The sequence below is a fragment of the Prevotella sp. E9-3 genome, from assembly GCF_022024015.1.
Lineage (GTDB): Bacteria > Bacteroidota > Bacteroidia > Bacteroidales > Bacteroidaceae > Prevotella.
The window spans coordinates 1,845,485-1,903,155 of sequence record NZ_CP091786.1; the positions used below are offsets into that span (position 1 = coordinate 1,845,485).

Below are 57,671 nucleotides of genomic sequence, written 5' to 3' on the forward strand. Positions count from 1 at the left end.
CTCGAAGCCCGAAGGCAGAGAAGTAGAGTAGTTCACGTTGTCGAGAGAGTACTGCATCTCGCCGCCCTGTGCGCTACCTGCGGAAATCAGCGTCTGAGGCAGTGCGTTGAACACCAACCCTGTCTTTGCTGTAGGAGCGGTCGGGGTGATGTCGGCGGTCTTGATGGTGAAGGTAGCCGTCTTTGTGCCGCTGTAGTTGCCCTTACCTGTTACGGTAACGGTAGCGGTTCCGGCGTTCGTGTTGGCGGTGTAAGCCAGCGTGTAGTCGGTATTCTCCACGAGGGTAGCCTCTCCGTCCTTAACGGTTACGGTAGGCGTCTTGGCTGTGCCGTCGTAGGTGTACTCGTTTGTGCCCAGCGTGATGTTGAACAGGTTGGCGTTGGCAGCCACGATGCTCCAGTTTGCGGTTACAGAGCCCTTGAAGTTGCCCTTACCGGTCAGCGTGGCGGTGTAGTTGCCCACGTTCGTGGCCTTGTTGTCGGCAATCTCGTAGCCTGCATCGGGAACGGTGATAGCTCCGGCGCTGACGATAGCCGCCAGTGCGGTCTGCTCCTGCTGGTTGTAGATGAAGTTCGTCTCGGTCAGCGTAGCGGCGGTCAGGGTGGCCTTGTCGATGGTCACCTTGAAGTTCTGTGCAGCCACGTCGTTGTGGTTGGCATCGGCCACCACCTTGTAGTAAACGGTGTATTCCTTGGCTTCGGTGCCAGTAGGAATGTTCGTGCTCCAAGTCTCGTTGTCGAGTGAGTACAGCATCTCACCGCCCTGTGCCTGTCCGGCAGCAATCAGCGCCTGTGGCTGGGTGGTATAGACGAGTCCGGTCTGTGCAGTAGGAGCGGTCGGTGTGATGTCAGCCTTAATGATGGTGTAGGTAGCGGTCTTCGTGCCGCTGTAGTTACCGATACCCGTTGCGGTAACGGTAGCCGTACCCACGTTCACGTTGTTGGTGAAAGCCAGCGTGTAGTCGGTATTCTCCACGAGGGTAGCCTCTCCGTCCTTTACGGTTACGGTGGGCTTCAGCTCTGTGCCGTTAAAGGTAAATGTGCTCGTGCCCAGCGTGATGTTGAACAGGTTGGCGTCGGCAGCCACGATGCTGTACTGAGCCGTTGCCGTACCCGTGAAGTTATCAGCGCTCTCCTTGGCCATAACGGTCATGGTGTAAGTACCTACGTTGGTGGCAGAACCAGAAACGGTATAGTCAGTTGCGGGCACCACCAGTTCACCGGCCTTCACGCTGGTAATGATGGGCGACTGCTCCTGCTGGTTGTACACCAGATTGGTCTGCTCCAGCAGCACGTTGGTCAGTGCAGCCTTGTAGATGGCCACGTTGATGAATGCGGGGGCCACGTCGTTGTGGTTGGCATCGCCCACCACCTTGTAGAATACGGTGTAGCTTCCGGCGTTCGTGCCTTGTGGCAGGGTGGTAGCATAGGTCTGTCCGTCCAGCGAGTACTGCATCTCGCCGCCCTCGGCCTGTCCGGCACTGATCAGCGTCTGAGCCTGTGTGTTGTAGGCCAGGTTCTCAAGGGCAGTGGGAGCCGTCGGTGTGATGTCGGCCTTGTTGATGGTGAATGTCTTCTCCACCTGTCCGCTATAGAGGCCGATACCCACGATGGTAGCCTTACCTGTGCCGACGTTCTCGTTGCTCTCGTAGCTCACGCTGAAGTCGGTGTCCTTGGTAAGAACGGTCTCGCCGTCCTTCACGGTGACGTCGGGTGTCAGTGCCTGGCCGGTGTAGGTCACGGCTGCGATGTCCTCGAAGCTGATGTCGGTGTGGGTCAGCAGCTTGCGGTAGCTCACCGAGATCTCGGCGTTGGCGCGCTTCATCACGAAGGTGAAGGCGTTGGGGTTGCCCTCTACGGGCTCCAGCTCAAAGTCCTTCAGCAGGTCGATGTTGCCCTGTACGCGGCGGGGAGCCTTGGCGCTGCCAGCGGCATACCACAGGCCCTTGATGCTTCCGGTGCTCCAGCCCGTGTTGGGCTCGATTGCTACCGTTACGGTGGCGCCTTCCTCAGCCTTTGTCACTTCGGTTTCTGCTACGTAGAACTTCACGCTACCCTGAGCGTTCGTGCCCACCTTGAGGTCGTAGGTCGGAGCGACGCCAGGCATCGTCTCATATACTTCATGGGTATTTGGGTTGAAGTGTATGGTCAAGGTGTAGGTGCCAGCCTTGGCGATATCGATAACGTGGTTATCACCATCAGGATATGCCTCATTCCAGCTGTGATCCTTCACGACCTTGTATTGCACATCATCTTCGAGATAGACGTTGGTGTAGGTGATGCTGTAGGTGCCATCATCGTTCTTCGTCATGTCATTGGCGGTGTTAGTAGGATCCCAAGCCGTGCCAAACATGGCTGAGTTGTTGCCGGCCACGGTGTACGTGTCTGCCGCCCACGCTCCCGTCACTGCCGTCACCAGCAGCACGAGTAAACTAAATATCTTTTTCTTCATATTCATAAATACTTTAATTATCGTTTTTTCTTCGACCACGAATTGCACGAATTAAACGAATTCTTCTTCTGTAGTTCTGAATTATTATCGAATTTCACAAATAGAATCGCCGGCGATTCTTGCTGCGCGTTGCAATTTGTTTCATTCTTTAATTATCGTTTTTCTTTCGACAACGGATTTAACGGATTTATCGGATTGTTTTTATTTGGATAAATATTTAATCCGTGTAATCTGTGTAATCCGTTGTTTCAAAACCATAGTCTCTTCGTTTCATTCGTTGCATCTTTAGATGCCATTCGTTCATAATCTGCATACTTAATAATTCGTTTAATTCGTGAAATTCGTGGTTTAAAATCTCATTCTCACTTAACCACAACTTTACGTCCATTGAAGAGGTATACGCCCTTCTTGGTAGGCATCTTGTTGAGCTTACGGCCGTTCAGGTCGTACCAATTATCAATTGTCAATTGTCCATTGTCAATTGGGCGAACGCCAGTGGTCTCATCATCGAATACCAGCGTGATTCGTGCGCTGGGCACGCCAGTGTTGATGCTCAGCCATGCCTTGTTGGCGCCGATGGCGAGGTCGTTCTTCACGAATACGAAGGCCTTGCCGTTCAGGGCGTAGTTGGTCTGGCCCTCGGTGCTGGCGGCGATGGTGGTGCCGGTCAGGGTGCCCTGGAACTCAGGTGCTACGGTGATGTCGAGGTCGGGCTCGGTGCATGGGATGAGGAGGATGACCTTCTCCTGCTGGCTCTTGTTGTAGATGAGCATCGGGGTGAGGGCGGGCATGGCGTCGCTGGGGCTGCTCAGCACGGCCTGGTCGGCGCTGACGCTCTGGATGGTGTAGAGATCGGCTTCCTGGTCCTCGATGCGCAGGGGCTCGTCCTTGTAGTAGGTGACGAACTCGCCAGCAGGTACGGTGATTTCGTAGCCCTGGAAGAGCACGAAGACGTTCGACTGCTCGGTAGCACCGTCGTAGGCGGAGCCGTCGGCAGCGGTGGCGATGGCCACGTAGCGGCCGGGCACGAGGTCGGCGAAGGCGATGGCATCGCCGGTGGGATTGTTGTCACCGTCGACGGCGAAGATGCTCACGGTGTAGTCCGTCACGTTGGTGAGGGTCTTCTCCTCAATGTCGTCGGTGACGGTGATCAGGCCTGCCATCGCCTGCGGATTCATCTCGGCGGGCACAAACTTACCGGTCTGATTGTCCTTCTTGATGCGGATGCGGTAGTCGGCACCGTCGGCAGCGTTGCCCACCTTGGTGGTCATCTGGATGCTCATGTCGCGCACCAGCTCGTAGTCAATCGTCACGTCGCTGGCTGGCATCTCCTCCATCGTAGCCACGGTCTTGGCCTCGTTGAGGGTCATCAATGGCCTAGGAGCAGTCACGGTTATAGTGGCAGATGATCCCGTGTTATAAGTGACAGTAACCGTTGCATCACCACTGAAGGTGCCGGTAACTGTGAAGTTCTCATTACCATATTTTACGACTTTACCATCGCCTCCAGATATGGCATTGATGTTAACATTAAAATTTAAGTCTGTGATAACCGCTTTGAGGATGTCCGCCGTAGTTGACCAGGGCAGTGTGACATTCTCGTATGTCTTCTCTGTCGTGCCGCACTTGAGCGTGATAGTCGCTTCATCAGCCCATGCGCCCGTGACTGCCGTGAGTAGCAGCGCGAGCGTCATTATATATCTTGATATTGTTTTCATATATTGTATTTCTTTATGTTGTTTATACCTTTTATATTATATACGCGCGAGAGGGGTTAGAATGCGAGGCAGGCGCGAACATGGTTGGTGTAGTGCTTACCGTATACGCTCCAGCTGGCATTGCCATCTTCGAGGCGCACGAGCCAGGCGTCGTCATAGAACTCCGACGACGACCAGTACTCTCCGTTCTCATTCAAGGCTGTGCCTCCGGCATTGCCGATGGCTGTATTCAGGCCGGTGTAGCTTCCTTCGTTGCCGCCATTGGCGCTGAACATCTGCTTCCACTCGTCCTGGCTGGGCAACTTCCATGTGCCGCCTGTTACGGCCATGCTTGTATTCAATGCGCTGCATATCTCGGGAGCAGTCTTACCATTGTTGGATGTACCCGAGTTGTCCCAGGTATAATAGCCCGATATATCGGTCAGCGCCAGTGCCAGGCCGTTGCTGCCGCTGACATAGGCTATCATGGCCACTTTGGTCACGCCGTCGGGCAGTGTGGCATTAGCGTCGTAGTTATTGCCGTCGCTGCCGATAACCTGTCCCACAACGGGGTTGACGATGCCAGCTGCTTCTGCCTTCTTCACCTCCACCTTGCGGAACTTGTAGCCGGGCTTGGCCTCGAGCTTCACCTCGCTGCCCATCTTCACGCCCTCGAGCTTGCCCTCGGTGACGGTGGCTGGCTGGTCGTCGACAGTAACGGTGGCCTTGCCGGCCTCGATGGTGTTGTCGTTGGCGGCCTTGAAGGTGATGTCGAACTTGTTGGTGAGCACGGTGACGGTGAGGCAGGCGGGCTCGGTGTCGTTGAAGGTGTTCTCCTCGGTGGCTTGCTGGCCGTCGGGGGCGTCGGCGCCCTTGATGTAGTACCATACGTAGACATCTGCGCCGTCGTCAGCGACGTTCTTGGCTGTGGGCACTGTGGCGCTGAATGCGGTGAGTGCGGGGGCCTCGGTGGCTGAGGTGCCGATGGCATACATCAGCGTGCCCTGCGTTACCTCGGTGCTCGTTCCGGCGAAGGCCACGATGCCGGTGCCCTCGGCGATGAGCGATGCGTCGGTGCCGGCGATGACGCCTTCAGCGGCTTCGGGCAGCAGCGTCTTCACTTCGGGCTCGGTGCCCGTGGTGGCGAATGCGGCTGCCTTGGCGTAGATGGGTGTCAGCACGACGTCGCTGCCGGGCATCGTGAAGGTCCATGTGTTAGCGGACGAGCCGGGGGTCACCTTGATGGGCGTAGCCAGCGGCTGCAGGTCGCCCACGAAGGTGACGTTGACGCTGGAGCCGAACTTGGTCTCGTATGCGGTCAGGTGCTCGGCGAGCACGTGGCACTGGGTGGCCTTGCCTGACTTGAAGTCACTGCTGGCATCGCCCCAAGTCAGGTTGTCCGGGTTGGCGTAGAGATTGACGTCAGATATGGCTGAGCTTAACACGAAGGCATTATCGCGGATGCTCGTCACCGTCGAGGGGATGGTGACTGATGTCAGGCTGCTGCAGCTCATGAAGGCAGCAGCGCCGATGGCCGTCAAACCTTCGGGCAGGGTGACGGAGGTTATGGCTGAGCAGCCCATGAAGGCACCATCCTCGATGCTCGTCACCGTCGAGGGGATGGTGACTGATGTCAGGCTGATGCAGTCGCTGAAGGTCATACCGCCGATGGCCGTCAAGCCTTCGGGCAGGGTGACGGAGGTCATGGCTGAGCAGCCGTAGAAGGCACCTTCGCTGATGCTCGTCACCGTCGAGGGGATGGTGATTGATTGCAGGCTGCTGCAGCTGTTGAAGGCATTAGGGCCGATGGCCGTCAAACCTTCGGGCAGGGTGACGGAGGTCATGGTTGAGAAGCTGCTGAAGGCATTAAAGCCCACGGATGTTACGCCGCTCTCCACCACCACGCTGGTGATGTCTCCTTTGTTACCGTCCCATGGCCGGTCGCTGTAGTTAAGGTAGTCCGCCATGCCACCGTTGCCGCTGACGGTCAGCGTGCCGTTGTTGAGTGTTACGGTGCAGTCGCCGCTTTCCCACTGCGTCTGTGCCCACGCGCCCGTGACTGCCGTGAGTAGCAGCGCGAGCGTCATTATATATCTTGATATTGTTTTCATATATTGTATTTCTTTATGTTGTTTATACCTTTTATATTATATACGCGCGAGAGGGGGGCGTTCAGTTCGTCGGCTCAATGGTGAACACAAACTTGGTAGTGCCCTCGCCACGATCCTTAATATCGTCGCTGAACGATACGCTGGAGGCATTGCCGGTCCAGGTGCTGCCCGACCAGCCTTCGCCTGATGCTTGCCAACGCGATGTAGTCACTTCAATCTTGGTGAAGTTGCCGAGGGTGGTGGTAAATGTTCCGCCTCCCTTGAAATTCTTTTCATCGAAGTCTATATCGCCGGCAGTTATAGTGACACCGTCCTTGGTGAAAGAATTTCCACTGCCGGTTATATCATCGTAGTTCCACGTTACGGTGATGGGGCCAGCCGGCTTTGCCTTCTTCTCCACCTTCACGCCGATGACTTTCTTCGTGCCGGTGTAGGTGACGGTGACGGTCTGGCCCTTCGTCACGTCGGCGTTGGGAGAGGCGGTCCACTCAGGCTGGGCGGGAGGCTCGGGGTTGACGCCGTCGGCGAAGGTGACGGCGTAGGTGGGCTCGGCGGCGATGTTGACGGTGAGGGCGTTGGTGGCCAGGATGTCGCCGTCGCTGAAGTTCTCTTCGTCGTTGTCGCTGTCGTTGCCGCGCACGTAGTAGTAGACGTAGGCCTGGCCCTCAGCGAGGTGGGTGGCGGTGGGCACGTCGGCTGTCCACTTGTCGGCGGCGAGGGCCAGCAGGGCGGCGTCGTCGAGGGCGGTCGGGCTGACGTAGTACATCACGGTGCCCTGGGCGGTCGTGGTCTCGCCGATGTTGGCCACGGTGCCGGCGTTGACGATGGCGCCGTCGGTGGTGGCGGGCACGTCATTGATGGCGGTGGGGGCTGCGGTGAGCGCGGCCTGCGGGAAGTACTCGGGCTCCAGTGTCACGTTGCCGCCGGGCATGGTGAACGTGCCGGTCTTCTTGTCCCAGGCGACCTTGGGGCCGGAGGGGATGACTGTCACGGTGCAGGCGGCGGTCTTCGTCGCGTCGTCGTTGCTGGTGACGGTGACGGTGGCCTCTCCTACTGCCAGGCACTTGGCATAGACGGTGAGCACGTCGGTGGCGGCTGTGCCAACCTCGGTGCTGCAGTTCTCGTCCTTATAGAGCTTCACCTTGTCGGCGCCCGCGGTGACGTTCCACTTCACGGTCGGGTCCGTAGCGTTGGTGGGGGCGACGGTGGCGGTCAGCGTCAGCGTCTCGCCGCCCACGGTCATCGAGGCTGCGGTCTGCGAGAGCGTCACGCTGTTGACAGCGACTTTCGGGTTGATGACAACCTTTTTCTTGCTTGTGACTTGAGTGGCAGTGATTGCATTGCTGCCGTCCGTCAGGATGTAATCAGACGACACGAAGTTCACGGAGGTGGCAAAGGCTTTTCCTGCGCTGCCGCCCAAGCCGGACTCGTAGCCGCCGCCGCCGCTGCCGCCGTTGCCGCCGTCGGCAGTCACGGTGCCGCCCTTGTAGTTCAGTGTGCCTGCGAAGGCATTGCCGCCGTTGCCGCCGTTGCCGCCGTTCTCCGCTTCGGAATAACCGCCGTTGCCGCCGTTGCCGCCAGAAGCTTTCACGGTAGCGCCACCCAGTACGGTGACGTTGCCACTGATGGCTGCGGCACCATTGGCGCCATGGCCACCATTTTCCGGGTCACCAGCACCGCCGTTGCCGCCTTTACCGCCAGTAGCCTGTACGGTGGCGCCGTCCTGTACGACGATGTTGCCAGTGATGGCTGCGCTGCCAGGGGTGCCGTTGCCGCCCGTATCGCCGCCGCCGCCGTTGCTGCCGGCCTTGCCGTTAACGACGAGCGTGCCGGGTCCTTTGACGGTGAGTGTGCCGCTGGTGATGTTGAGACCGTTGTTGATGGTGACGGTCACGCCGGTGGCGATGGTGACTTCCATGCTAGCCGACACGGTTACTGCGTTGAGCGTCGCGTTCGACGAGTATGACGACGCGAGCTGGTCGGCCCACGCGCCCGTGACTGCCGTGATTAGCAGCGCGAGCGTCAGTATAGTTTTTTTAATTTGTATCATAATCTTAATGTTTTAATTCGTTTCTTTGTTCTTGATTCTATTCACTCCCCTCCCTCAGCAGGCGATTTAGTCCTTAAGCGGACAAAATCTTCAAGGTCGGGGGTGGGTCTATTCGGGCGTTACCGGCGTTACGTCGCTGCCCTCTGCCGGCTGCTCCAGTTGGTACTGCTTCGTGTCGTCCACCTTCTTCGTGGCGTCCACGGCGTTACCCTGTGCGTCCAGCAGGCGCTGCGTCTGGTACAGCAGCTCGTTGTCCTCCGTCACCGTCCAGCCGGCATTCTCGTCGGGGTGCTGCCCCACGGCCTTCTTCCACGTTTCGTTCGTGGTGAAGTAGAACGATATCGCGTCCGTTATCTTCACCTTCTTCAGCTTGGCCTTGGGGAACACCTGCTGCACGTAGTACTCCTGGTCCTGATTGATGACGTCGATGGCGTGGTCGTAGGGGCTCGCGCCCTGCTGCTGCTCCACCACGGCGAAGGCGTTGACGACCATCACCGTCTCCACATACACCAGGTCGGCGGCCACGCGGGCCCTCTGCATGGCCTGCGCGTCGATGCCCGCCTGCTGCTCGTTGCGCTGGGCAATGAGCGTCTGCACCTGCTGGTTCTCGGTCTTCAGCTGGCCGACCAGCGAGGTTATCGCGAGCGTGGTGCAGTCGTCCGACAGGGGCTGCACTTCGAGCTGCTGGATGAGCTGGGCGATGTGGGTGGACTCCAGCTCGTAGTTCTCCGTCACGCTCACCTGATAGTCGCGCATGGCCTGCAGCACGCGGGGTGCCGCCTCCTTCTGCGCAGCGGTGCCCACGCGGCCCAGCGCCTCGACCATGGTGCGCAGACCGATGTAGGTGTTGTCGCGCACCTGGTCGGCCTCGGCTATCTGCTCCGTCAGCGGGCTGCGCGTGATGGTGCGGTAGGCCACGTCCTCGGCCTGTACGGCGGCCACGAGTGCCGTGTTCTGACTGACGATCATTGCCGGGCAGTCCTCCCCCAGTTCGGTCACGATGAGCGTCTGCACGCGCTCCTGAAACCGCTGCATCCACGAGAGGTGGGCGGCGTGGGGAGCGTGACTCGCCTTGTTGATAAAGGCGTTGATTTGATGAAATCTTGTAGTTGCCATATTGTTTTACGTTTAATTTTGATTTTTATTTTAACATATAATTACCATTAATTGCCCATTAATTTAATTCATGACTAATTCGTGGTAATTCGTGTTCATCTTTAACATATAATTTCCATGTAATTGACCATGTAATTGCCCATTAATTATCATTAATGAAAAATTCGTGTTCAATTCGTGGCAATTCGTGTTTATCTTAAACATATAATTTCCATGTAATTGCCCATTAATTATCATTAATGAAAAATTCGTGTTCAATTCGTGGTAATTCGTGTTAGAAAAACTTCGACGAATCCCGATTTCCGTGGCGTAAATCCGAGTTTCGAGCCTCGGGCGGTGCTTCACCGCAGCGGAAGAGCAAGCTTTTTGCCCCGAAATGCCGATTTCCGCATCGGAAGAGCAAGTTTTTTGCCCCGAAATGCCGATTTCCGCATCGGAAGAGCCGTTTTTTCGCCTCGGGCAGCGGATTTCCGCAGCGGAAATCCATGTTTTTTGCCTCGGGCTGAGCTTCTCCGCCCCATAGGAGCACTCCTTTCTCGCCATCGTCGTCATCGTTCACGTCGTTTTTTCTCGTTTCCTATACATTATATATATATACGCGCGAGAGGGGGAATTACTCTGCATCCACCAGGTAGAACCCGATGCTTATCACATTTGCGCCGACGAAATCTTCAGTAAGCGGCAGCAGCTTATCCGTCGAGGCGGCACTGCCCGTCCAGGTGACTTTATAAATATTGTTCGTTTCATCTTCAGAATATGCCCATCCAGTGCCGAGATTTGCATTATACCAACCACTATCACCTACGGCTTTCATCTCGATCTTTGTGAACACCTTGCTGGCCGGTGCCGTGAAGGTAAAGCCGCCGAGAGCGTACACTTGGAAACTGATGCCATCCGTCTTCGGATCTCCGTTATCATTCCACATGGCATATATATCTTCTCCGTCATTAGCACTCAGCGTGATGCCCTCCTTCGTATATGACATGTAGGTGCCCTCGACATCAATGTCGGTGGCGTTCGAAGCGTCCCATACGATGTCGGCCACGGGAACCTCAATGGGCGTAGCCGCAATCTCGCTGTCGCTGTGCGTGTCGTCGCCCTTCACGTAATACCAAACATATACCGTGCCACTGGCGGTGATGTCCTTAGCCGTGGGCACGTCGGCGCTGAAGCCATCCGTCGAGGCAGGCTTCGTGTTCGTCGTGGTCACTGCATACCAGAGCGTGCCGCCGTCGGCCACGCCACCGCTAACCAGCGCCGTGTTCTTGCCAACGCCAACAATCGCCGCACCCGTCGGCGCCGTCGTCACCGCAGCCGGTTCCTTCGCCGGCTCCGCGTCGGTCGTAGCCACCTCGCGAACCAGGCGGACACTGTACCCCTGGCGCCGATTGCCGGAGTTCGTGGGCATCAGAAAGCCCGAATTTAAGGACAAGCGGTACGCGGTCCACCCGTCATAAGGCGTAGCAGACCAGTAGTTGCCGTTCGTGCCCGTATTGCTCACGTTCGAGCCTTTCCGGTCGCCTGCAGCCGGCAGGAACACACAGCCAGCAGACTCCATCTTAGTCCAATCTGCAACGGTGTAGCTGTTGCCATTCCAGCCAGTGTCGTCTGTTGCGTTGACACCTGTCGGAGCAGTTACGCCGTCGGGGTGAGTATAGGTGTCGGGGAAGAGGATAATGCCCCCCACATTGTTTACCTTAGCCTTGGCATAGCGGCCGTTCTCGGTGCCGCCCACGGTAGATGCACTGCGGGTGTCGAACAGATATGACCACTCGTCCTTGCTCAGCGTGAACCAGCCTGTGCCCATCGTTGCGCCCCAATCCACGAAGTTGCCGGAATAATCAGTGTTGTATGTAGAAGTATTCATACCGTATGTGTCTGCAGATGTGCTCCAGCCGAACTTGTCCCATGCGTCTGCGCTGTAGCTTGTGTAATAGTCATACTGGTTGTCGAAGAAACTCCATGTGCCCGATGCGTAGCGCAGGTTACCCTTGGAGAAATAAACCTGCTTGCCATCGCTGACGCTGAACACGCCGCTGAGGGCCCCGTCGGGAACGCTGGGAGCAGCAGCCTCGCTTGTAGCCTTCACGCCCTTCACCTTCAGTCGTCCGTTGTACTGCAGCGTCACGGTCTCCGAGCCGTCGCCCTTCAGGCCGCCGATGGGCAGCGCCTGGGCCTGGCCCTCGCCCACCTTCACCGTCCACTTGTCGGCATCCTTCACGCCGTCCTTCAGAGAAACGGTGTAGCCGGAGGAGGCGGCGGCTGCATACTCCAATTCAATGTCGTCTATATAAAGATAGTCATTAGCCTTACCCTTGCCAGGATAGGCATTGGTATAGGCATTGATAAGGATGTAGGCAGGAGCGACATCGTTGTCCGTGTAATTGAAAGGAATAGTTATTTGCTCCCACTCGCCATTATTATAGGCTATTTCTTGCTCGGCAGATGCTACGACCAACGCTTTATTGTCATCGTTGTCATGTTCAGCCAGGTTGTATGCTACATAGTCTGCATCGCCATGAATGGTGGCAGAGAACTTGGCAGTGGCATAATTGCCATAGCCGGTGCCTCCCTGCACATACTTCACCCATACCTTTATAGCCGTAGGCTTGCCTGTGAATGGCATGGCGCAGGGATTGGTGAAATTATTTTTGGTATTGCTGCCATCGCGATCAGAATAGATGTAGTTTTGATTACTTGTAGAAGACGTAGCACCAAAATGTATGCGTCCTGAGGTCAAAATGCCTATGTTTATCACACCCATTACACTCTTTGTCCAAATGGAACAGGAATACTGTCCGGAGGAACCTGGGCGCACGTCGGTGGAGCGTTTTAACTGTTTGCCGCCCATAATACCATTCATGCTACCATCAGATGTTGCATTAGAGTTCCAATAATTGGGCATATCTTCTCCATCGTAAGTCCACGTTTCGAAATCACCATTGGGTATCGTGGTGATTTCCGTCTGTGCCCATGCGCCCGTCGCCGCCGTCAAGAGCAGCGCGAGCAGAAGTAATAATTTGTTTTTGACCTGCGGTCGAAATTTCTCACGCTCGGCAAAGCTCAAGCCCGCTTGGCTTTGCTCTCTCTTAATCGAAATTTTCTTCATAATTTTTAAGTTTTAAAAATGTTAATAATTAAGTGAATTATATATATGTTTTCTTTTTGTCTCGACCACGGATTATTCGGATTCATCTTCCTATCCGTCTCATCCGCGTGATCCTTCTTCGTTTCATCTTGTCTCAGTAAGTTAAAGATCGCTTATTTAATTTCTCTCGTCGGCTATTTGTAATGGAAGGGCCAGCCGAAATGCTGGCAGCAGTAGAACTCTCCCTCCTCGTCGATGGCATCGCCGGGAAAGGCAAACGACGTCTGCCGTCCGCATTTGGGGCAGCAGACAGTCTTGCGCTTTTGTTCTTCTATAGAATCCTTTATCATTTGTTTTAGTTAGATCTGAATCGTAATGAAAGACCTTTTGGTAAAGGTGTCGTTATTAGATAAACCTCCTACCTTGCGGCAGAAGGTTTTCTCCTTTTTGGTGTACAAATATAATAAATTCCCCTTGAAAGAACGACAATCAAGGGGAACCTACCGGTTATTTTTTACGATTTTGAAGCAGATTTTACGATTCTGAAGCTATCACAGCCCCAAAACGCTACTCCAACCCTACTCAGCGATGAGACGCAGCCATTCCGTCGCCGTTGTATGCATGACCTGCTTAAAGGCACCGTTGAACGTGCTGTAGCTGCGGAAACCACTATCAAGGGACAGCTGCTGAACGGACACGGGCTGGTGCGCGGCGGCACGCTCCTGGCAGAGACTGACGAAGTGGCGGATACGCAGGTCGTTGATATAAGCGTTGTAAGTGATGCCCTGCAGGGCGAAGTGCTTGCTCAGGTACGAGCGGTTGACGCCAATCAGCGTGGCCAGCTGCGTGAGGGAGAGGTCGTACTGCAGATAGAGCTGCGGCTCCTCGCAATGCTGTCTGAGCAACGGCCCGATGTTATTGCGAACGGACAGCGAGGTGTCAGCCTCTTCCGTCTCTTCCGTAGCGATCATCGTATCTATCGCATCGCTATCGTCGATTGGTGTAGCGTCTGCAACGACGATATTCTCCGATGAAATGGGAACGTTTTCATGCAGCCGAGAACAGAGGCCAAACAGGTTTGGACTATGCCGAGGCAAGGAAAAGGTCGGATGAAATCCAAGATTTAGATCCTGCAGCGTCTCCACGCGCCATAGCAGATAGGCCACGAGCGCGATGCCGCACAGCTGGATGATGAACTCGTAGGTGATGCTGCCGTAGCCCGTCACGTAATAGACGAACAGGAACATGATGACGGCCAGCACCAGCAGGCTCTGCCACACCTCCTTGTGCTCCAGGTCGGCATAGTTGTCGCGCAGCCAGCGGCCGTACTGTCGCACCTCGAACACCATATATATCATAAAGCCGATGCTTGCCAGCAGGAAATAGCCCTGCATCCACGGCATTAGGGCGTAACTGCGGGTCACCACACTCCACGCCATCAGGATTACGAGCGGCGCCACGGCCACCCACACGGGCCACAGCGGCCGGCGACGGTCTTGCAACATGCAGAGCATGACGACAAGGGCCACGGGGATGGTCAGCAGACAGTCGAGCAGTCCGCCGATGAGCATCCACAGCGCAGCCGCATCGCCATCGGCCATCATGGTTCCCGGCCAGTACCACACGTGGCCCAAGGCGATGACCGCCAGGAACGCAGCCGTCCAGCGCCTGAGCCGCAATGGCGGCGTGACGTCGGCAGCAAAGGCGTTGCCCCGCCGGAACAACAGGTAAACACAGCCCAGCGCCGCCAGCACCGTGACGACGGCATATAGCATCACAAATATCGCATCTTCCTGTATCTGTTCGTACATATCGTTAAGCGTTTTTGTAGTCTTTTGCCTGCAAAAGTATGCATTATTTCTGAAAACAATGCACCTATGAATAAAAATAATAAGAGCCGAGGCGGAAAAACCTCGGCTCCCGATCCTATCAGGAGACAAGTGAACGCGCGGCAGGGGACAAGCTAGAAGGTGTAGCCATTGACGGCGTCCCAGTCGGGGTCGGCGGTGAGGCGAAAGGTGCCGTCGTTGGTTGAATTGCCTCCGCCGCTACCGAAAAAAGAACCTGTATATCTCGTCACCTGGTTGCGCGTGATGGGGATGTTCTCGAACGTGCGCTCCTTCAGAATGTTGTCGTTCGCGTCGAGCGCGGTCACGGTCAGCTTCGTCAGCACGTCCTCCTCGGTGTGCGGCAGGGTATATATCTCGTAGATGCCGTCGGTGCTTACGGGGCGTATCTCCGTCTGCTTGCTCTGAACGCAACCGTAGCCGTCCTTCGGGCTGAAGGTACTGGAGCCGCCGAGATAATAGAACTTAAACTTCGCCACCGATGCCGGAATGCTCTCGTCGGTCAGCACCAGACGGAACATGGCCACGGCGCGGGTCAGCGTGAGGTCGTAGCTCTGCTTCTCTGTCACAACTACCAAGTCCCCATAATAAAAAAAGGTGTCGGTCACCTTGTTGTTGGGGAACGTCACCTTTTCCGTCGAGGTTATCGTGGCCGAGCCGTCGCAGCTGTGGGCAATGACCACCAGGCGGTACGTGCCCGCGGCCAGGCTCAGCGCCACCGTGCCGTAGCTGGCGTCGCCCTCCTTCTGCGCCACGGTCTTCACCTTCGTGCCTTCAGCGTCGAAGATGGCGATGTTCAGGCGCGAGCAGAGGTTGGTGATGTCGGTAGCAGAGCGGGTAAATGCCTCTTGCTGGTACTGCGTAAAGTGCAGAATGACGTTGGCATCGGCTGCGACCATCTTGCCCGTTGTATCATCAATGATGGGTTTCTCGCACGCTGCCAATAGCAGGGCGAGAACGATATACATTAATTTCTTCATATCGCGTCAGTCTTTGGTGATGGAAACGGTGGCGACGGGGCGCAGGAAGATGGTATAGTTGTAGTTGGCTTTGCTGTCGCTCCCGTCGCTCATGAAGCGTTGTTTCATCGTGGTTCCGTCCTGCCACAGATAGCGCTGTCTGTCTGGCGCTGGCGTAATATCATCCTTAGCGGTATAGAACAAATCCATCTGCGCTTGGTTGGGAATCGACCAGTCGCTGATGCCATCCACGCCGAGGGTGGCAAGGGCATTGTTGGCGTCGGAATCGCTACTTACTGAACGCTCGTTGGGAGAGAGCAGCGTCAGTTCAGCCGAGTTCGCGTCAATCACCGATACCGCCAGCACATAGCAGCCCTGATACGTGTCGCCAGCAGCAGGGAAGTTGTCTTGGTTGTTTGGGGTGTCGTTATTGTTATTGCCACCGCCATTGTTGTCGTTATTCCCCGATGTGCTGCTGCCGTTCTCATCGAATTCAAAGCTAATCGTCCGCTCGCCCAGCCACGTAGCGCCAGTAATCGTTCCCGTCAGACTGACGCCTACGGCCTCGGTATACGTGCCGTCGATGTTGATCTTGTAGGCGGCCTCCAGTTGGTCAGAAGTGGAGTAAGTATATGTCTTCGTCGTGCCGCCAATGGTGATGTTCACACTCACACTGGCCGGCTGAGAGCTTGGCGGCAGAAGCCTCACCCCCGACCCCTCTCCAAAGGGCGAGGGGAGCGTCCATGTGCGGTTATCGGCCTGCTTGGTCAGCGCGATGGTCTGGCTTTGCCCAGCGTTGGCAAAAGCGCCGCTCACCGTCAATGCCTGCCACAGAGGCGCTATCGTCACGCTGACTGCCGTAGCCGCCGTCGGAATCTTCTTAATGGTCACGTCCTGAATGAGCATCGTCTTACGCGTCATACCCAATGTCACCGTGTTCGTTCCGCCATCCACCAGCGTTGCCGTGGCCGAGGCCGCCATCAGGTCTGTAAGGCTGCGGCCCTCCTTCAGCGTCAATGCCGTTGTCGTAGTGGCATTTTCCTTCGTGGGCAGCGTGTAGTCCGTAGCAGATGCCCCCGCAATGGCATAGACGCTATACGTCCCTTCCAACAGCGGGATGTTCAGCGTCTGTCCCTCGTCGCCGATGGTCTGCACCGCCTTGCACTTGTCCCCTTGGAATACATACACTTGTACGGGGTATGCCACCGTTGCCTCTTCGCTAGGCGATGTGCCGCGCGTGCGCACTTGCAGCACCGAGTTGGTTACTTGTCCCGTGGGCGAAGGGGACATGCCTTCCCCTAACTCATCGAACCCTTTCTCACAAGCCGTCAGCAGCACCGCCGCCAACAGCCCCCAGAAATAATTTCTGTTCATAGTTGATAATGATTAAAAATGAAACAATAAAAAACCTCCCGATATCCTCAGGAGCATCATTATTATAACGTTTTTTTTACCGATTATCACAATGATTCCACAAAATTATTATATGAGACAGTACAAAGATAAAAAATCAAATCGGAAAATTTTTAAATCGCTGTATCTCATTGAAATTTAAATATTTAATTAACGTTCGGAAAAATTTAACCGGACACTAGTGATTATATAAATATTATTTTAATAAAATATTTTTGCAAAATAATAGTTGTTGTTAATTTTATTTGTATATTTGCAGCATATTGGCTACCAACTTGTTAATATTTGCTAAGCCGTAAGTATAATCAAATAACATAACAATATGTTTACACTAATCCTTTTGCTTCAACTATTAGTTGTTCTGTTCATGATTTTCGTCGGTGCCAAAGTGGGTGGCATTGGCCTTGGTATATACGGTATGGTTGGCGTGTTTTTGCTGACGTTCGTATTTGGTCTGGAACCTGGCGCCATACCGATTGACGTGATGCTCATTATTGTGAGCGTCATCACGGCTTCAGCAGCTCTTCAGGCAGCAGGCGGGTTAGACTATATGGTGAATATGGCGGCACGCTTCTTACGTCGTCACCCAAGTCGAATTACGTTCTATGCACCACTCACAACATGGCTTTTTTGCATCTTAGCAGGTACAGCACATACATGCTATGCATTACTACCTATCATATCCGAAATAGCCCATAAGGAGAAAGTGCGCCCAGAACGTCCGATAAGTGTGGCCACCATCGCTGCATCATTAGGTATCACTGGTTCGCCCGTGTCGGCAGCTACCGCTGCAATTCTCTCACAATCAATACTTGGCGACCAAGGCATTGGTATCAAGGATATTCTCATGGTCACTATTCCTTCATCGCTCATCGCCATTGTTGTAGCATCGTTGATTCAGAACCATGTAGGCAAACCATTAGAAGAAGATCCAGAGTATCAAAGGCGACTACAAGCCGGACTACTTAACGCAGAGGTGGAGAATGAGGATAATGAACAGCCTGTCAATCCACGGGCAAAATGGGCCGTTGGTGCCTTCCTGTTAGGTGTATTACTTATTGTTCTTTTCGGCAGTTTTCCAGAATTGCGTCCCTCTTTCCATGGTGAGATATTAAGCATGAATGCCACCATTGAGATGTTGATGATGTCCATCGCAGCTCTAATTCTATTAGTTGGAAAGGCCGATGTAAAAAAAGCTGCACAAGGTAATGTGTTCGCATCTGGAATGAATGCCATGGTGTCAATATTCGGAGTGGCATGGATGGGCAGTACCTTCTTCGAGGGCAATAAAGATGTTATTCTTGGAAACATTGAGGGCGTATTTGTCAGCTATCCGTTGCTCTTCGCCATTCCGCTCTTTATATTCAGTATCATGCTGTTCTCACAGGCTGCCACCGCCAAGACGCTCTATCCGGTAGGACTGGCACTGGGGGTACCTCCCTTAATATTGTTGGTGCTGTTTCCAGCAGTTAACGGTTACTTTTTCTTACCCAACTACCCTACCGAGGTTGCTGCTATTGGGTTCGACCGAACTGGCACTACGCGAATAGGTCGCTACGTTATAAACCACTCGTTTCAGCTATCGGGCTTTATAACCACTTTTGTATCGATAGCCGTGGGTTACCTTATCGTCACATTATTATATTGATAGAGTTTTATTAATTTCACAATACTATTTTATCTAAAACAAATTCACTATGAACGAACAGAAATTTAGAACAGAGTCCGACCTGTTAGGCGAACTCAAAGTACCAGCAGATGCGCTGTATGGAGTACAGACACAGCGAGGCATTAACAATTACCACATTTCTCGCAAGACCATGTCGATGTACCACGACTTCATAAAGGCTATTGCCTATGTAAAACTCGCAGCAGTTGAGACAAATCACACGCTTGGTGTTATCAATGATGAGATAGCAAGCGCCATTGCTCAGGCCTGTCGCGAAATTATCGATGGCAAGTGGCACGATGACTTCCCCATTGACATGGTGCAAGGTGGCGCAGGCACATCGGTAAACATGAATGCGAATGAGGTGATAGCCAACCGCGCGCTGGAGATTATGGGACACGAAAAGGGTGATTACCAGTACTGTTTGCCAAATGACCACTGCAACTGTGGACAATCAACGAATGATGTTTATCCAACTACAATTCGCTTGGCACTCATCCACATGAACAAGAGTCTGATAGCAGCACTCACTGGACTTATCAGTGCTTTCCGCTACAAAGGCGACGAGTTTAAGGATGTCATCAAGATGGGGCGCACGCAGTTGCAGGACGCAGTGCCTATGACCAGCGGACAGGAATTCAATGCCTACGCTAACAACTTGGAAGAAGAAATACTGAACTTAGAGCGTAATGTAAAACTGCTGCATGAAATTAACATGGGCGGAACTGCTATAGGCACCGGACTGAATGCCGTTCCGGGATTTGCTAAACTGTGTGCGGCCAACCTGTCGAAACTGACGGGCGAGGCCTTCGTGTCGGCAGCAGACTTGGTAGAGGCAACACCTGATACGGGGGCCTATGTAAGTTACTCATCGGCATTGAAGCGACTGGCCATAAAACTGAGCAAAATTTGTAACGACCTTCGCCTGATGGCATCTGGTCCACGGTGTGGACTGAATGAAATCAACCTGCCGCCAAAGGCTCCTGGATCAAGTATCATGCCTGGTAAAGTGAACCCAGTCATTCCCGAGGTGGTCAACCAAGTGTGTTTTAAGGTTATTGGCAACGATACCACAGTTTCTTTCGCTGCAGAGGCTGGTCAGTTGCAACTCAACGTGATGGAACCCATTATCACCGAGTCGCTCTTCGAAAGTCTGATTTGGCTGAAGAATGCCATCGAGACTCTAACTGAGGAGTGCGTACTGGGCATCACGGTCAACCGCGAACGCTGTTTGGAAATGGTAAAGAACTCCATCGGCATCGTGACCGCCTTGAATCCTTATATAGGCTATAAGACCTCAACGAAGGTGGCAAAGGAAGCACTTGACACCAATCGTTCCGTTTATGACATTGTGCTTGAAAAAGGCTTAATGACGCAAGAGGCACTCGATGAAGCCCTTAATCCAAGAAATATGCTGGCATCATCACGTATCAATCAGACAAATAACAAATAAACTAGTAATTAAAGAGGCCTAAGCGAGTTTATTGATCACTCTATCTGTTAAGATATTTATACTTTATAATAGTATAGCCCGAGAAGGTATGATTCAACTCTCCTTCTCGGGCTAACTGTTTTACGATAAAACTCATGTAAAAAATCTTATTCTTTCTTTGGAAACGCTTCGCCATCTTCAAATACCTTCAGCGTGCGAAGAATTGTAGGATCGCCAGCATTCAGATATTCAATCCAAGGCTGTTCATCCAGTACATTATAGATAAGACGGCTAATGAGAAAACGTTGTAGCAGATTGTAAGAACGCTGAATGAGCAGATTGCGTCGCTTCAATCCCTGACGGTCGGCATAGGCAACAAATTTCTCCACAATATTTTGGCGTTTCAGATATTTCTCCAAAGAAATTCGGTCGGTATAGGCTGAAAGTTCTTGACGATAATCATCGGTATAATCGTAGCAGAACTGAAGCACAAGACCTGACATGGTAGCCTCTTTATAATATGATGTATAGGCTGTCGTATCTTCACCCACAAAGATATCAGGTGTGATACCACCTCCTCCATATACTATGCGTCCATTGGTTGTTTTATACTCGCGGCCAGTATGCTTAATACTATCCTGCGAGAAGAATTCACCATGCTGATAGCGCATCATCAAGTCTTCCTCATAGTTCTTGTCCTGCCCATGAGTATAGGGTTTCTGAATACATCTGCCCGAGGGCGAATAGTAACGGGCAATCGTGAGCCTAATCATAGATCCATCGTTGAACTCGATAGGTTGTTGGACAAGACCTTTACCAAACGAGCGACGCCCCACAATAGTTCCTCTGTCATTATCCTGAATGGCACCTGCAAGAATCTCACTTGCTGAAGCTGACCCTTCATCGATAAGTACCACCAGTGGGATGTTCTGATAACTGCCACGACCATCAGAGCGATATTCCTGGCGAGCAGAACGGCGTCCTTCAGTGTAAACAATCAAACGGTTCTTTGGTAAGAACTCATTGGCTATCTGTACGGCTGAACCAAGATAGCCACCTGTATTGCCGCGAAGGTCTATAACGAGATTTTCAAAATCGTCCTGAGACAACTGAGCCAAAGCGATAAGCAATTCTGGATAGGTGTTTTCACCAAAATTTTTGATGCGTACATAGCCTGTTTTCTCGTCAAGCATATAAACTGCATTCACGCTCTTCATGGGAATCTCGCCACGGGTCACTGTTATATAGCGAACACCTTTAACTCCACGACGCACGATGCCTAATTTAACCTTTGTGTCCTTAGGTCCTTTAAGACGATGCATAGCCTCTTCATTGGTAAGATTTTTACCCACGAAAGCAGAATCATCAACTTCGATAATCTTATCACCGGCCAACACGCCTGCACGATCGGAAGGTCCGTTCTTAATCACATTCTGTACGCGAAGCGTGTCTTTTCGAATCACAAACTCAATACCTACACCCGAAAAAGAACCACGCAGGTCGTCCTCGGCTATCTGTTTGTCTTTTGCCGAAATATAAACCGAATGAGGATCTAATTCAGAAAGTAATTGAGGCATAGCTTTCTCTACCAAATCATATATGTTGACCGTATCTACATATTGGTCATCGACTATATGTAGCAAGTTGTTCAGCTTGTTGGTACCTGAATTGATGATGTTGAGTCGGTTGCCCCCAAAATGGTTGGCATAGAAAGTACCAATCAGAATACCTACAGCTGCGCTCAATGCCAACCAAAGCGGAGAAAAATGTTTTTGCTTATCCATAGCTCTTCAATATAACAATTACTCTATAAAAGAGAAGAATTCCTTAAATTTTAATCATTGCCAAGGTAAACAACTTCAATACCAGCTCTTTCAAGCAAGTCGATGCCATCGGTAAGCCGATATTTCTCACCGTAAACCACACGTTTAATGCCTGCCTGAATAATGAGTTTGGCGCACTCAATACAGGGTGAAGCTGTAATGTAAATGGTTGCACCATCACTATTATTATTGGAACGTGCCAGTTTCGTTATAGCATTGGCCTCGGCATGTAACACATAAGGCTTTGATACATTATTCTCGTCCTCACAGATATTTTCAAAACCTGTTGGAGTACCGTTGTAACCATCGCTGATGATCATTTTGTTTTTTACGACCAAAGCCCCTACTTGCCTTCTCTTGCAATAGGAATTCTCTGCCCAGATGCGGGCCATACGCAGATAGCGTTCGTCGAGTTTAGTTTGTTTTTCGATTGAGTCCATTTCTTTCCAGTAATGCATCAATGGTAGGTTCACTACCACGAAAACGTTTATATAAAGTCATTGGATGTTCAGTTCCTCCCTTGGACAAAATATTTTGTCGGAACCGGTCGGCTGTCTTTTGGTCAAAGATTCCATTTGCCTTGAACACACTAAAGGCATCCGCATCGAGTACCTCAGCCCATTTGTAACTATAGTAACCTGCAGCATACCCACCAGCCATGATATGCGAGAATTGTACTGTCATACAAGTGTTAGGTAATTGCTTGCCAAGAATGGCCTTTTTCCAGGCTTTCTTCTCAAAAGGAATAATATTCGCATTAAAGGGTTTCTTTTGGGTATAGTAAGCCATATCCAAAAGACCGAAGCTTACTTGACGTAAACAGGCTGTAGCTACCATAAAATTGCGACTTTTCATTATTCGATCTATTAATTCGTCTGGCAAAGGTTCGCCTGTCTGATAATGAAAAGCAAAAGTACGGAGAAACTCTTTTTCCACAGAATAATTCTCCATAAACTGAGAAGGTAGTTCTACAAAATCCCACCAAACATTGGTACCGCTAAGACTTTCAAAACGAGTATTAGCAAACATACCATGCAAAGAATGACCAAACTCGTGAAGGAAGGTTTCAACCTCACTTAAAGTAAGTAAAGCAGGTTTGTCAGCCGTTGGCTTACTTAGATTCATCACCACACTCACGTGAGGACGAACATTTTCTCCTTTTTTATCAATGAACTGCCCCTGGTATTCAGTCATCCAGGCTCCTCCTTGTTTACCTTTACGTGGATGGAAATCTGCGTAGAACACAGCCAAATAAGAACCATCCTTATCAAACACCTCGTAGGCTTTTACATCTGGGTGATAAACAGGTATTTTCTTATTTTCCTTGAAAGTAATACCATAAAGGCGGTTGGCAAGGCCGAATACTCCATCTATTACTTTCGACAATTCAAAATAAGGACGAAGCATCTCGGCGTCAAGATTAAACTTCTCCAATTGAAGTTTGTGAGAATAGAACGCTGAATCCCAAGGTTTCATCTGATACTTTTTCCCCTCCATTTTCTGCGCCATCTTTTTTAGTTCCTCGCGTTCTGTTTCGGCTGTAGGAAGATAGGCATCAATAAGGTCATAAAGTAGTTTATAGACAGACTTCGTGTTACCTGCCATACGACGCACCAACACATAATCGGCGTAAGTCTTATAGCCTAACAATTGAGCTATCTCACGGCGTAGATTTATGAGTCGCTTACATATTTCCAGATTATTTTCTGAATTGTCGTGCGTACACATAGTGTTGCGGGCCATATATAGCTGTTCTCGTAATTTGCGCTGAGTACTATATGTCATAAAGGGAGAATACGAAGGATAGTCGAGAGTAAAAATCCATCCGTCCTTGCCTTGCAAACTAGCCTCTTGAGCAGCTGCAGCTATAGCACTATCGGGAAGACCGTCTAATTGCTTTTCATCAGTAATATGTAAGACAAAGGCTTTTGTTTCTTTCAATAAGTTCTGAGAAAATTGGAGCGATAGCATTGAAGCCTCTTCGGTAAGTTTACGAAGTTTCTCTTTACCTTCAGCATCAAGCAAAGCGCCACTACGCACAAATCCCTGATAAGTGTTTTCGAGCAACATACGCTCTTCAGCTGTAAGTTTGCGATGATGGTGATGAACATATTTTATACGTTCAAAAAGCTTCTCGTTAAGACGCACATCATTTGCATGCTGAGTAAGAATGGGTTGCATCTTCTGTGCCAAGGCATCCATTTCATCGTTTGTTTCGGCCGATAAAAGGTTGAAGAAAACGGTAGATACTCTATCCAACAAATCATAATAGCCCACTGAGTCATCATCTTTATCAATTATGGTATTATCGAATGTCGGCTTGGCTGGATTGTTAATGGTTTTCTCAATCTGTTCGTTATCACGACGTATTCCCTCCATAAATGCTTCTTCAAAATCCTCCAAACGAATACGATCGAAAGGCACTACATCGTGAGGAGTTCCATAAGGAACGAAAAAGGGATTTATTCTTTTTTTAGATATTTCGTTCATTGTAAATTTAGCTTTCTCTTTATAGCGTGCAAATTTACGAAAAAAATCTTTTACACATACACCAATTTATAATATTTAAGGAAGCAATCTATTGTAAAATCACATTTTTTGTATATCTTTGCAGCCTAAAAGCAAAAAATAACATCAATTATATGAACGTTTTAGAACTTAGCGAACAAGAGATTCTCCGTCGTCAGTCACTCGACGAATTACGAAATATGGGAATTGATCCCTATCCTGCAGCAGAGTATCCTGTAACAGCATGGAGTACAGAAATCATTAATAATTTTGTGGATTTACCAGTCATCGGAAAAGACGATGAGGGAAATGATGTACGCGAAACTCCAACACCTGAAAATAGCCGTATGGTAAGTATTGCTGGCCGAATCATGAGCAAAAGTATCATGGGAAAGGCTGCATTCGCTAAACTTCAGGATTCTAAAGGGCGCATTCAGGTTTATGTTCAGCGCGATGCCATTTGTCCAGGCGAGAACAAAGACCTTTACAATATTGTTTTCAAGAAGCTCCTCGATTTAGGAGATTTCATCGGTGTAAAAGGCTATGTATTCCGTACAAAAACTGGTGAAATTAGTGTTCATGTAATGGAATTAACCGTTCTAAGCAAAAGTCTTAAACCACTTCCAGTAGTAAAGACTGATGCCGACGGCAAGGTTTACGATGCATTTGATGATCCTGAATTACGCTATCGTCAACGTTATGTTGACTTAGTGGTAAATTCCGGCGTAAAAGAAACTTTCCTGAAGCGTGCTACTATTATTCGCACTATGCGTAGCATCCTCGATGAAGCCGGCTATACAGAAGTAGACACTCCTATCCTTCAGAATATTGCAGGTGGTGCATCTGCTCGTCCATTCATTACTCATTTCAATGCCCTGAATCAAGACATGTACATGCGTATTGCTACAGAGCTCTACCTGAAGCGCCTTATTGTAGGCGGCTTTGAAGGTGTTTACGAAATGGGCAAGAATTTCCGCAACGAAGGTATGGACAAGACTCACAATCCGGAGTTCACATGTATGGAACTCTATGTGAGCTATAAAGATCTGTTATGGGGTATGACTTTTACAGAAAATATGCTGGAAAAGATTTGTACTGCCGTCAATGGAAAACCAGAAGTGGAAATAGATGGAAAGGTTATTTCCTTCCGTGCCCCCTTCCGCCGTTTACCGATTCTTGATGCTATCAAGGAAAAAACCGGATTCGACTGTGATGGTAAGAGCGAAGATGAAATTCGCAATTTCTGTTTGTCGAAAGGCATGGAGGTAGATGAGACAATGGGTAAGGGAAAACTAATTGACGAACTCTTTGGCGAATTTTGTGAAGGTACCTTTATACAACCAACTTTCATTACCGACTATCCTGTTGAGATGAGTCCTCTGACAAAGATGCACCGTTCAAAACCTGGACTTACCGAGCGTTTCGAACTAATGGTAAACGGAAAGGAATTGGCAAATGCATATTCAGAACTAAACGACCCTATTGACCAAGAGGAACGCTTCAAAGAACAGATGCGACTGGCAGACAAGGGGGATGATGAGGCTATGATTATCGATCATGACTTCCTTCGCGCTCTACAATACGGTATGCCCCCCACTTTTGGTATTGGTATCGGTATCGACCGTCTTGTAATGTTGCTCACTGGAAAGTTTGCTATTGGCGAGGTTATGCTATTCCCCCAAATGAAACCTGAGAAGAAAGCTCCACAGAGCAGTATTCAGGAATGGGCTGCTATAGGAGTGCCAGAGGATTGGGTTTACGTGCTGCGAAAAGCAGGTTTCTACCTTATCCAAGATATTAAAAACGAGAAATCACAGGGGCTCCAACAAAAGATTGGCGAAATCAACAAGAAATACAAGCTTGGATACGAAAAGCCTTCATTGGAAGAAGTTCAGAGTTGGATTGATAAAGCTCAGGCCTAAAATCTAAAATATCTAATTTCACACGCCGAAGTGTATAATTGTGGAAAAATAGCCATCATTGGCGGCGGTTCATGGGCAACTGCTATAGCCAAGATTGTGGTGGGACAGACTCACCACATAGGATGGTATATGCGACGCAATGATCAGATTGAGGATTTTCGCCGATCTGGTCATAATCCGTCCTATCTGACGAGTGTTCGTTTCAATATAGATGAGATTTATTTCGATAGCGATTTAAATCGAATTGTCCAATTGTACGACACATTGGTGTTTGTTGTTCCCTCGCCCTATCTGAAAAATCATCTGCGCCGACTGAAAACCCGTCTTAAAGACAAGTTTATCATTACGGCTATTAAGGGTATTGTACCTGATGAGAACTTAGTTTGCTCGGAATACTTTCATCAAATTTTTGATATTCCATATAACTACTTAGCCTGTTTAGGTGGACCTTCACATGCTGAAGAGGTGGCATTAGAGCGACTTAGCTATCTGACTGTAGGCTGCTTAGATCAAGAGAAGGCGCAGGCATTTGCTGACGTACTGACAAGTGGTTTCATCAAGACAAAAACCTCGACCGATGTAATAGGCATAGAATATTCTTCAGTGCTAAAGAATGTTTATTCAATAGCAGCAGGCATCTGCTCTGGTTTGAAGATGGGCGACAACTTTCAAGCTGTATTAATGTCGAATGCTGTTCAGGAGATGTCACGTTTCTTACAGAGCGTACATCCCATAGACAGAAACGTATATGATTCCGTTTATTTAGGTGACTTGCTTGTCACAGGTTATTCTAATTTCTCACGAAACCGCGTTTTTGGTACAATGATAGGAAAGGGCTATAGTGTAAAATCAGCCCAAATGGAGATGGAAATGATTGCCGAAGGTTATTTCGGCACGAAATGTATGAAGGAAATTAATCGCCATTTTCACGTAAACATGCCGATTCTTGACGCCGTTTATAATATTTTATACGAACGTATCAGTCCACAAGTTGAGATAAAACTTCTCACAGATTCATTCCGATAATAACGAATAAAGGCTCCAATGTTGGAGCCTTTATTCGTTTTATAATTTGACAGACGAGATATCAACTAATCCATTAATAATTGCATAAATAGTAAGACCTGCAGGAGAATGAATTTGTAACTTGCGGGCGATATTACGTCTATGAGTAATGACCGTATTTATAGAAATGCACAAATGATCAGCAATTTCCTTATTAGCCATTCCCTGCACAAGTGCCACTATCACATCTTTTTCACGGTCACTTAATGCTTCATTGGACTGACCATTTCCCTTAAAGACCATATCACTTATATTGCGAGTTACTCCATTCTGCTTAGTAAGTTGTTCAAGACGACGAATGGCTGGAACAAATATATAGTCTTCGACCATTGAATGCTGATAAAGCCACTGTTCGTTGTCGTATATATCATGAAGAGTAGCTGTAAGCATATTATTGTGAAGGCCATCGTTAGGGAGATACTTAATAATAAGCAGTTTTAACTCACGCAATTTCTTGTCGGCAGCACCATGATGCTTTGAGAATGTTTCAATACTGTATTCATTTGGAGTCTTACCAGCAAGTAAAGCACGAACATATGGGAAGAGTGTTTTTTGTTCGTATTGCATATGACGACGGATTTCATGAGAATACTCATCATAAAGTCTCAAGATGAGTTGCCCTAAAGAATCTTTCTCGTTTAAACACTCAGTTAGCTCTCGACGGATGAACGGTAACTGAAAATCAAGATAATAAGCATGACTAGCTTCTAAATAGTGAATTAGTGTAGGAACCGACAAACGTTCATCAGCGTAAACCTGTTTTTCATTGCTGAATGTACGCTCATATTCTCCACTTCCATTAATTGTAAAATTCACTACAGAGAGGAAAGTATAAGTATCAACACCGTTTGATTCACACGTTTCCTGTACTGTTTTATCGCCAAAACCAAGCTGAATGCCAAACGCTCCCAGCATCTGAAGCAAGTCATAATTATCACGTATGAGCGAGATCATCTTGTCGTCAGCTTCATACATTTTTTGATTCTTCATGAAGTAATTGTAATAGTTTCTGACTGCAAAATTAATCAATTAATATGGAAAATGGCACAAAAAAGTAACACATTATCATTCATTAACTGCTCCACAATAAGGACATTTTCCTAAAGTATGTAATTCGTGACCACAGCGTCCACAACGAAAAACGGTGCCACAGGTTCGGTAGTAACGCGTCAAAGCGAATACTAAATAGACAACATAAAGAAGGTAGCCAACGTAGTATAAAGTAGTAAGACTAAATAAAACGTAATTGACAGCACATACGCCTGCAAGACCTAAAAAATAGAAAAATGCCTCACCAAAAGGCAAACGACGCCGAACATCATCAAAAGTGGCAATAGCAACTATCACCATAGTCCACACTGAGGTTAGAAACAATCCCAAATGAAAAGGAACAGCAAAAGGATTCAACGTAGGGTGATAATAATAATGCCGCCAGGATTCAGGTGCAAAAAGTTGGATAGAACCATATAGCATGGCCGATGTAGCCACAAGTAAACACAATAACGTTGGATAAAAAGTCCCAATATCATTAAAATGAACCATCTTTGCTCCAAGCCTTAACAGTTTACGAAAAACAAATACTGCAAGCACAAGTACCAGCAGATATAGGAAAATGAGCAGATGAGTATCCGAGAAAAAGTCAATAAATTGAGATATTGGTGCATCTGGTGCCACTCCTTCAAGAAGTTGCTTTTCTCGAATCCAGCCAATTGTCGATTCGTCTCGTGCAACCTGAACCCATATTGAATCAATACTATCTGAAGGCATTGTGGTAATATCAGCCACCACTATATGATTGTTTCTTACTAAATGCAACGAATCTACATTCAGTCCATTAACATATTCTGTGGGATGCTGAGCAATAAGCAAAAGCGTATCAGTCTTAACAACAAAGTTGAAGTTCTGACTATAGTGATGAGTTGTATAGAAAGAAATTGAATCAACTTGTCTTTCCGTAAGACTCCACGCATCAGAAGTATAAGGGCCTTGATAATAACATGACACAAAGGTCAGAGCCAGGAATAATAGACTAACGACTTTCTGCATAAACATTCATCTGACAATTACGGCAATCAAACTCCAAAGGGAACTTTCGACCATCTGATAGTTGTAAAGACAAAGGCTCATGCCATTGTGGATGCTTACCTCCATTCTTCACACAATAGCCCAATGCGTATCTCAGACAATACCTACATTGCATAAGCAAAGGATGTGCAGGAACTTTTAGTTCAAAAGCATTTTCAGTATTTTCCAGACCTTTTGACCGATAGAAACTCTCTGAGCGTTTGTTCGATATATTATATAGGTATGAAAGAGAATATGTGGGAACTCTTACTCCATCCTTACACCTTATATTATTTATACGCGCACGCGTACGTTTGCTAAAAGCATCAATAGCCAAACGACGAAGTTCAGCAAGTCTGCTACTTGGTATGAAAAAATTAAAATCATCAGGCATACTTACATGTGAACATGTATATGGCGTATCCCCCAATTTCGTCAATTGCCTAACAATATTCTCACGTTGACTACTTTTTGCAATCTCATGAGGATGACTGATCGCAGCCATTTCATTTCCATCAATAAATAATGAGAAACCTTCTTGAGTCTCATGAAGAGCCATCGTTATAGGAATCTTTCTCTCAGCAGTAGGCTTTGACAATAATTGATCAAAATACTGATCCTGACTCCTATAAAGTTTCATTCCTGGTCTAAGTGCTTCAGGCATTTTAAGAGGATAAAGCATCAATTCAAGATGACCACTGAAATGCCTGCTTTCTACCCTATTCACTCTAAAGCCCTCCAACTGACGACGATCATTCATAAAACAAAGTCCGTCACCATTCACAAGTTCAGTCTTCCCCTCAACACTAAAAGCCCTTGTCCCTTTAACAGACTTTACTGTCCCGACATACTGTCCAATAGCTTTGGGTGTATCGAATGAAGAAATATCTGGCTGACGCCCGAATGCGAAATAATCAGTATAACCTCTATTAAAAGTTCTGTTTAAGTCAGGCTCAAACTGATAAACGCAACGACCTTTCGATAGCCTGCGATACAAATCTGGATGATTTGCAATTAAACGATTGAGTTGCTGACTATAGGCTGCAGTGACGTTTTTCACATACGTCACATCTTTTAGTCTTCCCTCTATCTTAAATGAGCAAGCACCTGCTTCTGCCAGTTTCTCGATATTAGCAAACTGATTCATATCCTTCAAAGACAGAAGATGACGTTGATTCTCAATCAAAGTTCCATCAGCATCAACAAGATCAAACTTCATTCGGCAAAACTGTGCACACTCTCCTCTATTAGCACTACGTCCAAAACAGTATTGAGACGCATAGCACAAACCTGAATAGCTTACGCAAAGGGCACCGTGAACAAACACTTCCAACTCAACTTCTGGAACTTTCTGATGAATAGTCCGAATCTCGTCTATAGATAATTCTCGTGCCAATACAACTCTTTGAAATCCGAGAGAGTGCAGCCATGCAACTTTTTCAGCAGTACGATTGTCTGTTTGAGTTGAGGCATGAAGCGGAAGAGGACAATTATCCACAAGACTCATATCCTGAACGAGAATTGCATCTACGCCAACTTGTTTAAGTTGGGCCAGCAAATCCTGAGTATCCAGCCATTCATCGTCATAAAGTATTGTATTGACAGTAACATATACTTTAGCATCAAACTGATGAGCGTAAATACACAATTGTTCTATGTCCTCAACACTATTGCCTGCTGCAGCACGTGCACCAAATCGAGAAGCTCCAATATATACGGCATCAGCACCATGATCAATAGCTGCTTTCCCACCAATTAAGTCTTTTGCCGGCGCCAGAAGTTCTAATGTTCTCATCCAATCTTTGTTATATCGTATGGAGTTTCCTGATATACGTAATAGTTTATCCAATTATTGTAAAACAAATTAGCATGAGCACGCCATGAAACAATCGGCTTATTATTTGGGTCGTTATTCAGATAATAATTGCGTGGAATCTCAACATCGTTACGTATATCCTTATCACGTCGATACTCATTATCAAGAGTATTGGGTGAATACTCCATATGCCCTGTTATATAAAATTCTCTACCGTTACGAGCCATTACAATACAAGCCCCACTTTCATCAGAGTCTGCAATAAGCTGTAGCTCAGGACAAGCAAAAATATCTTCCTTGTGAATTTCAGTATGACGGCTATGAGGCATCATAAACATATCATCAAATCCACGGAATATTGGCAGATGTTCTACTAATTTGCGCTGAGAGAAAATGCCAAACATCTTTTTCTGTAAAGGATACTTTGGAACACCGTAATGATAATAAAGACCAGCTTGAGCTGCCCAGCATATATAGAGCGTACTCGTTACGTGAGTACGTGCCCAGTCAAAGATCGTTGTTATCTCATCCCAATAGAAAACGTCTTCGAAATCCATTGTCTCAACTGGCGCACCCGTGATAATCATTCCATCAAACTTCTCATCGCGCATAGCCTCAAAGTCGCGATAAAACATCATCATATGTTCGATTGGAGTATTCTTGGGCGTATGGCTTTTCAATTTCATAAAACTGATGTCAAGCTGCAGAGGCGTGTTCGATAATAAGCGTATAAGGTCAGTCTCTGTAGTTATTTTAAGAGGCATCAGGTTCAGAATGACAATCTTCAATGGGCGTATATCTTGTGAATGCGCCCTTGTATCATCCATCACGAATATATTCTCTTTCTTGAGAATATCAATTGCAGGTAAAAGGTCTGGAAGTCTTAATGGCATGTTAAATGTATCAGTGGATAGAAGTTATGTTAGCCAAAATAACAGAAATATTATCTAGTCCTCCAGCTCGTTCAGCGGCTTCACACAGTTTCGAAGCAGTAGCACCAGCATTCAACATATTCTCAATATCAGAATCAGACAACATATCAGTCAATCCGTCACTACAAAGCATATAGGTATCACCTTCGGCTACATCGGCGGTAAAATCCATAATATCAATGAAACTGGTCTTACAACCACCGCCAATACAATTGGTAATGATATGTGAATGTGCATGCTGACCAAGCATATTACTAAGTGAATGATCTACTGTCAGCTGTTTCAGTTCTCCATTACGCAATCTGTAAAGACGACTATCTCCACAGTTCATCCAATAGAACTCATGACAATAAAAAACAAGTCCAACTAAAGTTGTTCCCATATTCACATACTGTGCATCGCTACGTCCCTTTGACTCAAGGATGTTGTTCATACTTGTCAACCACTCATAGATAGACTCATTAAAGTCACCGATGCTGAGACCTAAAGGAAGATCGTTGAAAAAGAACTGCAAATTGTGAAGTGTATCACTACTTGCTACTTCCCCTCGGTTATGACCACCCATTCCGTCGGCCAAAGCCAGTAGATAACGATCATCTGAAGAGAAAGAAGCTTTCAATTCTTTTGCATCATCGCGAATAAAATGGTCGCCCACAAGCAACATGTCTTCATTATTGTCTCTTACACATCCTACAATACTGGATGCAGAAATATTATACTCAATCATATGTTATTTAGTTTTCGTTCTATACAACTTTCACACTCACCTGCAGATTAACATTTGCAATAGTAAGAACATCGCCATCGCTAAGCGACATTTCAACATCAGGTTGTAGTACGCGTCCGTTCAATCGGGTACCATTGGAAGAATGCTTGTCTGTTATACTCCAGCCCGACCCAGCATTATATCGGAGCTGAGCGTGAACGCCCGATACATACATATTCCCTTGGAAATAGTGTGAATAGGGTCCTTGTTTTCTTCCAATCACTGCACCATTTACACCTTCCATTCGTATATTTAACGAAGTATTGAATAATGAAAGTGACATGATAGACGAAGATGCGTTTGACATAGGACGCATAGAAACAGACGGACGTGCAGACAAAGACATAGCTGCTTGAGGCCCGACTGAAATGGATGTCGAATAAGACGTACTTTCCATTCCCTCCTGTTGTAGCTCTTCAACAGTATGCATCAAACCGCCGCAGTTAGTACAACGGCGCCCTAAACCTACACGACCACAACGATTACAATATCGCAACGCATGACCACATTGGTCACAATATGGTGATCGATCGTCTATTTCTTCTTTACAATTCGGACAAATTATCATATGTCTTTAATATCTTCAGGTTGAATTATTTGGAACGTCTCCTTTGTTACCTGTTCAGGAGGCAGCTGAGAGACTCGCATTGACAACTGCTGGATAGTAGCATCAAGAAGATTACGCATCTCACGAGCGTTGCCAAAATTATTATCCTTAGTGATAATCATCTTACTAATCACATCCAAGAGTTTAAACTCAGCTGCAGGTGACAATGTGTATTGTTCCTTCTGAGCCATACTTTTGAATATTGAAAGGAGTTCATCCTCATTATAATCATCGATGTGGAGTTTATGAGTGAAGCGGCTCGCCAATCCAGGATTCATATCAAGAAACTCTTCCATCTTATCCTGATATCCTGCAGCTATGACGACAAACTTTCCTCTATCATCCTCCATACGCTTCATCAATGTTTCAATGGCTTCTTTGCCGTAAGTGTCATTTTGGTCAGACAAAGTATATGCCTCATCTATGAATAAAACTCCACCCATTGCTTTGTCACACATATTATTGACAATCTTTGGAGTTTCACCCATATATTTACCTACTAAAGTAGCTCGACTTGCTTCAACGACATTCGAAGTAGAAAGAATTTCCATAGACTGGAGGACTTCACCCATTTTTCTTGCTATTGAAGTTTTACCAGTTCCAGGATTACCTGTCAGAACAAAATTCATTGCCATCTGTTGAACACTACCGGCCCCCATCGCAGCACGTTGCTTGATAAACATACTCTGTACAGCAAGACGACGAATAGCATTCTTAACTGAACGCATTCCTATGAATTCATCGAGTTCGTTTAGTACATCATCAAGTGGACGAGCCGCACGACTCTGGGTAATTGGAAGATCTTCTGCTGTAATACGGAACATATCCTCCTCTTTAAAGTCAGGATTGTTCATCAGAGTAATCAGTCGCTGGCTCTGTTTCTCAATGGCCTCATCAAAAATTCTGCGAGCTTCACGAGCATTACCAAAGTTTTTATCCCTACGCAAATAAAGCTGTTCAAACTGCCTATGAATAGCCTGTTCTGTAGAAGCATCTACAGTAAACTGCTTGGCAGAAGCCATATTCATGAAAATCTGTGTGAGCTCATCTGGTGTATAATCATCGAAGTGAATAGTCTGCGTGAAGCGGCTCTTCAATCCTGGATTAGTATCGATAAAGTCATGCATTTGGTCAGTATAACCTGCCACAATACATACGAACTTACCACGATCGTCCTCCAAACGCTTCAAAAGCGTGTCAATTGCTTCTGCACCAAAACTATCACCATCATTTGATTTTAAAGTATATGCTTCGTCTATAAACAGTACGCCACCCAACGCCGTATCAATCAACTGATTTGTCTTAATAGCTGTCTGTCCCGAATAGCCTGCAACCAACTTAGAACGATCTGCTTCTACAAGTTGACCACGGGAAACGATGCCCAGCGTTTTGAATACATTGGCCATAATACGAGCAACAGTTGTCTTACCGGTACCAGGATTGCCTGTAAACACATAATGCTTTCCTTGGAAGGTATTTGTCTCGCCACGTTTCACCTGAAGTGTGAGGAAAGAAGCAAGGTTAGAAATTTCCTGCTTCACTCCACTCAGTCCAACGAGACCGTCAAGTTGTTTCAAGCAATCATCCAAATTCACATCTTTCGGAGCCTCGTATGGAATGTCACTTTCGACAAATGTCATGAGTTCTTCATTACTCATTTGTGAAAGGTCGTTCTGTTGTAAACGCTGTGCTTGCTTCTTACACATCTGATCAAACAGCGAACGCATTGTACGACCGTTAGCGAAGTCTTTACCACGCGACTCATACATTTCAGTAATTAACTTACGAGTTAACGCTTCAGCTTCAGGGGTAAAGATATACTTTTTCTCCTTTGCAAAGACTGTCATAATCTGATACAGCTCATCAGGAGTGTAATCGTCTATGTTGAGGAAATAGTTAAATCGGCTATGCATTCCAGGATTTACACGGAACAAATTCTCCATCTCTGTCCGATAACCTGCTGCAATGACCACGAACTTATCGCGATCATCTTCCATGCGCTTCATCAGTGTTTCAAGTGCCTGTGCACCCTGAGCGTCACGGTCGCCAGTTTGGCTAACAGGTGCCAGTGTATATGCTTCATCGACAAACAGAATGCCACCCATTGCTTTATCGCACAAGCGATTGACAACCTTCGGCGTTTCACCTTGATACTGACTAACCATTTGAGAGCGGTCAACTTCGACAACGTGCCCTGAATCGAGATAGCCTATTGCTGAGAGAATTTCACCAAGCTTACGAGCAATAGTTGTCTTACCAGTACCTGGATTACCCGTAAGAACGATGTGCATTCCCATCTTCTCTTGTTCGCCCAAGCCACGTTCCGCACGCTGAATACTATTTTGTACAGTATAGGCAATTTCCCTTACAGCCTGCTTCACCTCGTTCATACCAATGTAATTATTGAGGTCGGCCAGAATTTCGTCAAGTGAGCGTTCCTTTGGAACATAACCCTTGATATCGTCTATCTCTACCTGTTCGGCATTGCTACCACGACTGATGAAAGAAGTGAAGATATCTTCTGCAGTCTTCATTGCCAAATGAGCATTTCCGAATGTATCGTCCTTTATTTTTATCTGATACTTAAAATAGCGTTCCAACTGTTTATCAGCTTCAGCCGAGAAGTTCAGGATGCCATACTTCATCCGTAACTCCATCTTGGCTATATCTGTCAATTCATGATAGTTGGGCGTCGGTAGTCTGAAAGTGTATTTGAAACGATTGGTTACTGCCGGATTGCTTTCAAGGAAATCGTCAAGTCCCTTTGGCAGTCCTGCCATCACAACGATAGGATTGTCATTCCATTTATCCATCTCGACAAAAAGTTTGTCAAGAGGATTTACCTGATTAGAATATTTATCTGGCAGAAGTTTCTGAACATTGTCAAAGAAAAGAATTCCATCGCTGGCGTTCTTAATATTCTCGTCCCAATTATCAACGAAACGATTATAATCAACAGCATCGACAATAGTAAGTTTTGACTTGGAAATAATCTTATGCTGATAGAAATACTCTTTCAGTATTTCCGCCAATGCTGTTTTACCGGTACCTGTTTCACCAATAATTATTGCATTCACAGAGAGTCGTACAGTAGCAACATCCTTTCGCGAACGAAGGAATGTGTAGGTGTCAACGATTGTTTTAAGTTGATTCTTTAAATCGTCGAGTCCTACAAGCTTGTCAAGCACATTCTGTGAAACGAGAGGAGTTCCACACCAACGGCAGAATTTTGCAATATTTCTATTTTCCTTATGACAATTCTCACAAATCATTGTGTAATTTCTTCTTGAACATTTTCAATAACGGTTTTTACTGCCTCGCCCTTACCCTTAAATGGATTATTCATATTTAATAAGTGTGGGCTAAATAGGCAGAACTCACCTATCAGTACGATGAACATAATACTCCACATTACGAAATGGAGAACAGATTCACCCGAAATACTTCTTATCTGGTTGGATATATCATCTAATAATCCGAATTTTGTACTCTTATAACGGAAAGATTTTGTCTTGAATGTGTAATAAAGAGGTTCAAGCAGAGACGTATTGATATCTTCTGAATTCAAAATCTCACGAATAGCCTTAGCACTGGTTTTATCATCATAGCTAAAATCTGTCTTATAGCATACAAATACATAGACTAGTGAAACTAAGATGAAAGTCGCTACAAAAAGTGATGGATAATGAGCATCAACATATTTGAATAAATAAATAGGTATCATCGTGGTTGCGCCACCAATTAATCCAAATAATGTTGATAAGAACGTACCATAGCCATTAAGAAATGATCGTACGCCTACAATTGCTGTTATACAACCGCCAACAGGTAATAGCATTGTCCAATATGGATGCTCAAGAAGGGTACTAGTATTGTCAATTCCAAATATGAGCAACAATCCTATCCATATAGCTACTAATGTATAGAAGAAAAATTGTGCAGACAATTCTCTGCCGTGAGCCATTCTCCAGTCACGACGAACATCCTCAATGCGTTCCTCCGTATCTTTTTGAGCTTTAACAAAACGCTTGTAGAACATCTGCTGTGCATCTAACGATCCCAATTTCAAGACCCATTCTTTCAATGTATTTTCATAACTATATTCATCTGAAAAGTCCTGATGTGGATTTTCATGATAAAATGTAGACAACCATTGTGATAGTGAACCTGTACGCAGCTCGTTACGAATGCTATTAGCTAAACTTTTGTCGTCTAAGTCTTCAACTTTTGAAAGAACCTTTCCGTTAGGGAGTTTATACTTTGGAGTTGCACCAAGAATAGCACAATAGCGATATAATGCCGTATGAAGATCGTAGGCACTAAGACGTTCACGGTTCTCTTCGGATGTCAAATCAAAGCATGAATTAGCATCTGCTGTTTCCTGATACCATCCATGTAACTGAGCGAAATAGTAGAAGCGGCCTTGTGGATTGATAAAATCATCCATCTCATTCTTCAAATCATCAATGTTCATATGCTGAACCTTCTGCAGATGAGCTGAAAGTATCTCTCCAACAGCTTGAGGAGTATTAGCTTCCTTAAGGTCGTATGCCGCATCACGGTCCATATTATATAATACCTTATAGGCAAGCGCCATAGAGAATGGCTGATTCTGAGTCAGAATCCTAAGTGACTCACAGGCCATTACGTCCTCATGACAATACATCCATGAAAGCAGACGACCGTCAATAAGTGAGTGCCAATCATCATCCTGAGGTTCTGATACACCAAAGGAATGAACGATTTCCTGCATATTTGCAGAAGGTTGATTTGATAAGAATGGTACGTCTGGATCAATTTCATATACCAAGCGCATTACTGCCACATGAGGCAGAGCATCAGGAGTGAAATAGGAACGAAGTCTATCAACATCTGCTTTCGTTCTTGATTCCAACCATAAGAATAGATGATTGTTTGGATTCTGAAGCTCCATTGCATATCTTTCCTTATGGCTAAGCAACGAAATTGCAATGCTATGTACATCATCACAGGCCTCATTATTAACATCGTAATATGGATATTCCAAATCCATGGCATAGATAGAAGCCATGAGACCTGCCTCTTGATCAACAGGGAAGCGATTGGTAATAATATCCTTTACAAGTGCCGAAAGTTTCAGGTTGCCACAGGTTTCGAGCCATGCTGTAATACGTCCATTGTAAAGGTAATTAATAGCAAGCTTCTTATTTTCAAGCAGCATTGGAATAAGCTCGCGAAGGTTATCGGCAACAAGATTTCGGTCAGGGTCAACAATAAAACTCTTGTAACGCAAGAAAGGCGATGACATGTCAATGGGCACATCTTCACCAAGAAACCAACGTTCAACCTCTTCATATTTCCATCGACTCTGTGGATTCACACAAGTAAGGCCTTGAACAAGGCGCTTTACTCTGGGGGGAAGTTCGTTGAGCCTAGGCAGACGACCTTCACTTTTTTGGCGCATCATCACTCGTTCATTCGAACTCATTGGATTTTCGCCCAGCCACAAAGCAAAAAGAGTCATACCAAGTGAATAAAAATCAGCAGCAGGAGTAATCTCAACCTCGCCGTCTATTACATCGGTATACATTTCAGGAGCAGCGTATATTGGGGTACGAGCCTGGGTAGTACGGAATACTTTTCCATCGTTCTCCAACATTGCAGAAATGCCAAAGTCTCCCAATACCAACTGAGTATGATTTTCATCACGGAAGAAGAAGTTTGAAGGCTTTACGTCTTTATGAAGAATATTGTTCTGATGGCAATAGGCAAGAGATGCTGCAGCCTGAAGAGCTATGCGACGAAACTTGTCTATATCCCCCTGAAGAGCAAACTCCTGAAATGTCCCACCCTTCAAGTATTCCATCAGTTCATAATAACGATGTTTACCATCCACATATGTCTTTCCAAAATCATACAGTCGTACAATCATTTCAAACTGGAAATTGTGAATGGTCTGCATCAACTTTCTATTGATGTTATAATTGGGATAATAGACCTTTAAAACCAGCTCTTCATCACGGCCTTTCACAAGGAAAATTTGAGCTTCTCCAGATGTTTCGCTCAATGAACGGACTAAAGGGTAAAAGGTTCCTTTAATCATGAATCCTTCTTGTGCCCCGTCATTCATAACAAACGGTTCATCGTCTGGAAGTAAATCAGGTTGATGAGTAATAGCAGCATCAGCCGTTCCTCCTGTTATCTCAGCCGGATTATCTATAACAACAGTGCGCTCAGCAACAAGGGTACGGTCAGCGACAACTGTACGATCGGATAAAAGAGTTCGGTCAGCTACAATAGTACGATCCCCTGCATCAATATCGTTATTGCTAGTTGAACTATTCCCAAGAACTGTTCTGTCATTCATATCGTCTATAAAATCACTCATGACTCAAGTTTAGTTATCATCCTTGATTTCCTGTCTAGAACCACGTCCCAAAACTACCCACTTACCTCCCATTTGCGGTTTAGCACAACCGCAAGGGCTGCTATGCATAGCATGCTTCCAATTACAAACCCATGCCAACCTTACACCAGCAGGTTTTTGAGCCATAGCATAATTCCTTACATAAGCTGGAGAAGGATTGGGAGGGGTTTCCATTTTGCTAAGCAGTTCGGAGAGACGGGCAAGCTTTTCATTCTTTTCTTTCTGAAGCTCTTCTTTTGATTTTCGTTTATTTTGAATTTCAGGAATAGCAGGAGTTGTTACACCCTCATCCTGAGCAAGAAGTTTCAGAACACGTTCACGAAACATGTTTGAATTCTTTTCACGTATAGAATCGCGTTCTGACACGATTGGGTTCTCCAATGACAAAGCATCATATTCACGAGCCAGTCTTACCATTTCACGGTATTCCGGCATCTGTCTCATCTGTACCATCAATTGGCGAGCATCATCAGTTAAAGGAGTGCCGCATTGCTTGCAAAATGCAAAATCATTCAAAGTGTTACAGGTAGGACAAACTATACCTCCACGAGGAGAACCACACTCAGGACAAAAAGCATCCTGAGGGGCAAATTTTGCACCACAAAAAGAGCATACATCCGGACGTACGTAATGATGACAAACTTCACAAAAGTCTGCATCAGAATCAAGAGGACTGCCACAACTGGGACATGACCCACCAAGTGAATTATTTGCTATTGTTTCGGGTTGCGCCGAAGTATATGCCATTGAATGCATATTTCCTTGAGACGCACCCTCAGCACTCTTTTGGCGTTGGCCTTGAGCTGAGGATAGTGGTATTTCGTCAGTCATAAAAAAGTTATTTTAGCTAAAAACTGATGCAAAGATACGAAAAAACAAATAATAATTACGAAAAAACCGCCACATTTTTTGCGGCGGTTCCTATTTTTTTTTATGATATTGTTCTACGTTGTCGTTTACATACAACAATAAGAAGCCATCACTCATGCCTTTTGCAATTCTCAGGCAACATGAATATAGCTCATATAACAACTTATTTACCAAAGAGATAGGCGATTTTCCTTTTGAATATACATTTTGTTTTCGGGTGTCACGCCAAAGGCTTCATACCAGGCATCTATGTGCGGTAAAGCACCATTTACACGCCATCTGCCCAATGAGTGAGGATCACTCTTAGTAAGGTTACGAATTTCTTCATCAGCAATGTTTCCAGCCCATACACCAGCATATGCAAGGAAGAAACGCTGCTCTGGAGTAAAACCATCTATATCTGACAGGGAGGCTTCTTTGGTTGCATTCTTAAAAGCAGTGAAAGCGACCTGAAGGCCACCGTGGTCAGCAAGGTTTTCACCTAAGGTTAGGCGACCATTGGCGTTCAAACCAGGAAGTACTTCGATAGCCGAGAAGAAGTCTGCATACTTATCTGTTCGTTTTTTGAAATTCTGTCCATCCTGTGCAGTCCACCAGTCCTTCATGTTACCATCCTTATCATACTGACGGCCCTGGTCGTCAAACCCGTGAGTCATCTCATGACCTATTACGACACCAATGGCCCCATAGTTGAAAGCATCGTCAGCCTCCATATCAAAGAAAGGTGCCTGTAAGATTCCAGCAGGGAAACAAATCTCATTTGTAGTAGGATTGTAATAAGCATTTACAGTCTGAGGATACATATACCATTCGTCACGATCAACGGGTTTTCCTGCTTTAGTTTCAATTTCATACTCTTTCCAGAAACGATCGCAGGCCATCATGTTCTCGTAATATGACTTTTCGGGATCGATAGTAAGTTTAGACATATCGGTCCACTTGTCGGGATAACCAACCTTTACATAGAAGGTGGAAAGTTTGTCGAGTGCATTCGCTTTTGTGGAATCGTTCATCCAATCTTGGGCAACAATACGTTCAGCAAGAGCTTTCTGAAGATTGTGTATCAGGTTAACCATACGCTCTTTGGCAGCAGCAGGAAAATATTTCTCAACATAGATACGGCCTAATGCCTCTCCCATCACGCCTTCCACCTGACGAACACTGCGACGCCACAGAGGATGATCTTCTTTACGACCGGAAAAGACTTTTCCAAAGAACTCAAAATTAGCCTGTTGTACTTCACTACTCAGTTTACCAGCTGCATCGAGAATTATATCCCACTCCATATAGTCGCGCAACTGATCTGGAGTCAAACCTGCAACAATTTTATCTGCTCCTGCCATAAAGTCAGGCTGACCAACGATAAGTGTTTCAAAATATTTGCTTTCCAAACCTGAAGCATTCATTATCTTCTCTAGCTTCAGATGAGGATAGTTACTTTCAAATTCTTTGAGTGTGGTTTTGTTGTAGTTTGCCTGAGGATCACGCAACTGAGTTCTAGAACGAGACACCTTAGCGAGTTCAGTCTCAACACTCATAACGTTCTGCATCTTTGTATCAGCCTGTTGAAGTGAGTATCCAAACAACTGGAACATACGAACAATATGAATTTTATACTCTTCACGTATATGAGAGGTTGCTGAATCATTCTCCAAATAATAGTCCTTTTGACCTAACGAAAGACCGCTCTGACTAATATTCAAAATATTGTTCTTGGCATCTTTCTCATCGGCAGCAAGACCTGCACTATACACACCCGTGAAACCAAAAGGAGCCAATTCCAACTGAATCTCAAATAATTCATCAAGAGTCTGAGCAGCTTCAACACGTTCAAGAAGGCTCATTACTGGTTTTATTCCTTCTTTATCTCTACGCACAGAGTCCATAGCTAGTTTGTAAAGGTCTGACAATTTCTGTTCAGAAGTACCCTTCTCGTAATCACGCTGCAACAATTCGTCTAGGATTCCATTAATACGCTTATTGTTCTCTTCGGCAAGAACATCAAAACTTCCATAGCGAGAATAAGCCGCAGGAAGCGGATTCTTTTCCATCCAACCACCACAAGCAAATCGATAAAAATCATCACCTGCTACAGCTGTTGTGTCAAGATTGCTCAAGTCAATGCCTGACTTCAGCACTTTGTCACCTGAACATCCCATAAGGGTAGTCATAAAGGCAACTACAAAAATAGTTTTCACTTTCATTTTTAGTCTTAGTGTTACTAATTAGTATAATTAAAATTTTAACAAATAATTGATTACGATTTTAACAGCTCAAGGATCTCAGATAGCTTTTCCCATCTTTCAACTTCAGCATCAAGTTGCCTGCGGGTATCTGTATATTCTGTCACCAAAGTCATATCGGATGCTTTCATCGGATCACATAATAATACATCAAGTTCTTTCAACCGTTTTTCCATCATATCAACTTGACGCTCACTCTCAGCAACATCACGTTCAGCTTTTTTAATACGTTTTTGATGTTCTTTGTGCTCAGCATAAGAAACTTTTGGAGAACTCTGTTCCGACTTTGAAACCGCAACGTTAGAAGACGTACATTTCGTATCTGTTCGAATGGAATCTTCTTCATTGTTTTTAGATTGTTGTTGAAGTTCATCCAAAGACGATATCTGCTTGGTTTTCAAAAAGTCATATATTCCTCCAATATGCTCACGAACCATTCCTCCACCAAACTCATAAACTCTACTAACCAAACCGTCAAGAAACTCTCGATCATGACTCACAATAATGGCGGTTCCATCGAAAGCCTTGATTGCTTCTTTCAAAACATCTTTCGAAGGCATGTCCAAATGGTTAGTGGGCTCGTCCAATATTAACAGATTAACAGGTTCGAGTAATAACCGTATCATGGCTAAACGGCTACGTTCGCCACCACTCAAAACTTTTACATACTTATCCGAAGCCTCTCCACCAAACATGAAAGCGCCTAGAATATCATTGATTTTCAGACGCACATCACCTTTTGCCACATTGTCAATAGTCTGGAAAACGGTGAGACTCTCATCTAGTAGTTGAGCTTGATTTTGTGCGAAATAGCCTATCTGAACATTGTGGCCAACCTTTAAGTTGCCATCATATGGAATCTCGCCCATAATACACTTCACAAGCGTGGACTTTCCTTCACCGTTCTTGCCCACAAATGCAACTTTTTCGCCTCGTTTTATAGTAAGATTAACATTCTTGAATATCTGATGACTTCCATAAGCTTTTCCTACTTCATCACAAATAATTGGATAATCACCAGAACGCAAGCAAGGTGGAAATTTCAGATGAAGAAAAGAATTGTCAACTTCATCGATTTCGATTGGAACTATTTTTTCCAGTTGACGTAAACGTTGCTGTACCTGAACAGCTTTGGTCGCCTTGTATCGGAAACGTTCAACGAAATCGCGAATATCGGCCATTTCCTTTTGTTGATTCTCATAAGCACGTAATTGTTGTTCTCGACGTTCACGACGCAAAACTACATACTCATCATATTTAACACGATAATCAATGATTTTGCCACATGATATCTCAAGTGTCCTATTAGATACATTATTAATAAAGGCTCTATCATGACTAACTAATACGACAGCACTTGACGACTGAGCCAGAAATTGTTCAAGCCATTGTATTGACTCAATATCCAAGTGGTTTGTAGGCTCGTCAAGAAGAAGAACATTTGGACGTCTCAGTAAGATCTTCGCCAACTCGATTCGCATTCGCCATCCTCCAGAGAATTCGCTAGTAGGGCGTTCGAGGTCAGAACGTTCAAAGCCAAGACCGGTAAGTGTACGTTCTATCTGCGCCTCATAGCTTTCTGCTCCCATCATTAGGTAGCGTTCATGTTCAGAAGTATATTTCTCGACCAAAGCCATATAGTCTGCACTTTCATAGTCTGTACGACTATTAAGTAGTTGTTCCATATGATCAATACGATCTTTAACTTTCTGCACATCAGCAAATGCTTTCTGGGCTTCTTCCCGTACCGTGGTGTTATCCTGGAGAATCATCACCTGGGGCAAATAGCCAATCGTTGTATCGGAAGGAACACTGACAGTTCCTGCCGTAGGGCGCTCTTTTCCACTAAGTATTTTAAGCAATGTTGACTTACCGGCACCATTTTTACCCACAAGAGCTATACGGTCACGGTCATTGATAACAAAGCTTGCATCACTGAATAGGGGCTTCACCCCAAATTCCACTTTTAATCCTTCTACTGAAATCATTTTACTTTACTTCCTCCCAACGTAATACTGAGCCATTTCGACGTGCAGGATCAGCTCCTTTATAATCCATCGAATAAGGGCTACCCGTTGTTGGGCTTTTACCTATATATTGATGTGTGCGCATTGACATGAGCATAAATTCTCCACCAAGATAATCTTGCCAAAGGAATACTTCAGCTTTAGAGGAATCATTTGTGAGCCTGACATCGCCAGGTAAGCCTATGCCCGAAACCCAAACATAGCGCCCATCTTCACACTGGAGGCTCACCATACCCTGCCCTTTGTCGATTAGGCGGAAATGGGTTTGCTGAGAATTATTCCTGGCATCGGTGTCATACATCAATCCATGCAGCTGAGCATGCATCGGTCTTCCAGTAGCAAGATTTATGATACGAAACGTTTTCCCGTATGGAATATTCTGAGACCGATCAGCCTCTGGTTCAACTACAGTAAAGTTGTCAAATTCAGCATAACCGCCATTCTTACCATTCTTATTAAAAGCAAAAAGAGCATGACGAGAACCTTGGAAGGTAACTAACTGATAACTTAAACGCATCTCACAACCTAAATTATAAAAATGTTCGCCATCTACAGAATAAGCATATTCTGCCTTATCGTTATCAAAATCTCCACACATGCGTAACCAAATCTTCCCATGAGGAAGTGAGATGGGTTGATCAATAGTATCATTGTTCACTTGTTCAAACCAACGCAGTAATGTCTGCTTTTCATTCTTCACAATGCCTATCCACGAACAAGGAACATTGATATTGCCCAATCCAGCAACATCACCATTCTTCATACCATTTATGAACAGTTCAACGGTAGTTATGCTAGAAGGTCCTATTACACGTTGGGTAAGAGTATTACGTGCCCACATCAGTTGCTCTGCTGGCATTGTCTTAAGGCGTAAGCGACCATTATTTAACGACCACATTTTCTCTTCAGGGTTGTGGTTCCACTGCCAGACACGTCCTAATTGTTTGCCATCAAAATTCTCACACCTATTATATGGAGCTGAAGGAAACTGTTGCGGAAGTTGTGGTTTGAACCACGTACGCGGAGCGCGGCCTAAATTTCCTTCAAGCCCAACAAATGGCCATCCGTCTTTCCATGTTACAGGCGCCAACGTAACAGTTCTACCAATAGAGTGGAAATCCTGCATAAGCAATGCCCACCACTGTCCATTTTGGTCTTCAACAATACCTCCCTGATGAATATTACTACAAGCCGTAGCATTTTCATCAGCCTTAGGAATTACAAACTGAGAGCCGTCTGGAACGATACGTCCTTTCCATTGAGTCAATGGAGCTGCATGATATCCGAATGTCTCGTCAGCGGTAATCACGCATGTCTCATACGGACCATAGATATTCTTTGAACGAGAGCATAATGTACGTCCATTAGGCTTATAATCCGTAGATATCAAATAATACATACCATTTATCTTATACATGTGATGACCCTCACCAACAGCCGAACCATTAGGAATAATCACACGGTCTGTTCCTTCGACAGGACCACTCATATCGGCTTTCAGTTCGGTACAATGCACCTCACCATAGCCATGAATAGCATATATTTTTCCGTCATCATCAAACAAGACGCTTAGATCGTAAATTCTTCCTTTCATGTTATGATGCTCCCATGGACCACGGATATCCTTTGCAGTATAACATTGAAGTCCTTTCCCATTTATGTTCGAAAAGACGTAGAACTGACCGTTAGAATAACGAATAGCAGGAGCCCAAATACCTTCGCCGTAGATTTCTTTACCGTTTTTCAACGAAAAAGCAGGGTCGTCAAAGTCAAACCGATCAAAACAATATGAGATATTCTCCCAATTTACCAAATCCTTAGAATGCAAAATAACAAGACCAGGGACTGCATGCATCGTAGTTCCTGCTAAGTAATAATCATCTCCAACTCGCAAAATATCAGGATCACTAAATTCGTCGTAGAAAAGAGGATTGGTAAACGTTCCATTGCCGTTATCAGCTGTCCACGATGAAAATTGTGCGTGTACAGGCATCACTCCACTGACACATACAGCAACGGCATAAGCCAACATGATTGTTTTGAATTTCATAGAAAGTAAGTTATAATGCATATAAAGTGCAAAGTTACAAAAAAAAACGATAATACCTATATTAAATTGGATTTATTTTCAAATAGAAAAATCTGCAAAGTAAAAGTTCCTAAATCATTTGTCATTCTCATTGATTCTTTATAACTTTGCAAACTTAAAGAATAATTATTGACAGTATGACTCTAAGACACTTGTATCTGGTACTTTTCTTTTTTTCTTTTGGATTCACGACAAAAGGACAAACCGTTTCTCCTACTGCTTATTACAAAGACAAAGACGGTAATGAGCGAACAGAGACTATGAGCATAGATGATGCACAAGCACCTTTGGATGTAGAATTCCGGGCAAACCCTTCAGGGATTGAAGGTAGAGTACCTTCATACGAGTGGCACTTTCGTCATACAGGACTCTCAAAAGACAATCGGACAAAACGTGAATTGTTTGTACGATATGAGGAGAACACAAGCTACACCTTTGCTGAGTCTGGCGAATACGAAATTGTTTTGAAAACTTTTCTGCAAGACAACACAGGAATCGTAGAGCTTGATTCAGGAGTTATTAAACTGACTATCTCGGAAAGTAAACTAGAGTTTCCAAATGCATTTTCTCCCAATGGTGATGGCACGAATGACATCTATCGTGCTAAGCCAGAATACAAAAACATAATTTCATTCCGAGCAATCATTTTTAACCGATGGGGCCAGAAACTATACGAATGGAGTGACCCTGCAAGCGGTTGGGATGGAAAATACAATGGAAAGGACGTAAAAGAAGGCGTCTATTTTGTACTTGTCGAAGCGAAAGGTGCAGATGGAAAAGAATACCAAATAAAAAGAGACGTTAATTTGTTACGAGGTTTCTCGCCAAAAGAAAACGTAACTGGAGGAAATTATTGATTAAATTAATAGAGACAACACAACAAACAGAATTATTAAAATGTGTAATCATAGCCATCAGGAGATTAATGTATATGGTGCTCGTGTTCACAATCTAAAGAACATAGATGTAACTATTCCAAGAGGCTCACTTACTGTTATTACGGGACTGAGTGGTAGTGGAAAATCATCATTGGCTTTCGATACCATATTTGCTGAAGGGCAGCGCCGATACATAGAAACATTCTCAGCCTATGCACGTAACTTTTTAGGTGGAATGGAACGTCCGGATGTTGATAAGATTACAGGACTTTCGCCAGTTATAAGCATTGAGCAGAAAACGACCAATAAGAATCCTCGTTCTACCGTTGGTACAACTACTGAGATTTACGACTATATGCGCCTGCTCTTTGCTCGTGCAGGACAAGCCTATAGTTACGTTACCGGCGAGCCAATGGTAAAATACACTGAGGAAAAAATCATAGAAATGATCATGAACGACTATGCGGGGCATAAACTCATAATCCTTGCTCCCATTGTAAGATCTCGTAAAGGTCATTATAGAGAATTATTTGAAAGCATGCGACGGAAAGGCTATCTAACAATGCGTGTAGATGGCGAGCTAATAGAGATTACGCGTGGCATGAAGGTGGATCGCTATAAGAATCACGATATTGAGGTTGTCATCGACAAGTTAAGTATTCCTGTTGAAAATGGAGATAAACAGGCACCAACAGACCGCTTGAAGAAATCTGTTTCGCTGGCAATGAAACAAGGTGAGGGACTTATCATGATACTTGACGCTTCTGCAACAGACGGCATGACATCTCCGAAGTTCTTTTCGAAGCGACTGATGTGTCCGACAACGGGCATCAGTTATAGCGACCCTGCACCAAACATTTTCTCATTCAATTCTCCACAAGGAGCATGCCCACGATGTAAAGGTCTTGGAAAGGTTAGCGAGATTGACTTAGAGAAAGTAATTCCTAACCGTAATCAAAGCATACATGATGGAGGTATCATACCATTAGGCAAGTATAAAAACCAACTTATCTTCTGGCAAATAGATGCTATCTTGAAGAAATACGGCTGCGAGATTAAGACTCCAATCAGGGATATTCCTGATGATGCAATGGCAGAAATCCTATATGGTTCTCTTCAAGATGTTCGTATCGACAAAAGTATCGTTCACACCTCAAGCGACTACTTTGTAAGTTTTGACGGTATAGTAAAATATCTTCGCGATATTATTGAATCAGACGATTCTGCAAGTGGACAGAAATGGGCTGATCAATTTATGGCCGAATGTACCTGCCCTGAATGTCATGGCCAACGACTCAATCGTGAAGCGCTATCATATCGTATTTGGGACAAGAACATCGCAGAGTTATCTGCAATGGATATTAATGATTTGCGTCAATGGATTGATGAGGTAGAGAAACATCTTACCAATCAGCAAAGCCAGATAGCCCAAGAAATTCTGAAAGAAATACGTACAAGAATCGACTTCCTGCTACAAGTAGGATTAGATTATTTGTCACTAAACCGTCAGTCTGCATCACTTTCAGGTGGTGAAAGTCAGCGTATTCGCCTTGCTACTCAGATTGGTTCCCAATTGGTCAATGTTCTATATATTCTTGATGAACCAAGCATCGGTCTTCATCAACGCGACAATGAACGACTCATTAAATCACTGAAACAACTCCGCGATCTTGGCAATACGGTAATTGTAGTAGAACATGACAAAGACATGATGCTGGCTGCCGACTATATTATTGACATAGGTCCAAAGGCTGGACGTAAAGGTGGTGAAGTGGTTTTTCAGGGCACTCCTGAAGAGATGCTGAAAACGAATACTATCACAGCGCAATATTTGAATGGTACTCTGTCTTGTCATCCTACTTCAGATGATGGATCAAATGACAAGAAGGGAACTGCTTCAACAAGAAGGCCAGGCAATGGTCTTTCCATAAAAATACATGGCTGTTCTGGTAACAACTTAAAACATATTGACGCAACATTTCCTCTTGGAAAACTAACTGTAATTACTGGAGTAAGCGGATCAGGAAAATCAACTCTTATCAACGAGACGTTACAACCTCTCCTTTCTCAGCATTTTTACCGATCATTAAAACAGCCGATGCCATTTGATTCGGTGGAAGGATTGGAGAATATTGACAAGGTTGTTGATGTTGACCAGTCTCCTTTAGGAAGAACGCCACGTTCAAACCCTGCTACATACACAGGGGTATTCAGTGATATTCGTTCGCTTTTCGTAGGTCTTCCTGAAGCTAAGATACGCGGATACAAACCGGGAAGATTCTCGTTCAATGTTAAGGGTGGACGCTGTGAAACATGTGGAGGAAATGGATATAAGACAATAGAGATGAATTTCCTTCCTGATATCCAAGTACCTTGCGAGGAATGTCATGGTAAACGATATAACCGTGAAACTTTAGAGGTGCGATATAAAGGTAAGTCCATTGCGGATGTATTGGACATGACTATCAATCAGGCAGTAGATTTTTTTGAAAACCAGCCGGACATTTTACGAAAAATCAAAACTATTCAAGATGTTGGCCTTGGATACATTAAACTTGGTCAGCCATCAACAACACTATCCGGCGGAGAAAGCCAAAGAGTAAAACTTGCAACAGAACTTTCCAAGCGAGATACTGGACGTACATTGTATATTCTTGACGAACCAACTACAGGCTTACATTTTGAGGATATACGTATATTAATGAATGTACTCCACAAATTGGTGGATCGTGGTAATACTGTCATTGTCATCGAACACAACCTTGATGTTATCTGTCAAGCCGATCATATCATAGACATGGGACCTGAAGGCGGACGTGGTGGCGGTACTATTCTCTGTGAAGGCACACCGGAGGAAGTTGCAAAAAGTAAAAAAGGATATACACCACGATTCTTAAAAGAATATACACTTTCATGATAACACCATTGAAGAGAAAGTCTCTTCATTTTATTTTTAACAACTTAATTAATGTACAAACCAAATTTTCAAAAGCGTGAAGTAATCGTCTTTCGCAGATTCCAGCGAAAAGGTTACTCTCTTTTCTCATGTTTGGGACGCGAAGTGCTAATCTCAGTACTGAGCGTGGCTACACTTTCTTCTACGAAAGCTGCCACTATCAGCGATGAGACATGGCGCGTTGATTCTACCCAAACAACAAAAGAGATTTGGCTTGGTGATGTAGGTATCACCGGATCACGCGCCCCGCTGACTCAGAGTCAAGCGGTCAGAATGGTAACTGTACTGAGCCGTGAAGATATTCAGGCGGCGCCAGTACGAAGTATTAACGACCTTTTAAAAATGTCTGTAGGCGTTGACGTACGCCAAAGAGGAGCACTTGGTTCCCAGACAGACATTAGTGTGCGAGGTGGCACACAAGAACAAATCACGATTTTACTTAATGGTATCAATGTCTGTGATCCACAAACTGCCCATAATGTAATGGACCTTCCTGTGGAACTCAGCGAAGTTGTGCGTATTGAAGTTCTCGAAGGACCATCAGGACGAACATACGGAACTTCTTCACTTGTGGGTGCCATAAACATTGTGACACACCCAGAACGCCAAAGTAGTTTAGATGTTACCATGGAAGGTGGATCCTACGGTTATGCCAAAGCTGGGGTGAAAGCCAATGTAAAATCGGAAAGATGGAACAACCAGCTAAGTGGCAGTTACATGCGCAGTGATGGTTTCAGTCGTTCTAAGACAGGAACATTGAATACTGATTTCAGTGGTTCTAAAGGTTTCTACCAAGGAGAATACGACAATGACAACGTACACTGTTCATGGCATTTGGGCATTACCGACAAAGGATGGGGCTCCAGCACTTTCTATGCATCACCCAAATGGCAAGCTGACGACCAATACGAACACACAACAAAGCTGTTCTCTGCTCTACAGGCAGAAACAAAGCGTGGAATCATTCATTTCCGCCCTGCTGTTTACTGGAACCAGCATAATGATCGATATGAGGGATATCGTGGACAAAGTGACAAAATGAAGTTCAACTATAACCGTTGTAATGTGTATGGTCTAAACTTGAACAGTTATTTTGACTGGATGTTGGGTCGTACTGCATTCGGAGCAGAACTTCGCAATGAAGACTTAGTGAGTGGTAACCTCGGCGAACCACTACCCTCCCCTCAACATATTGCAGGAACTGACCGTGATTACACGTTGGGTATCAACCGTACAAATATGTCCGCTCACCTGGAACACAATATCCTATTGGAGGGTCTGACAATATCTGCTGGTTTTATAGCCACGAAAAGTACGCAGAGTAATATGGATTGGCAACTCTATCCAGGTATAGATATGAGTTACCGAATTGGTAAACATTCAAAAGTATTTGCCAGTTACAACTCATCTTTAAGACTACCTTCATTTACGGAGATGTATTATAAGCTTCAAGGATATGCTGCTGACCCTCATCTTAAGCCAGAAGAAATGAATGCATTAGAAGTTGGAAGTAGCTATAGTAATAACATTCTCCAAGCTAAAATGAGTATTTATCATCATCATGGCCGAAACATGATAGACTGGATAATGGATACCTCATTGGGACAAAATGCAAGTTGGCAAAGCGTTAATCACACACGTATCAATTCGTATGGAGTTGAAACAAGTCTTGGAATTAGTCTAAAAACTCTTTGGCCTCATCAAAAGATTATTAATTCCTGCGCACTATCTTATAGCTATATCAATCAGGATAAAAAGAATGAACCTGGAATAGTTTCACAATATGCCCTCGAGTATCTGAAACATAAGTTTACTGCAAATATGCAATTAACGCCTATTGAGCATCTTAGCTTAGGAATATATTATCGATGGCAAGATCGTGTGGGACAATACACAGACTTTACAGGACAAGTTCATAATTACAAGCCTTTTGGTTTAGTTGATGCAAGACTAGCATGGAAGACTCAGAAATATACAGTTTATACTGAGGCAAACAATCTTTTAAACAAAAAGAATTATGTAGATTATGGAAATGTTCCCCAACCAGGAATATGGATTATAGCTGGATGTAAAATAAATATCATTTAACAAACAAATTCAAGGGGAACTACTTTCGGGTTGTTCCCCTGATTTTTTTCATTTCATTTTAATCAATATTCGAAAAATATAGTTAACTTTGCAGTCCTAAACAATTAAAAAGAATATGCCAGAACCAAACAATGCGACCCCTCGGCGGCGGACAGCAAAGCCGAATATTGATAACACATATGGACACCTGCAACCTCAAGCTCTTGATATAGAAAAAGCCGTATTAGGTGCACTTCTCATTGACAAAGATGCCTATGCAGTAGTGTGCGAGATGCTATTCCCAGAGAGTTTCTATGAACCGCGTAATCAGATGATATATGCAGCAATACGAGACTTGAGTATGGCAGAGCGCCCTGTAGATATGTTGACGGTTACCGACCAACTGGCAAAGAAAGGCGAATTAGAAAATATTGGAGGGCCAGGCTACATAGCTGAAATATCTTCTAAAGTTGCATCGAGTGCACACGTAGAGTATCATGCACGCATTATTGCACAAAAATTCTTGGCTCGTCAACTCATTTCATTTGCAAGCGTAATTGAGACAAAAGCTTTCGACGAAACGATTGACGTTGACGAACTGATGCAAGAAGCAGAGGGGTCACTTTTTGAGTTGTCGCAAAAGAACATGAAGAAGGATTATACACAGGTAGATCCTGTCATTAAGAATGCCATCGACATGATTAACAAAGCGGCAGCAAATAAAGATGGACTTACTGGTGTAACAACTGGTTATCACAAACTGGATGATATGACGTCAGGGTGGCAAGCCAGTGATCTAGTCATCATTGCCGGACGACCAGCAATGGGTAAAACTTCATTTGCACTATCATTAGCGAAAAACATTGCTTCAGACGCACACATTCCTATCGCTTTCTTCTCACTTGAGATGTCTAATGTTCAGTTGGTGAACCGTCTGATTTCGAATGTATGTGAAATTCAGGGATCACATCTTCAAAGTGGACAGCTTCAGCCCGACGAATGGGACCGGCTGGATAAGAGAATTAACGGTCTGTATGGCGCTCCACTCTACGTTGATGACACGCCAGGTCTGTCAGTCTTTGAACTTCGCACTAAAGCTCGACGACTTGTGCGTGAACATGGTGTAAAGATAATAATGATTGACTACCTTCAGTTGATGAACGCCAACGGAATGCGTTTCTCATCACGCCAAGAAGAAGTTAGTACAATTTCACGTTCTTTAAAAGGTTTGGCAAAAGAATTAAACATTCCTATTCTCGCATTGTCGCAGTTGAATCGTGGTGTAGAATCGCGTGAAGGATTAGAAGGAAAACGTCCGCAACTCAGCGACTTACGAGAATCCGGAGCTATTGAACAAGATGCTGATATGGTATTGTTTGTACACCGACCAGAATATTATCACATATATCAAGATGATAATGGACGTGACCTTCATGGTATGGCCCAGATTATTATTGCCAAACACAGAAAAGGTGCTACAGGCGATGTGCTCCTTACATTTCGTGGAGAATATACCCGATTTGAGAATCCTGAAGATACCCATATTGCTAATAGAGCACCTGCCGATGGAGGGGAAATATTAGGTTCAAAAATTAATGGTATAGATGACCTTAATACTCCGATATCTGATTTTCAGAGTTTTGGAGAAGCGCCTATACCACCAATGACTGAAGGAACTCCGTTCTAGAAACAATTCTAGTTACGACTTTTTTTCTTGCTAAAATTCCTTAATGGGCTAAAAAGAATACCCATTTTTAGGTAGTCTTTCGGGATTATTTAGTAATTTTGCAACGCAAATTTGCTAATAGCAACATTTATTACACATATTTTTGTATTATGATTTATTCAAAGGAAGTAGAAAACATGTGTGTTGTGGCCAAAGGCCCCAACCACGGTCCTGCTCCTATCCCCGAAGAGGGAAAGTGGATTCAGGCCAAAGAGATTAAGGACATTTCGGGCTATACTCATGGTATTGGATGGTGTGCTCCTCAGCAGGGTGCCTGCAAACTGAGTCTGAACGTAAAAGACGGCGTTATTCAGGAAGCTCTTGTTGAGACTATCGGTTGTACAGGTATGACTCACTCTGCAGCTATGGCCAGCGAAATTCTGCCAGGCAAGACTATCCTTGAAGCTTTGAATACTGACCTTGTTTGCGATGCAATTAACACTGCAATGCGCGAGTTATTCCTGCAGATTGTTTATGGACGCACACAGAGCGCTTTCTCAGAAGGCGGTTTGGTTATTGGTGCTGGCTTGGAAGATCTGGGTAAGGGTCTACGTTCTCAGACTGGTACTCTTTATGGCACCGTTGCCAAAGGTACACGTTATCTTGAGTTGACTGAGGGTTACATCACCAAGCAATTCCTTGACAAAGACAATCAGGTTTGCGGTTATGAGTACGTTCACCTGGGTAAGATGATGGAAGCCATTAAAGATGGTATGGATGCCAACGAGGCTGTGAAGAAATTTACTGGCTCATACGGTCGTACAACTGCTGAGCAGGGTATTGTTAAGGCTATTGACCCACGTAAGGAGTAATTGAAAATTGAGATTTGAAAATTAAAGATTAACAAGCAAAAAAGATTATTCCTATGATAAGAAAAGTTTCATTCGAGAGTTATGAGCGTCGCATCAATCAGGTGCTGGCAGCTCTGAAGGAAAACGGCATCAATAGCATTGAAGAAGCTAATGAGATTTGCGAAAAGGCAGGTATTGATCCTTACCAGATGTGTGAAGAGACCCAGCGTATCTGCTTCGAGAACGCAAAATGGGCATACGTATGCGGTGCTGCTATCGCTATTAAGAAGGGTGTAAAGAGTGCTGCTGAGGCTGCCGAAGCTATCGGTATTGGTCTGCAGAGTTTCTGTATTCCTGGTTCTGTTGCTGACGACCGCAAGGTTGGTCTTGGCCATGGCAATCTAGCCGCTCGCCTGCTGCGCGAGGAGACAGAGTGCTTCGCATTCTTGGCCGGTCATGAGTCATTCGCTGCTGCTGAGGGTGCAATCAAAATTGCCGAGAAAGCAAATAAGGTTCGTAAAAAGCCTCTTCGAGTTATTCTGAATGGTCTTGGCAAAGACGCAGCTATGATTATCAGCCGCATCAACGGATTCACATATGTTCAGACACAGTTTGATTACTATACCGGTGAGGTAAAGGTTGTGAAGGAAGTTCCCTACTCTGACGGACCTCGCGCCAAGGTAAAGTGCTATGGTGCTGACGATGTTCGTGAAGGTGTTGCAATCCTTTGGAAGGAGAATGTTGACGTATCAATTACTGGTAACTCAACCAATCCAACACGTTTCCAGCATCCTGTAGCTGGTACTTATAAGAAGGAGCGTGTATTGGCTGGTAAGCCATACTTCTCAGTTGCTTCTGGTGGTGGTACCGGTCGTACACTTCACCCTGATAATATGGCAGCTGGTCCCGCATCATACGGTATGACTGATACTCTGGGTCGTATGCACTCAGATGCTCAGTTTGCTGGTTCTTCATCAGTACCTGCACACGTAGAGATGATGGGCTTCCTTGGTATTGGTAACAACCCAATGGTTGGTGCTACAGTGTCAATTGCTGTAGAAATTGATCTTGCATTAAACAAGAAATAAACATCAATATCAAATAAGTTTGGCCTCAAATTCTTAATGGATTTGGGGCCTTTATTTTGAAGAATTATCGAAATTAAATTATTTTTTGTACCCAAATACAATGATTGTTGTATTAAAACAAATAACAAAACGACATATATGAATAGATTCAACAATATATCAGACGATTATCGACGGGATGAACTAATACGTGTAATTGAACATTCTGTAGAAAAATTAACCCTACAGGAACTAGAAGCACTATATTATGATATGAGTACTAAAAACTATATCAACGATTAACATGAATAAAAAAGGAACACATAAAAGCCAACAAGGAATGGCTTGAAGCGAAAGCAAAAGAAGACGGAGTAAAAAAAATATCCAAAGGGATCTACTTCAAATTTTTACGTGAAGATATGTCGTTTTTAACGATAGCATCCGAGCCCTTTAGCTGTAGAGAGTGAATCCAAGTGAAAATCATATATGAGATTTTCCTCATCTATTAATACAAATTGTTTCTTTCCTTGAATTTCGTCTTTTGGATTTTCCCAAATAATCTTTTTGAAATGCAGCGTATCGTCTTTTACTTTAGGCGTGCGCAGTAAACAGTTTTCAAAATAATAAGCAAAATTTACTGAATCTGCAGCTAATTGTTGCCCCATAAGTTCATCATCAGCATAGCCAGTAAGAATACAATTAGTACACTTGAGCGTTTCAAGCGGATAATTATATCCGTTATATTTGTTGTAGAAACGGAGTCCTACCCCCCTATCGGCTGCGAAGGGATAAAACTGAGCAATAGTGCACCCATCAAGTAATACTGCTCCACCGTAAGCCAACACACAATCACCTAAAGTATTAGAAATCTGACAGTCCTTTAATCCCACATAAGAATTATAAACTTCCAATCCATTTCCCTTACAATTATGGATGATACATTTTTCCATATAAATGCGTTGATTGCTTGACGACAATAAGGCGGAATCGCAGACTATACCGTTCATAGCATTTCTCAATTCTGTACACTTTAACTGATTGTCCGCTGATGAACCATAGAAATGAATTCCTTTCCACTGACCACTTATACGATCGTAGGGCAAATAATCAAACATATGGTCTAAACGATCGCCACGAAATGTCACACTATCCGTTTGCAATTTTCCATACACTTCGACACCTGCTTTATCGTGGAAATATAGAGTCGTATTCTGT

37 protein-coding genes and 1 pseudogene (2 of these 38 running past the window's edge) are annotated in these 57,671 nt (G+C 45.4%); 10 read left to right on the forward strand and 28 right to left on the reverse strand.

Features of this window, described 5'->3' with window-relative positions; translation table 11 throughout:
- From L6475_RS06785 to L6475_RS14570, 11 genes are all read right to left on the reverse strand, one after another.
- Positions 1 to 2,451, reverse strand: partial view of a hypothetical protein gene (locus L6475_RS06785; RefSeq protein ID WP_237823919.1) — the 5' portion only. It extends 1,782 nt beyond the left edge of the window; only the first 2,451 of its 4,233 coding nucleotides appear in the window; its start codon is at positions 2,449 to 2,451; its stop codon lies off the left edge, out of view.
- 362 nt (positions 2,452 to 2,813) lie between these two features.
- Complete coding sequence (locus tag L6475_RS06790; RefSeq protein ID WP_237823922.1) at positions 2,814 to 3,821, reverse strand: hypothetical protein; 1,008 nt, start codon at positions 3,819 to 3,821, stop codon at positions 2,814 to 2,816.
- A gap of 404 nt (positions 3,822 to 4,225) precedes the next feature.
- Entirely contained in the window at positions 4,226 to 6,259 is a 2,034-nt protein-coding gene (locus tag L6475_RS06795) for a leucine-rich repeat protein (protein ID WP_237823925.1), read from the reverse strand.
- Positions 6,260 to 6,320: 61 nt separating this feature from the next.
- Positions 6,321 to 8,309, reverse strand: a complete 1,989-nt coding sequence (locus L6475_RS06800; RefSeq protein WP_237823927.1) for a hypothetical protein — start codon at positions 8,307 to 8,309, stop codon at positions 6,321 to 6,323.
- Between the two features lie 108 nt (positions 8,310 to 8,417).
- The gene (locus L6475_RS06805) at positions 8,418 to 9,425 is read right to left on the reverse strand and encodes a DUF6261 family protein (RefSeq protein WP_237823929.1); all 1,008 of its coding nucleotides are present in this window, start codon (positions 9,423 to 9,425) and stop codon (positions 8,418 to 8,420) included.
- A gap of 63 nt (positions 9,426 to 9,488) precedes the next feature.
- Complete coding sequence (locus L6475_RS06810; RefSeq protein ID WP_237823931.1) at positions 9,489 to 9,968, reverse strand: hypothetical protein; 480 nt, start codon at positions 9,966 to 9,968, stop codon at positions 9,489 to 9,491.
- 70 nt (positions 9,969 to 10,038) lie between these two features.
- Positions 10,039 to 12,534 (reverse strand): hypothetical protein, encoded by a 2,496-nt coding sequence (locus L6475_RS06815; protein ID WP_237823933.1) that lies wholly within the window; start codon positions 12,532 to 12,534, stop codon positions 10,039 to 10,041.
- Positions 12,535 to 12,707: 173 nt separating this feature from the next.
- Positions 12,708 to 12,863, reverse strand: coding sequence for a hypothetical protein (locus L6475_RS06820; protein ID WP_237823935.1), 156 nt, complete (start codon positions 12,861 to 12,863; stop codon positions 12,708 to 12,710).
- 228 nt (positions 12,864 to 13,091) lie between these two features.
- Positions 13,092 to 14,324, reverse strand: a complete 1,233-nt coding sequence (locus tag L6475_RS06825) for a helix-turn-helix domain-containing protein (protein ID WP_237823937.1) — start codon at positions 14,322 to 14,324, stop codon at positions 13,092 to 13,094.
- Positions 14,325 to 14,476: 152 nt separating this feature from the next.
- Complete coding sequence (locus tag L6475_RS06830) at positions 14,477 to 15,340, reverse strand: FimB/Mfa2 family fimbrial subunit (protein ID WP_237823940.1); 864 nt, start codon at positions 15,338 to 15,340, stop codon at positions 14,477 to 14,479.
- Between the two features lie 6 nt (positions 15,341 to 15,346).
- A complete protein-coding gene (locus tag L6475_RS14570; protein WP_370641668.1) occupies positions 15,347 to 16,693 on the reverse strand; it encodes a FimB/Mfa2 family fimbrial subunit in 1,347 nt (448 codons plus the stop codon).
- 361 nt (positions 16,694 to 17,054) lie between these two features.
- Between L6475_RS14570 and L6475_RS06840 the strand changes: the two genes are divergently transcribed.
- Positions 17,055 to 18,380 (forward strand): anaerobic C4-dicarboxylate transporter family protein, encoded by a 1,326-nt coding sequence (locus tag L6475_RS06840; RefSeq protein ID WP_237823945.1) that lies wholly within the window; start codon positions 17,055 to 17,057, stop codon positions 18,378 to 18,380.
- Between the two features lie 49 nt (positions 18,381 to 18,429).
- On the forward strand, positions 18,430 to 19,854 hold the full coding sequence (aspA, locus tag L6475_RS06845; protein WP_237823947.1) for an aspartate ammonia-lyase: 1,425 nt from the start codon (positions 18,430 to 18,432) through the stop codon (positions 19,852 to 19,854).
- A 146-nt stretch (positions 19,855 to 20,000) separates the two neighbouring features.
- On the opposite strand, the gene L6475_RS06850 is transcribed toward aspA, so the two are convergent.
- From L6475_RS06850 to L6475_RS06860, 3 genes are read right to left on the reverse strand one after another with little or no spacing between them, the layout of a single operon-like run.
- Entirely contained in the window at positions 20,001 to 21,617 is a 1,617-nt protein-coding gene (locus L6475_RS06850; RefSeq protein ID WP_237823949.1) for a S41 family peptidase, read from the reverse strand.
- A 50-nt stretch (positions 21,618 to 21,667) separates the two neighbouring features.
- Positions 21,668 to 22,096: a dCMP deaminase family protein gene (locus L6475_RS06855; RefSeq protein ID WP_237818447.1), complete on the reverse strand. Its 429-nt coding sequence runs from the start codon at positions 22,094 to 22,096 to the stop codon at positions 21,668 to 21,670.
- Positions 22,071 to 24,146 (reverse strand): M3 family metallopeptidase, encoded by a 2,076-nt coding sequence (locus L6475_RS06860; RefSeq protein ID WP_237818448.1) that lies wholly within the window; start codon positions 24,144 to 24,146, stop codon positions 22,071 to 22,073. The genes L6475_RS06855 and L6475_RS06860 overlap by 26 nt, the downstream gene beginning before the upstream one ends.
- Positions 24,147 to 24,298: 152 nt before the next feature.
- Between L6475_RS06860 and lysS the strand changes: the two genes are divergently transcribed.
- Together lysS and L6475_RS06870 are read left to right on the forward strand one after the other, a co-directional pair.
- Entirely contained in the window at positions 24,299 to 26,086 is a 1,788-nt protein-coding gene (gene lysS, locus L6475_RS06865; protein ID WP_237818449.1) for a lysine--tRNA ligase, read from the forward strand.
- A 30-nt stretch (positions 26,087 to 26,116) separates the two neighbouring features.
- Entirely contained in the window at positions 26,117 to 27,112 is a 996-nt protein-coding gene (locus L6475_RS06870) for an NAD(P)H-dependent glycerol-3-phosphate dehydrogenase (protein WP_237818450.1), read from the forward strand.
- 39 nt (positions 27,113 to 27,151) lie between these two features.
- Here the strand turns inward: L6475_RS06870 and L6475_RS06875 are convergent, their stop codons facing one another.
- The 13 genes and pseudogenes from L6475_RS06875 to L6475_RS06930 all read right to left on the reverse strand — a co-directional run bounded on the left by L6475_RS06875 (position 27,152) and on the right by L6475_RS06930 (position 46,875).
- Positions 27,152 to 28,141 (reverse strand): LuxR C-terminal-related transcriptional regulator, encoded by a 990-nt coding sequence (locus L6475_RS06875; RefSeq protein ID WP_237818451.1) that lies wholly within the window; start codon positions 28,139 to 28,141, stop codon positions 27,152 to 27,154.
- 75 nt (positions 28,142 to 28,216) lie between these two features.
- Complete coding sequence (locus L6475_RS06880; RefSeq protein ID WP_237818452.1) at positions 28,217 to 29,197, reverse strand: zinc ribbon domain-containing protein; 981 nt, start codon at positions 29,195 to 29,197, stop codon at positions 28,217 to 28,219.
- A complete protein-coding gene (locus L6475_RS06885; RefSeq protein ID WP_237818453.1) occupies positions 29,181 to 31,010 on the reverse strand; it encodes a U32 family peptidase in 1,830 nt (609 codons plus the stop codon). The genes L6475_RS06880 and L6475_RS06885 overlap by 17 nt, the downstream gene beginning before the upstream one ends.
- Positions 31,007 to 31,924 carry a homoserine O-succinyltransferase gene (metA, locus tag L6475_RS06890; RefSeq protein WP_237818454.1) on the reverse strand — a complete coding sequence of 306 codons (918 nt, stop codon included), beginning with the start codon at positions 31,922 to 31,924 and terminating at the stop codon, positions 31,007 to 31,009. Before metA ends, L6475_RS06885 begins: the two co-directional genes overlap by 4 nt.
- Before the next feature lie 10 nt (positions 31,925 to 31,934).
- Positions 31,935 to 32,690, reverse strand: coding sequence for a PP2C family serine/threonine-protein phosphatase (locus tag L6475_RS06895; RefSeq protein ID WP_237818455.1), 756 nt, complete (start codon positions 32,688 to 32,690; stop codon positions 31,935 to 31,937).
- A gap of 19 nt (positions 32,691 to 32,709) precedes the next feature.
- A complete protein-coding gene (locus tag L6475_RS06900; RefSeq protein WP_237818457.1) occupies positions 32,710 to 32,973 on the reverse strand; it encodes an FHA domain-containing protein in 264 nt (87 codons plus the stop codon).
- A gap of 204 nt (positions 32,974 to 33,177) precedes the next feature.
- A pseudogene (locus tag L6475_RS14575) lies at positions 33,178 to 33,297 on the reverse strand (zinc-ribbon domain-containing protein); the annotation flags it as partial.
- On the reverse strand, positions 33,294 to 36,608 hold the full coding sequence (locus L6475_RS06905; protein WP_237818459.1) for an AAA family ATPase: 3,315 nt from the start codon (positions 36,606 to 36,608) through the stop codon (positions 33,294 to 33,296). The pseudogene L6475_RS14575 and the gene L6475_RS06905, both read right to left, overlap by 4 nt.
- Positions 36,605 to 39,682: a protein kinase gene (locus L6475_RS06910; RefSeq protein ID WP_237818461.1), complete on the reverse strand. Its 3,078-nt coding sequence runs from the start codon at positions 39,680 to 39,682 to the stop codon at positions 36,605 to 36,607. Before L6475_RS06910 ends, L6475_RS06905 begins: the two co-directional genes overlap by 4 nt.
- Before the next feature lie 30 nt (positions 39,683 to 39,712).
- Complete coding sequence (locus L6475_RS06915) at positions 39,713 to 40,573, reverse strand: zinc ribbon domain-containing protein (RefSeq protein ID WP_237818463.1); 861 nt, start codon at positions 40,571 to 40,573, stop codon at positions 39,713 to 39,715.
- Between the two features lie 206 nt (positions 40,574 to 40,779).
- On the reverse strand, positions 40,780 to 42,816 hold the full coding sequence (locus L6475_RS06920; protein WP_370641578.1) for a M13 family metallopeptidase: 2,037 nt from the start codon (positions 42,814 to 42,816) through the stop codon (positions 40,780 to 40,782).
- Positions 42,817 to 42,869: 53 nt separating this feature from the next.
- Positions 42,870 to 44,843 carry an ABC-F family ATP-binding cassette domain-containing protein gene (locus L6475_RS06925; RefSeq protein WP_237818465.1) on the reverse strand — a complete coding sequence of 658 codons (1,974 nt, stop codon included), beginning with the start codon at positions 44,841 to 44,843 and terminating at the stop codon, positions 42,870 to 42,872.
- Position 44,844: 1 nt separating this feature from the next.
- Complete coding sequence (locus tag L6475_RS06930) at positions 44,845 to 46,875, reverse strand: glycoside hydrolase 43 family protein (protein ID WP_237824073.1); 2,031 nt, start codon at positions 46,873 to 46,875, stop codon at positions 44,845 to 44,847.
- A 233-nt stretch (positions 46,876 to 47,108) separates the two neighbouring features.
- Between L6475_RS06930 and L6475_RS06935 the strand changes: the two genes are divergently transcribed.
- The 6 genes from L6475_RS06935 to L6475_RS06960 all read left to right on the forward strand — a co-directional run bounded on the left by L6475_RS06935 (position 47,109) and on the right by L6475_RS06960 (position 56,477).
- Positions 47,109 to 47,828: a gliding motility-associated C-terminal domain-containing protein gene (locus L6475_RS06935; protein ID WP_237818467.1), complete on the forward strand. Its 720-nt coding sequence runs from the start codon at positions 47,109 to 47,111 to the stop codon at positions 47,826 to 47,828.
- Between the two features lie 40 nt (positions 47,829 to 47,868).
- Positions 47,869 to 50,766 carry an excinuclease ABC subunit UvrA gene (gene uvrA / locus L6475_RS06940; RefSeq protein ID WP_237818469.1) on the forward strand — a complete coding sequence of 966 codons (2,898 nt, stop codon included), beginning with the start codon at positions 47,869 to 47,871 and terminating at the stop codon, positions 50,764 to 50,766.
- Positions 50,767 to 50,817: 51 nt separating this feature from the next.
- On the forward strand, positions 50,818 to 52,893 hold the full coding sequence (locus tag L6475_RS06945) for a TonB-dependent receptor (RefSeq protein WP_237818471.1): 2,076 nt from the start codon (positions 50,818 to 50,820) through the stop codon (positions 52,891 to 52,893).
- A 115-nt stretch (positions 52,894 to 53,008) separates the two neighbouring features.
- The gene (gene dnaB / locus L6475_RS06950; RefSeq protein WP_237818473.1) at positions 53,009 to 54,559 is read left to right on the forward strand and encodes a replicative DNA helicase; all 1,551 of its coding nucleotides are present in this window, start codon (positions 53,009 to 53,011) and stop codon (positions 54,557 to 54,559) included.
- Positions 54,560 to 54,708: 149 nt separating this feature from the next.
- Positions 54,709 to 55,410 carry an iron-sulfur cluster assembly scaffold protein gene (locus L6475_RS06955; RefSeq protein WP_027450376.1) on the forward strand — a complete coding sequence of 234 codons (702 nt, stop codon included), beginning with the start codon at positions 54,709 to 54,711 and terminating at the stop codon, positions 55,408 to 55,410.
- A 53-nt stretch (positions 55,411 to 55,463) separates the two neighbouring features.
- Positions 55,464 to 56,477 carry a GGGtGRT protein gene (locus L6475_RS06960; RefSeq protein WP_237818475.1) on the forward strand — a complete coding sequence of 338 codons (1,014 nt, stop codon included), beginning with the start codon at positions 55,464 to 55,466 and terminating at the stop codon, positions 56,475 to 56,477.
- 407 nt (positions 56,478 to 56,884) lie between these two features.
- Here the strand turns inward: L6475_RS06960 and L6475_RS06965 are convergent, their stop codons facing one another.
- Positions 56,885 to 57,671, reverse strand: the 3' portion of a protein-coding gene (locus tag L6475_RS06965) for a right-handed parallel beta-helix repeat-containing protein (RefSeq protein ID WP_237818477.1). It continues 443 nt past the right edge of the window; only the last 787 of its 1,230 coding nucleotides appear in the window; its start codon lies beyond the right edge, outside the window — the gene reads right to left on this strand; its stop codon occupies positions 56,885 to 56,887.

Bases quoted from the DNA above. Each gene is read 5' to 3' on its own strand.
- L6475_RS06840 (WP_237823945.1), top strand. From the start codon at position 17,055: ATGTTTACACTAATCCTTTTGCTTCAACTATTAGTTGTTCTGTTCATG.
- dnaB (WP_237818473.1), top strand. From the start codon at position 53,009: ATGCCAGAACCAAACAATGCGACCCCTCGGCGGCGGACAGCAAAGCCG.
- L6475_RS06815 (WP_237823933.1), bottom strand. From the start codon at position 12,534: ATGAAGAAAATTTCGATTAAGAGAGAGCAAAGCCAAGCGGGCTTGAGC.
- L6475_RS06895 (WP_237818455.1), bottom strand. From the start codon at position 32,690: ATGATTGAGTATAATATTTCTGCATCCAGTATTGTAGGATGTGTAAGA.
- L6475_RS06885 (WP_237818453.1), bottom strand. From the start codon at position 31,010: ATGAGAACATTAGAACTTCTGGCGCCGGCAAAAGACTTAATTGGTGGG.
- L6475_RS06930 (WP_237824073.1), bottom strand. From the start codon at position 46,875: ATGCCTGTACACGCACAATTTTCATCGTGGACAGCTGATAACGGCAAT.
- L6475_RS06925 (WP_237818465.1), bottom strand. From the start codon at position 44,843: ATGATTTCAGTAGAAGGATTAAAAGTGGAATTTGGGGTGAAGCCCCTA.
- L6475_RS06825 (WP_237823937.1), bottom strand. From the start codon at position 14,324: ATGTACGAACAGATACAGGAAGATGCGATATTTGTGATGCTATATGCC.
- L6475_RS06920 (WP_370641578.1), bottom strand. From the start codon at position 42,816: ATGAAAGTGAAAACTATTTTTGTAGTTGCCTTTATGACTACCCTTATG.
- L6475_RS06945 (WP_237818471.1), top strand. From the start codon at position 50,818: ATGTACAAACCAAATTTTCAAAAGCGTGAAGTAATCGTCTTTCGCAGA.
- L6475_RS06850 (WP_237823949.1), bottom strand. From the start codon at position 21,617: ATGGATAAGCAAAAACATTTTTCTCCGCTTTGGTTGGCATTGAGCGCA.
- L6475_RS06905 (WP_237818459.1), bottom strand. From the start codon at position 36,608: ATGATTTGTGAGAATTGTCATAAGGAAAATAGAAATATTGCAAAATTC.
- L6475_RS06960 (WP_237818475.1), top strand. From the start codon at position 55,464: ATGATAAGAAAAGTTTCATTCGAGAGTTATGAGCGTCGCATCAATCAG.
- L6475_RS06810 (WP_237823931.1), bottom strand. From the start codon at position 9,968: ATGGCGAGAAAGGAGTGCTCCTATGGGGCGGAGAAGCTCAGCCCGAGG.
- L6475_RS06855 (WP_237818447.1), bottom strand. From the start codon at position 22,096: ATGGACTCAATCGAAAAACAAACTAAACTCGACGAACGCTATCTGCGT.
- L6475_RS06790 (WP_237823922.1), bottom strand. From the start codon at position 3,821: ATGACCCTCAACGAGGCCAAGACCGTGGCTACGATGGAGGAGATGCCA.
- L6475_RS06800 (WP_237823927.1), bottom strand. From the start codon at position 8,309: ATGATACAAATTAAAAAAACTATACTGACGCTCGCGCTGCTAATCACG.
- L6475_RS06820 (WP_237823935.1), bottom strand. From the start codon at position 12,863: ATGATAAAGGATTCTATAGAAGAACAAAAGCGCAAGACTGTCTGCTGC.
- L6475_RS06900 (WP_237818457.1), bottom strand. From the start codon at position 32,973: ATGGAAGGTGTAAATGGTGCAGTGATTGGAAGAAAACAAGGACCCTAT.
- L6475_RS06805 (WP_237823929.1), bottom strand. From the start codon at position 9,425: ATGGCAACTACAAGATTTCATCAAATCAACGCCTTTATCAACAAGGCG.
- L6475_RS06910 (WP_237818461.1), bottom strand. From the start codon at position 39,682: ATGAATGACAGAACAGTTCTTGGGAATAGTTCAACTAGCAATAACGAT.
- L6475_RS06830 (WP_237823940.1), bottom strand. From the start codon at position 15,340: ATGAAGAAATTAATGTATATCGTTCTCGCCCTGCTATTGGCAGCGTGC.
- L6475_RS06860 (WP_237818448.1), bottom strand. From the start codon at position 24,146: ATGAACGAAATATCTAAAAAAAGAATAAATCCCTTTTTCGTTCCTTAT.
- aspA (WP_237823947.1), top strand. From the start codon at position 18,430: ATGAACGAACAGAAATTTAGAACAGAGTCCGACCTGTTAGGCGAACTC.
- L6475_RS06880 (WP_237818452.1), bottom strand. From the start codon at position 29,197: ATGCAGAAAGTCGTTAGTCTATTATTCCTGGCTCTGACCTTTGTGTCA.
- uvrA (WP_237818469.1), top strand. From the start codon at position 47,869: ATGTGTAATCATAGCCATCAGGAGATTAATGTATATGGTGCTCGTGTT.
- L6475_RS06935 (WP_237818467.1), top strand. From the start codon at position 47,109: ATGACTCTAAGACACTTGTATCTGGTACTTTTCTTTTTTTCTTTTGGA.
- L6475_RS06875 (WP_237818451.1), bottom strand. From the start codon at position 28,141: ATGAAGAATCAAAAAATGTATGAAGCTGACGACAAGATGATCTCGCTC.
- L6475_RS06955 (WP_027450376.1), top strand. From the start codon at position 54,709: ATGATTTATTCAAAGGAAGTAGAAAACATGTGTGTTGTGGCCAAAGGC.
- L6475_RS14570 (WP_370641668.1), bottom strand. From the start codon at position 16,693: ATGAACAGAAATTATTTCTGGGGGCTGTTGGCGGCGGTGCTGCTGACG.
- L6475_RS06915 (WP_237818463.1), bottom strand. From the start codon at position 40,573: ATGACTGACGAAATACCACTATCCTCAGCTCAAGGCCAACGCCAAAAG.
- L6475_RS06795 (WP_237823925.1), bottom strand. From the start codon at position 6,259: ATGAAAACAATATCAAGATATATAATGACGCTCGCGCTGCTACTCACG.
- metA (WP_237818454.1), bottom strand. From the start codon at position 31,924: ATGCCATTAAGACTTCCAGACCTTTTACCTGCAATTGATATTCTCAAG.
- lysS (WP_237818449.1), top strand. From the start codon at position 24,299: ATGAACGTTTTAGAACTTAGCGAACAAGAGATTCTCCGTCGTCAGTCA.